Raw genomic sequence first — 57,671 nt, 5'->3', positions numbered from 1 at the left:
AGCGACTCGAAACTAACCAGCTTATTCATATCTTTGCCCAACTGGCGGCCTTGAGCAAAATGGCGCATGTGTTCAACTGGCTGACCTGTTGTTCCTAAAAAGTCAGAATCGATCGACAAAATATATTTCGCTTTATCAATGCGCAAATGAGGCAAAACATCCTGACCGTAGCAGGCTTTCTGTCCCTTCCGAGTCGAATCCATGGCCAAGGGGTCCCATGAATAAAGCTTCGCTCCGGTGGCCCTCCCGAATTCCTCGAGAAGATTTCTGGTCGAAGGAGATAGAATCGAACCAACCAGAATGCCTACCGATCCTTTTTTTAACTCAGCAGCAACGGCCGTATCAAGAGCCTCCCAAGTCAGAGAAGTGGACTTGTTCATAGGACCCTTGGCGCGATCAGGATCGTAAAGAGCGAGCAAGTGAGCATGAGAGCGTGCACTCATTGCACCCTTGTTGAGGGGGTGACCGGGGTTTCCTTCCGCCTTAATTGGTCGCCCCTCTCGAGTCGCCACCACTAAACCAAAGCCCATTGAACCATCGGCAAACGATGAAGAATAATAATTAATTTTTCCAGGAGTGATTTCAGGAGGACGATTGACATAAGGAACAATTTTCTGAACTGGGCGACGAACACATCCGAAAGTGCTCAAGGCCATACTCGCGCCCATAACCTTCAAAAATTCTCGACGTGCCCAGCCACCCTGTCCCTCTTCAGACCCAATTGGACTTGATTGAAATTCGTTTTCAGCCTGACGCTTAAATTCGGGATCATGGCTCCACTGATCGAGGCTAAGCCAATATTTTGGCGATCCATTTCCTTCAGAACCGGTTTTTTTCGTATCCATATCTCTTCCAGGCTCCCAAAGCTGTTAATAGTGACAGGTGGAACATTCTACTGAAGCGTTATTCTCCGGCTGGCGGTGACAACTCACACACCAACCCATAGAAAGACTATTATATTGTTTTACAATAGGCATCGTCTCTACGGGACCATGGCATTCTTGACAAGCCTTGCCAGCTTTTACGTGGGCCGAGTGATTAAACTTCACATGGTCCGGCAACAAATGCACTTTCTGCCATGCAATCGATTCTCCCGCACTGTAAAGCTCATTGAGTTTTTGAATGTTTGGTTTGTCGAGCCCCACCGTTAGGTGGCAATTCATACAAATATTCATACTGGGAACTGAGGAGTGGCGAGATGTTTCAACCGCGACGTGACAGTACTTACAATCAATCTTGTGAGTGCCGGCATGAAGCTCGTGTGAGAAGGGAAGAGGCTGGTCTGGCATATACCCCTTGTTATAACCAATCGTCACCTTATTGTTATTGATGAGATATACAAAACCCGAAAGTCCGCCCAACAGTCCAAGTACGACCGCAGCGCCGATCACCTTTTTTGTCATGAGTTACCTACATACAGTGTGGAAATCTGAGCTGTTATTAATTAATTTTCAAGAACAATTTATTTATCTATAATTCTGGGATTCGAGCTTGGCAATAACGAAATAAAGATTTTGTTAAGGGGTCCAGCCTGCCCAACAAAAAACTCCAATCACTATCTAACTAAAATTTATTTAGAACGCCCTTCCGCTTTCAATCGACTATAACGCACCGTAGATACATAAATCACCCACAACAAATGAATCGCGACAAAAACCGCGACATATTCAACTCCGCCAGCTCCAAATCCGTAGGAGTGAAGTCCCGCTCCTAAAACAAAATTGACCCCATACCAAGCCATGATCACCAGAGAAAAGGCGACGACGCTACAAACGGCCAATCCAAATTTACGAACCCATCCCACAAGGCGGCCATGAAGAATTGCTAAATAGCCAAACCAAGCGATGAGAGCCCAAGTTTCTTTTGGATCCCAGCCCCAAAAACGACCCCAAGAATAGTCTGCCCAAATCCCTCCTAAGATTATTCCAGCACCCAGAAGCACCACCCCCACTTGAATGGCTCGGTAAATGGATCGGTTCCCCTCCTGAATTTCCTTTGCAAACTTCTCTTCTCCTCGCAAAAAATAGATCAATTGCAAATCACCTAAAGCAAAGGCTAGAAAAAACGCCGCATAACTAAGAGTGATAATCAACACGTGTGTGGTGAGCCAGAAATTATCTCGCAGAACCGGCTGCAGTGGCTGCAATGACTTGTCTAAAACTGAAGGAGCCATGTCGGTTAGAATCAAACACAAAACCGAAATAAAGGAAGAGACCATTAAGACGGCTTTTGTTCGGTTCTTCAACTCAAAAATCATCGCAAAAATCACAGCTCCCCACGGAACCCATACGACTGTTTCGTACATATTCGAAACTGGAGGACGCCCCAAAATATAGGACCTAATCACCATTCCATACGTGTGCAGAATGAGCCCCGCTACGATGCCAGCCCATCCGCCATAGTAGAGCCAAGATCGATTGTTAACCATTGCTCCAAGAAGAAAAAATGCACCGATCAGATAAAATACCCAGGACCAGAGAAAAGGGTGAAAGGTGTTCAAATGAACTTCGGCTTTGACTTTAACATCCTCTCCATAAGAGTTCGGATTGATGGCACGAGCAAGCTGGCTAAATTCGGCAACCGCGATATCCAGCTCTTTAAGAGACTCTTCGCTCCCGGACAATTTTTGAGGGTCTATGTTGCTGGTCAAAACCTTAACAAATGCCTTGCTCACTCCTTCGAAACGGTTTTTCAGGTCTCCATTCAATTGAGCGACGGTCTGCCAAGCATCCCCGTTGACGCCCGGAACGACTCTTAAGGCCTGGCCAATCTTAAGACCATGATACATACTTAGCTGATTTTCTAAGTTCTGAATTGCCTGATAGTAGGGGTTCAATTTTTCCTGACTCGCCAGGCGACTCTGCATATCCTGAATCAAGAGACCCACACGTTCATTTGCAAACAGCTCATTCGGCGAATAATATACCTGGGTCATATCTTTATTTAGTTTGAGAGCTTCTCTCAACCCGCTGTGCCTCACGAGAACAATGGGTGTCTTGTCCCATTGCTCGGGAACAAGCATCCAGGTAAAAACGATGTCAGCTGCTTCCCGATCTTGATAGGTCTCTTTTCCATATATGAGTTTCAATGCTTCACGTGCAAAGGAATCATAAGGCTTTATTCGGCCGCCATCCTGAACGTGCATACGACGCAGGGCTTCGCTTGTGAAGCCTGAGGTAGCAGACGCCGAAAAAATTGAAAAGCAAGCCATCCAAATAACGAAAAATACCCAATAAAACTTAGAGAATAGGAAGGGAATCTTGGAGAATTTCATGAGACGGCTCCTTCTCGTTTTCGATGATTGGCTCTAAATGCCGCGGTTACCGTAAATAGCATGACTGCACCAATGATAACCATTGCTGAGCCCAAATACTTCCAAAAGCGCCCAGGATCTTGGTTTACAGACAGAATAGAAGCAACTGGATTGCCCTGATCGTCCTCTTGAAAACTAGCTTGATAAAAAGTGTAGCCTTTGTGCTTCAGTGGATTGTTCATCGAGATCGTCGTCTTTGCTCCGTCGTCCAGTGTAACATCGCTCTCGTAGCTCATTGCTTGCGCGGTTCCTTGATAACGACCGACTCTAAAGTCTCTCAGAGTCAAACTAAAGCCCAGATCCAATCTTCTGTTCCCGTAAACAAAAACAAAAACATTTTGATCGGTAAAAAGACGAAGCGAATTATTTAGTCCCACCCAGTGATCCACTCCATTGAACGAAATCTTAACAGCTGAGGTCGTGAGTGGAGTTGGACTCTCTCGTTTTTCAAATGATATCTTTTGTTCCGCATGAGGAAGAAAGCGAAGAATACGAAGCTTCAAATTCATCCAACCCGTATCCAGACTCATTCCCTCTGTCAATTCCCCCTTTAGTGTCTTTCTCTTTCCGTCCTTTGAACGGACTTCATACCGTCCCTTTTTCGTTTGAGGGTCAATCTGAAACAAGATCAGGTTGCCCTGGCCCACGTCCTTATCCCCTTGACCCTCCATCAAAATGATCTTCGCGGGACCAAGATTTGCCTCATCCATTGCTTGCCCACGACCAAGAGAAATCCATCGAGTCAAATTGACACGATCATTTTCGATTTGGAATCGAATCGCTGGCCCATCTAGCTTATTGACCGACGGCTCTAACTCCTCCTTTCGAAAGGCATAGTGGTAATAATCTCTTACTTCTATAGTATCTTTCCCAAATTGCAAAACAGTTGGATTCTGATTGGGTGGACGAAGAAGAAAATCGACGGTTTTGGCTGCCATTTGGGAATATTTTTGCCCGTCAAATGAGCCCAAAACCATTATTTCCTTTTCGCCAACCGTAACCTGCCTGCTCTTCTCCCCAATTCCAAAAGACATGCTGCCATCAACGCCCCAGTAACGAGTAATCAAGGAACCCGCCAGGGTGATAATGATTCCAACATGGGCCAGTAAAAAGGGAATATGTCTCTTCTTCCAAGGCCAGCGATCCACCATCACGCAGATAAGTTGGGTCACAAGAAGGCCCATAAAGAAATACATCCACGGTCCATGATAAATTATTTTCTGTGCATATTCTGAATCAAATTTAGCTTCGTAAATAGTGCCGATGGCTGACAAAAAGCCCAGGATGAGGATGACAAAGACGGCCAGCTTGACTGAAATAAAAAGCTTAAATATTCGATATAAAAAATTTATCATAAATCGTTCCTTGTACCCACTCTTAAAACTCCGGAAGCGCTAAGTAAATCGATTTTACAGCTCCTGAGAGTTTACTCTGAACTTCCTGCAAATTTATTTGCTTTATTTTCTTGCTCACTTCATCCATATATATGGACCTATTTAATTCAACCTGAATAACGTGCTGACCCTTTTCCGGGCAACCGTAAGACTGAGTGATGCGCCCACCAAGGTACGGCCAGTTGACAGCAACCGAAAAGCCCGCGGCCTTATAAGAGTTGACGACAAGATCTCGAAACCATGAGCTGCAGCTCTTGCCATTCACATCGCTGATAACAACTTGTGCCCTCTCTTCTCCTTTATCGCGGTGGGCTTCTGTGCCTCGACTCGGCATGCTATGCGCGTCAATATGATAAACATCAGCAGCACCAGCCTCGCGAAATCTCCCATAAATGGACTTCAAATCTCGATGAAAGGGATCAAAAAACTTTTCTACCATCACGTCATGCAATTCTCTGGAAATAGGCTCCTTCATCAATCTCATTCCCGCAGTGGTCTTAACCCAATGAAACCCGTATGTGAAGGCACCTTTTGGATGATCTGAACCAATCAGACTTTCCTCATCCACATCTGAAGGCAATCGGTTGAGATCCACCACATACCGATGCCAAGTCGCAACAACCCAAGGAATCTTCAGACTTTCTACAATGGGACGATAAAGTAAGTCCACGTACCGATCCACATCAAACATTAACAAGGGCTCCTCCAAACCTTCAAGCCAGGGCGTTTCTTCGGGAACCTGTTCTCCAGAATGAGGGACAGAAATAAAAAAAGCGCGCAAAAAGGCCTCCTCTTGCTCTCTCTCTCTTTCTGGATATCATGGCAGAAATAGATGCCCTGACAACTTCTATTTATTTCTCGACTCATCGATTCTGGAAAGCTGTTGGCTGAGGAGGGTTTTTTGTGGTTAGATGTCGCAATGACAACAAAAATCTATACCGGCCGCGGAGACCTTGGACAGACCTCTCTCGTCAACGGAAAAAGTGTTTCAAAGTCCCACACACGCATTGCAGCCTACGGAACGATTGACGAGCTGAATAGCTCACTGGGCCTAGTGGGAGCTGAACTGCAATCTTTAATCAACCTCGCAAACCTTGCCGGTTTTGTTAGACAGGGTCTTGATGAAATCCAAAGGCTTCAAAACCAACTTTTTTCTGTCGGTAGTCATCTCGCTTGTGATGAGGAATCATTTAGCCACCGCTTGCCCATTCTTGGTCCTGGTATGTCTGAACATCTTGAAAGACAAATCGACGAATGGACCAAACAACTCCCCGCGCTCACTGAGTTTATCTTGCCAGGAGGCTGCAAAGCCTCGGCCTCCCTCCACCTTTCACGAACTATTTGTCGACGCGCCGAACGCATAGTGACTGAGCTTATCGAAGAGGGAGGGCGGGTGGAGCCATTTATTCTGGTCTTTCTCAATCGAATGAGTGATTATCTTTTTGTTTTCGCTCGGTACACTAATTTACAGATGGGCTTCGCTGACTTAACCTGGAAAAAATAATGCGTTTGGTGCGAGCGACACTCGAAGACAACGACAAATTGACCACCTATTTTAAAAGTGCGTCACTTCCTGGAGCCGTGGACCTTTCGTTCGAAAGAAAGACCTCATTTTTCAATCAATACAGATTGCAATCGGATGATTTTACCACCTACGTATTGCTTGGTGACCAGGGCACACCTGAAGCCATGGCCTCCCTTGTCTTTCGTCGGGCTCGTATCGAAGGAAACATGGAAACGATCTGCATTGCAACGGACCTACGGGTTTCTCCCTCCCGTGGAGCTGTACTGAGCTGGTCTCAACACTTCCTGCCAATCCTAGAAAGAGAAAAAGAGAAGCGCCAGTGCCGGTATGTTTTTTCCGTGGTCGCACAAAATCAGAAGCAGGCCTACAATGCCTTCGTTCGCCCCCGCTCAATGAAAAGAAAACTGCCTCGTTACTTCCTCTTTCGTCGCTTTCAAATCGTAAGTCTCCATGGTATGTGGCCCTTGCGACCAAAGCCATTGCCGTCAATTAGAATAACTTCATTTGAAGAATCTGATCGCGATGCTCTCATTGACTATTTACTCAAAAAAAAAGCTATAAAGCCTCTCTGCTTTTCTCCTGAGTCAGAAAATGTTGTCCAGTACATTGACCGATGGGCAGACTTGAAATGGGATGATTTTATCTTAGCTAAAGACAATCACAAAAACATTCTCGGTTGCACGGCAAAATGGTCCCCATCCAGAATTCAAACGATTCTTCCTGTCAACTATTCCCCTCAGGCCACTACTTTAAAGGAAGGACTTCATTTGCTCTCCTTCTTAGGATTGGCAAAACGACTGCCGCCAATTGGAAAGCCCCTCGATTTTTCGTTTCTCACCCACCTGTTCGCAGAAAATCCAGATATTTTCTATTCACTTTTAGAACATAGTTATCGATCAACTGTCGGCAATGAAGCCCTTGTGTACACGCACTTCGACAATTACTGGCTGACAACACCGCCTCGAGGATTCATCTCCGCCACAATTCCGGGTGGTTTTTATTGTATGCTCTCACCAGAACAGTCGGTTCCCGATTTTCTCAAACCAACACATCTTTATGAGCCACCAGATTTTGAACTCGCCTACTGGTGACCCCATAAGGCCTGTTATTGAGCGAGTGCCAATTCACGATGACGAAGCCCCTGCCAAAACCAGCTTAGCATGGGATCGAGATCTATTGATTCCAGAACTTGAATGTCGGCTAAGCGCAAATCCCCTTCCAAATTAGAGAAAAGCAGATTTCCAGGACCAAAATTGACGAAGCGACGAACTCCGTAATCACCCACCAAGGCCGTAACAATCCGAGAAGGATCAATTTTGTCCACCGGAAGTTCTTCTCTCAAGACCTCTCCTCTCACATCCTTTGATTCAAATATCGCACCGTATTGAGTGAGAGATATCCCACTCAAATAAGGTGTAGGTTCCTGAAACGACATGGGAACCAGGGGCCGAGTCACCTTCAAAGCAGGACTCGTTGAAATCATTTCGCTAAAGCTCATTTTTCCAGATGAAACGAGCATAGCGGAATCCCCATTCGTATTTCCCACAAAAATGTTGGGTCGCTGATGGAATCTCAGATAGCGATCAAAAAGACCCACCTGAACAATTGCAGAAGCCATACTCTTGAGACGAATATTGCCCAAAAAAACTCGATCTTCTGAGGCAATAAAATTGCAAAGATCGAGGGAATTGGCACCACTTGCGTCCCAACTTTTTTGAGCCTCTGAAATTCGTTTTGTCACTTCTGGAATTCGAACCACGTTGGCGCGAATGTCGATAAAATCCAATGCATTGAGCCCCTGAAAGACCACTGCTTCAGACACAGATACCCCCCGAGTTCACGGTTTTTAAAAAAACACAGCCTAGTTTTTAAAAAACCTTTTGAACTTTCCCCTTACGAAAGGATCCCCCAATACTAGACACTCATGGGATGAGTATCTGGTCACAACTATGAGCAAGTGCCATGCCGAGACCAAAAACTGACCACGATACGATCAGATTCGATCCCAGCAAAATGCTGCATCTCCCCTTTAACAAATTGTGATGAAATATTTATGCGTGACCATGAAAATTTAGGATAGCCTCGTTTCCTCTTGGGAGTAAAAACTGACTGGTGACTTTGGTCTGGTCCAGGTTAAATTTTGATGAGATGGTTTTTTGTATTCAGTAAAGTCCTCTGAATCATTAAAAAAAATGAGATTCCTTTAGCCTAATCATCCCTCCCTTTGCTAAGATTTCAACCAATGAGGTGGCTTGGGGGCAAAGGAACATTTTTTGATTCGGTGAAGGGTGGCGGTCGGCCTCCCTTCGAAGCGGTCTATGTCTATTTGTTTGCGGTCTTTCTTGGATACATTCTCAGTGACCTTTCGATTCTGTCCTACCGTCCATCAATGCTGCCCACTGAGGCTCCTCCAGCTAAGGTCACCGGGCCTAGCCGAGTTCGACAGGCCAATAAACTCGATTATGAATCGATCGCCGACCGCAACCTCTTCAATTCAGACGGCAAAATTCCTCCTCCCATTTCGGCAGAGGGAGGCGGCGAAGGAGAAGCTGACCGCCCCGCCATTCTCTCCCAACTTCCCCTCAAACTCGAGGGAACCATTGTTCATGCTGACACAAAGAAATCAGTGGCTTCGATTAACTTGAGGAATAAAAACGAAACCCAGGTTCTGCGACTCGATGAAGAAATTGATGGAATTGCGCGAATCACGAAGATCGAACGACGCAGAGTGACTTTTCGCAATCTTGCCAACAGCCGTCTCGAGTACATTGAGATTCCAAAAGACGAGAAAATTAACTTTGGCCTCAAGTCACCACGTGCCACTGGCGGAAGCGAAGTTGAAAAGCGCGGAGAATATGATTTTTCACTCAGACGCGAGGATCTCTCAAAATACACAGCCAACCTCTCTGAAATCCTAAATCAAGCACGCATGGTTCCAAATATTGTTCCGGGCTCCGGAGGACGGGTGGAAGGATTTCGTTTCGTTTCAATCAACCCGGGCAGTATTTTTGAAAAACTTGGATTTAAAACCATGGACGTCATCAAATCAGTGAATGGCGAAATGGTGAATAGTCCCACGCGAGCGATGGAGTTTTACAATACCCTGAAGTCCGCAAATAACATCCAACTGGGCATCGAACGCAATGGAAGAGATGAAAATTTCAGTTACACAGTGACAGAATAATTACAAAGTGAGCGATGAGATTTGAAATGAGAATTTGTTTTTCGAAAAACGAAAGAAGAAGTTAGAAGGAAGGATCCCCATGAAAGCGACAACAACTCTGATTGCGACATTTGCCGTCCTTTGCCTTGTTCTAATGGTCCCAATTCCGCATTTTCATGAAGCCTTAGCCCAGGCAGAAAGTGCCGTCGGGTCTCTAGAAAACAGCCCCGGACAAGCTCATCTTACGCCCACAGAAAAACCAAGTCCCGACGAAAAGGATCCTAAGAAAAAGGCATTCGCTTTCGCTAATCCAGAAGATATTACGAACGAAAATTTCCCAGATCTTATTGAGAGTTTCGATTACCCTAATGCTGAAATTTCGGACGTCATCAAGGCTATTTCTGAACTCACCGGAAAAAACTTTATCGTCGACCCTCAGGTCCGAGGCAAAATTACGATCATCGCGCCAACTCAAGTCTCCGTCGCCGAGGCCTACAAGGCGTTTTTGTCAGCTCTGGCGATCAATGGCTACACCGTAGTTCCCTCAGGAAAATTTCTGAAGATCAAAGCGGCTCGAAATGCCCAACGGGATAGCATCGAAACTTACTCCGGAAACTATTTTCCAAACTCAGATCAACTCATCACGCGAATCATTAAGCTCAAATATATTAATGCAGCGGACGTCAACAAGGAACTCCGCATTCTCCCTTCCAAAGATGGAGAAATGGTCCCGTATGCGCCAACTAACTCCATTATCATTTCAGACTATGGCTCGAACATAGAACGGGTGATGAATATCATCAACCAGCTCGATGTTCCCGGATTCGAAGAACAATTGACTGTTATCCGAATCCGTTACGCCAAAGCCAAAGACGTGGCCGACCTACTTGATCAAATCATCAATAAGGGCGAAAAGCGTGGTTCAAACCGGTTTTCGTCCGGAGTGCCTCAATTTCGGCGCAGCTCTGGCAGCGAAACCGGTGGCGGTTCGGGTGCTGAGTCCTATTCCCTTGTCGTGAATGATGACCGCACCAATTCGATCATCGTCGTTGGAAACAAAGCGGGAATTGCTAAAATTCATCAGCTGATCGCAAAGCTTGATTTTAAACTCCGTCCCGAAGACCAAGGGGGGGTTTTTGTTTACTATGTCAGACACAGCGAAGCAGAACAAATCGAAAAGGTTCTCAACGGAATCGCGGCTGAGGCAAAAAAGGCGAGTGGCGCAGGAGGCGGAGGCGGAGCACCGAACAATCCCACCGGCGTGGCAAATCCCCTTTCCCAGGGAGCTCGTGTCTTCGGAGGGGAAGTTCAGGTCGCTGCCGACAAGAACACAAACAGTCTCATCGTCACAGCTAGCAAACAGGATTATGAAATCGTCAAAAATATTCTGTCAAAAATTGATATCGCCAGGGACCAAGTCTTTGTGAAAGCCATCATCATGGAAATGAATTCTACCAACGGCCAAAATTGGGGGGTTGATTACTACGCCTTTGACCGAAGCAGCAATGGAATTGGCCGTATGGGTTTTCGATCCAACGAATCCATCGCTTCACTCATCGATCCCGCCGGTGATTTGGGAGGAATTCTTGGGTTTGGAAGCGGACAAACCTTTGAACTCAAGGCGGGTGGCACAACAGCAACGGTGTCTAGTCTCGTTGGCCTCGTCAAATTCATTAAGAGTTCTGCCGGCGGAAATATTCTCTCGACTCCCCAAATCATGGCTCTCGACAACGAAGAAGCAACCATAGAAGTGGGAGAAAAGATTCCTGTTAACCTCAGCCAAAATCAAGCGGCGGTGGGAGGGGCCATTTCAACAACTGCCAATCGTGAAGATGTCACAATAAAGTTGATCATCACGCCCTTCATTAGTCCCGACACAGAGTCTGTCAAAATGAAAATTGAACAGCATGTGGCCCAACTTTCCCAAACGCAAATCCAGGGCGACCTCGGGAAAGCAGCGGTTGCAACCACCAAACGACTCATCAAAACCCAGATTGTGGTCAACTCAGGAGACACAGCCGTGTTGGGAGGACTCATGTCGGACGCCGAAACCGAGAAAATTACAAAGATCCCCATACTGGGGGATATCCCCATTCTGGGTTGGCTCTTCAAAGGAAAAAATAGCCAAAAAAATAAATCAAACTTGGTGGTATTCATCACTCCTCAAATTGTCCGAGACTCTCAGGATAACGCGGAGATTCTCAACTTCAAAATTGATGAGCGAATTGATTTTATAAAGAATTCTATGGGTGGCAGAGATCCTCATGGGGAGATCATTGACAAACTCCCGCGACGCGCAAGCAACAGCCGATCGAGTTCATCACCAAAGCGCTCGAGCGGAGCCCTCAAACCGCTTCCCGCTGAGAGCTCTGATGAGATTTCGGTCACACCGGAACCAGAACCAGGAGAAGTTCCTGAGCCTTTAGAGGAGCCGGCCGTTGAATCCTTTTAAAGAGGGGCCCCTTGTTCTTGCTGTAAGCTTCGAATCTGGATACGATAGCAGGAACTATGGCGACTCATAACTACGAAACACTTCTTATCAAAGGCACGGGCATTACTGCGGAGCAACTCCCGTCTTTGCTCAAGCTATTAGATAAAAACGGACGATCCCTCAAGGAAATGCTCGAGGCGAAGGGCTACAACAATCCCGAAGAAGCCCTCGCTGATCTTTGCGATTTTTTGGATGTGGCCTTTATCAAGGAAATTCCCTACGGAGATATACCCGTCGATTTGATTCGGGATATTCCCATCAACTACGCCAAGAACAACGAGGTTCTCCCTTTTCGACTCGAGACAGACAAGCTCGTCGTCCTGACCTCAAATCCTATTAATCTCAAGGTATTGGATGACTTGCGCGTTTTGTTTTCCAAACGCATAGAAGTGAAAGTCACGACAAGTGCCAAGCTCCAGGAAGCGATCAACCGAGTCTATGAAAAGAGCACCGCAGCCCTGGAGGGCCTCGATGATATCGAAAGCGAGGAGTACGACCTCGATGACCCCGTTATTGATCTTCTGGAGGCCGGAGATGACGATGCTCCAGTGATTAAATTGGTCAATACCTTGCTCTTTCGATCGGTGAAAGAAAAGGCTTCCGATATTCATTTGGAGCCTTACGAAAAAGACATGGTTGTTCGATTTCGTATTGATGGGATTCTTTTCGATATCTTCAAGCCGCCAAAAAAATTGCAAAACTCCATCACTTCTCGAATAAAAGTGATGGCCAATTTGAATATTGCAGAGAAACGCCTTCCACAAGATGGTCGGATTCCTTTGAAGCTGGCCGGAAAAGACATTGATGTGAGGGTGAGCTCAGTCCCAACGGCCTTCGGAGAACGCCTCGTGCTTCGTCTTCAGGATCGATCCAATGTTGTACTCGAATTAGAACAATTAGGATTTTCTGAAGAAAGTCTTAAAAACATCAGTCATCTCCTCTCGAAGACATATGGAATTTTTCTTGTCACGGGCCCGACAGGAAGTGGTAAATCAACGACACTTTATGCCTGTCTCACAAAAATTAACTCCATTGATAAGAATATTATCACGGTCGAAGATCCGGTGGAGCAGCGAATTCATGGAATCGGGCAGATCCAGGTCAATTCGAAAATCGGACTCACCTTCTCGACGGGATTGAGATCCATTTTGCGACAAGATCCGAACGTCATCATGGTCGGTGAGATTCGAGATCTCGAAACTGCAGACATCGCGATCAACGCTTCGCTCACGGGCCACTTGGTTCTTTCAACAATTCATACCAATGATTCTGCCGGAGTCTTTCCGCGACTCATTGACATGGGCTGTGAACCTTTTTTGATTGCAACTTCTTTGCTTGGTGTGATTGCCCAGAGGCTTGTGAGAATTTTGTGTCCTCACTGCAAACAAACCTATGACCCCACGGACGTCGAATTGGCAAGTCTCGACCTCACTAGAAGCCAAGTGCGCGGCGCCAATATCTGTCGGCCGGTTGGCTGCAATGAATGCAACCAAAAGGGCTATATTGGGCGAACTGTCATTCAAGAATTGCTTCTCATTACCGAAGAAATTCGAACCCTCATTATGCAGAGACAGGACGGCGGCACGATCAAAAAGGCCGCTCTTCGAGATGGAATGAAAACCTTTCGCGACCACGGTATTCAGAAAGTTTTAAAGGGAATCTCAAGTATCGAAGAAGTCCTCACAAATACTCAGGTTGATGCCTAAATGAGCAATTATAAGGGCGGTCTTATCCATGCCACTCTTTGAATACAAGGGCCTCAATAAGGCTGGCAAAAATTTACGTGGAACACTCGACGCCGAAAACGCTCGCACGGCTCGCGCCAAACTCAAAAAGGATGGCGTTTTCGTCATCGATCTGAAGGATAAATCAAAAGCCGTCAAAAAAGGAAAAACCAAGAAAGCCGGGCACAACAAAGGCGTCAGCGTCAATGATCTCTCCATGATGACTCGACAGTTAGCGACTTTGCTCAAAGCCAATATCCCATTGGTCGATAGTCTCGGGGCCGTGTCTGAGCAAGTTGAAAACGAAATGCTCTCTGAAGTGATTGCAGATATTAAAAATAATGTGAATGAAGGATCTCCTTTTCACAAGTCCCTCAGGAAATACCCCAAGATTTTTAATGTTATCTTTGTCTCAATGTGTGAAGCCGGAGAAATGTCAGGAACTTTAGACGTCATTTTACTTCGACTGGCAGAGTTTACTGAATCACAAAATGAACTCAACAGTAAAATCAAATCTGCCATGATCTATCCGGTTCTGATGATGGTCTTTATGCTCGCGATGCTGTCCGTCTTGTTCGTTTTTGTGATACCCAAAATGGTTCTTGTTTTTGAGTCCAATCCAGAAATGACCTTGCCTTGGTATTCGGTCATGGTGATTGATTTTAGCGGCTTGTTGGTCAATTACTGGCACGTGATTACGGTTATTATTTTCGCCGTATTTTTTGTTTTCAAAAGTTGGAAAAACTCCCCCAGTGGCAGCGGACAATGGGATGCGATACTTTTAAAACTTCCGGCTATTGGCAAACTGGCTCGGATGGTGGCGGTTTCTCGCTTTACCCGAACTCTTTCGACTCTCCTCAGAGGAGGGGTTCCGATGCTGACGGCCATGTCCATTGTTCGAAACGTCGTAGACAACGAAGTCTTGGCAACAGCTCTCGATGACGCCCGTGAAAATATCAGTGAAGGAGAATCTATTGCGGGACCCCTTAAAAAATCGGGACAGTTTCCTCCTATTGTCATTCACATGATCAATATTGGTGAAAAAACAGGAGAACTGGAGAATATGTTGACGCAGGTCAGTGATGCCTATGACTTTCAAGTTCGAAATGCAGTTGAAGGCCTGACTTCTCTCCTCACTCCTTTGATGCTTATCTTAATGGGTTGCGTTATTGGGGTGATAGTATTTTCCATCATGATCCCAATATTTGAAATGTCTAACATTGGCGGCTAGGATGACCACTCATTGTTGTTAAGCTTTTGGAGGTTGAAATGGTTAACATGATAAAAAAAATTAAGACGATAAACCCAAATCAAAAAGGCATGACACTGGTCGAAATCATGATCGTGCTGTTAATTCTTGGGGGATTGGCTTCAATTCTGGCCACGACGGTGATGGGTCGGTTAAAGAAGGCCAAAATCGGCCAAGCAAAGTTGCAGATCTCAGAGCTCGGAAAATCACTGGATATGTTTTACGCAGATTGCTCATTCTATCCCTCGTCAGATCAAGGTCTCTCTGCTTTGGTGCAGGCTCCGAGTGGGGAACCCAGCTGCTCCGGTTGGGGACCTGATCCTTATATCAAAAAAGTTCCTCGAGATCCCTGGAACAATGAATATCTCTACGAGGCCCAGGGCAACTCATACGTCTTGAAATCTTTGGGTGGGGATAAACGTGAAGGTGGGACCGGCGAAGACGAAGATATCTCTTCTGAGAATCTCTAGATTCTCTCTCTTACGAGGAAATTGCTTATTTCGCCGGCATCAACATCGCGACGATGCCGGTTTTACCCTCATTGAAGTCATGATTGTCGTTGCAATCATGGCATCTATCGTTGTCATGGTTCTTCCTCGCATTGGAAACAAAAACAATCAACTCAAAGAAGTGATCAGAAGATTTACTGTCCTTTCTCGCGAAATTCGCCACCGGGCTCGTCTTGAAAATGCAACTTATCGCATTGTGATCGACATGAAAGATGGAGCTGAAAGCGGCAAATCTCAGCATGAGTATTGGATCGAAAAGAGTTCCTCGCGAGTTCTCCTATCGAAGTCGGATCGCTCCGATGAGGAAAAAGACAAAGATGGCAATCCTATCGATACGGATGGTTTTGCTTTTGACGAAACGATTCTAAAAAAGAAGCAGATTTTGCCCTCTCCCCTTTGGTTCGAAGACGTTGAGATCTCTGGCAGTGACCGACCTTTCAACTCCGGCCGCGCTTTTATTCACTTCTTTCCAGAAGGACTGGTTCAGGAAGCAGCCGTCCATTTTCGAATCGCGGAGGGAGAAACATGGACCTTTGTCATAAATCCATTGACCGGAAAAGGTGATGTTGTCACAAAACGCTTAGAATTAAAGGAAGTACGAGACCAGTGAAAAAGACTCCTCAACTTTCTGCAGAGGGCTTCACATTACTTGAAGTCCTTCTCGCAATAGCCATTCTGACGGGGGTTATTATAACCGTCTCACAGACCTGGTCAGGAAACTTTAACCGTGTTCGCAAGATCACTCTGTCTAACAACGTCGCCACATTGCTTGAAAGAAAAATGACAGAAATCGAAGCGAAATTTCAGAAAGCTCCTGTATCCGAAATTCCCGAAGAGGAAGAGGGAGACTTTGGAGCCGATCTTCCTAATTACAGCTGGAAGCTCAAGTCTCAGAAGTTTCAAATGCCAGACCTCTCCGCCCTCCTCACGTCAAAGGATGGCGGCGCAAACGAAATGCTCATCACGATGATCAAACAGCTCTCCGAGTTTGTTTCAAAGGCCGTAAAAGAAGTCACCGTCAGTGTGCTCCTTAAGTCAGGAAGCAAAACTACGACCTACGATGCAACCACATATTTCGTTGACTGGGAGCAGGAAATTGCCATGCCTGGGGGTGGGGGAGGAACTCCTACAGGAGGTGCTCCAGGGGGTGATCCAAGTGACCCTCAGCCGAATGAAAGTGAAAAAACCAAATGAAGAGAACCCCCACTTTTTCACAAAGCGGTATGACTCTGATGGAGGTGATGATTGCCACGGCCATTCTGGCCGTCATCGCTGCTTACACAGCAGAAACTGTTCAGAGAGCTGTGAAATCAAAAATCAAAGTTGAGGGTGACATTGATCGCAAATCAACAGTGAGGGACGCCTTGCGCATTATGGAACGTGATGTAAACCTCGCTTTCCATTACCGGGACATTGGTGTTCAACTCTATAACATCTCCGAAAAGGAACGTCTGGAGCGTCTGAAAAAGGGCCCCACACCATCAGACCCCAAAAAACCAGACCCACCCCCACCAGTGGACCCTCCTCCGCCACCTCCAAGTCCAACTGAACCTGCTAAGCCCTTTAAACCAAAGAAGCAAAAAATATTTACGCATTTTATGGGCGAAGAAAACCGAATGGATTTCACCACACTCAACTATGCGCGTATCCGCGAGGACGATCGGTCCAGTGATCAAGCTGAGATCGGATATTTCTTGCGTGATTGCCGCAACCGCTACGATAAGAAAAAATCAAGCCAGTGCCTTTGGAGACGCATTGATCCCCTGATCGACGATGATGTCACAAAGGGGGGTACCGAAACTGTTTTGCTGGAACATGTGCTGCGTTTTGAGCTTCGCTACTTGGGACCGGGCAAAGAAGAGGATTGGACCAAACAGTGGAAAACAAATAAGGGAGGGGATGCCAACTCGGAAAATAATTTTCCCTACGCAGTTGAAATCACCCTTGAATACCACAACAAGACAAATCCTTCAGAAAAGCCGGTGAGCATGACTCTTGTCGCAGCAGTCCGATTTCCTAACAACCCAACCAAAGAGGAAAAGAATGCCGAAGCGAAAAACCCGACTGACGAAAATCCTGACCCCGCTCAGTAATTCCCGCGGTGTCGCTTTAATGATGGCGATTTTCATCATGACCATTCTGACTTTTTTGGCCGTCGAGGTCTCCTATCGTACCAGCATTGAAAACAATATTGCCACTCAAGGTGTTTCAAGAATCCGGGCCTATTATGCCGCACGCGCCGCCATCGAACTGAGTCTCTTTCGAATACACTTGTACAAAAAAGCTTTAGCCGCTTTTGGCGATAAGCTCGGTCAAGCTCAATTTATGCTTGACCCTCTTTGGCAGTTTCCTTTCATGTGGCCTCCTGTGCTACCTGATGAAATTCACGGTGTTGATAAGGCTCAGATTGAAACAGTGGTCAAAGAGTCCTCCATGAAGGCCTCCTATTCGGTTGCAATTGAATCGGAGGGAGGAAGAATAGACGTCAATGACCTGGGTGCTGACTCGAAAGAGTTGGTGAAAGCCACTCGTCAACAAATCCTTCAGGTCTTTCAGGCTGAAGTCGATTCTAACGAAAAATTTGCCAAACGCTACGGCTCTTTTAATTTCGAAGAACTCGTCAACAATATGATTGATTGGGTTGATGACGACAGCCAGAGCCTCAATGGCGGAGCAGAGAAGGGATACTATCCTGATTTTAAAAGTGACTCCGTTCCTCCCAGTGCTCCCTTCAAGACCCTCAAAGAAATGCATATGGTCGCCGGGATGACGGATGAACTCTTCGAGGTCTTAGCAAGACGTGTGACGGTCTACGGATCTAAAGGCATCAACGTCAATTATTCTGTGAAGGAAGTTCTTAAATCTCTTGACCCCCAATTGACCGATGAGATCGTCGACAAAATCATGAAACGGCGTTCAAATTCAAATGAGGGAGGTCCCTTTCAATCTACCGATGATTTTTACAAGTTTATTGAATCTCTGGGAGTCCGCACAGCTTCGTTCAACCCGGCGAAAATCCCGCTGACATTTGATGCGGAGCTTAACTTTCGCATCAGAGCCACGGGCGTCTTCGGCCGAGTCTCGAGAGATATCGAGGTTGTGACTTTTGATTTCGACAACATCAAGGAAAGGTATATCGAAATCTTGACCAAAGCCGAGAAAGACGAAGCCGAACCCGGCGGCGATGGTGGTCAAAGCGGTGGCGAACCCACACCCAATAGTGCCGAAGAAAAACCAAAGCCTCCGGATGAAAAAAAGCCAACAAAAACAAAATTAAATGCGCCGAAGGGTCGACCCACTATAGTATATTGGAATGAGAACTGATAGCATACGAATGCGAATCGTATGAGGAATCAGGGTTTTTAAGAGGATGGAGATCTCTCGCATGAGAAGTGTTGGCATTGATATCGGCCGATTCAGCGTCAAAATCGCAGAAGTCGAGGCCACTCAACGCTCCTTCACTCTCACTCGTCTCGAGGAATTCCCCCTGAGTACAGATCCTACCAAGGATACAGAAATCGAAGTTCTCGATATTTTACGAACGATCAGCAGCCAGTACAGCGATCACTCTTCCACCCTTTTTGTCTTTGGTTTGCCCCAAGAACAAGTCATTGTCAGACTGCGTGAGTTTCCCTTTAAAGAACGTCATAAAATTCTTAAGAGCATCCCCTTTGAACTTGAGGACGACATTCCTTTTTCAAGTGATGGTGCCATTTTTGATGGCAAGGTCACTCGTTACAGAGGCGCGGGTGCCGAAGTTCTCGCCTGCACCACCCCTCTGGCTCGAATCAAGGCCCAAATTCAAAAGGCCCGCGACGGGAGCATCGACCCCAGCATTATTTGCCCGGAGGGGATCGCCTTTGCTAATTTGTTTGAAGACTGGAGTGAACCTCCGATTCAAGAACCGGCCCCTCTTGCGACAGAGGGAGAGGTTTCTCCCTCTGCCCCCCATGGGGCTCAGGCCATACTCAATATTGGACATAAATCGACATTCCTTATCATTCGCTCTGAAAATAGGTTGGTAGCTATTCGTACCCTGGACTGGGGAGGGACGGATATCGCAAATGCTCTCGCAAGAAAATACCAGATTCATATTGTGGAGGCGCTCAAAGAATTACGTAAAAAGGGATTTATTCTCACCTCGGACCAAGGAGCCACCAATGATCAAATCTCCTTTTCTAATACGATCAAGGACGTAGTTGATGGGTTGGCCCACGAACTGCATCTCACTCTCCTTGAAATTGAATCCGACCAAAATATCCATATAGAAAAGGCGTTCTTGTGCGGAGGGGCTTGTCAACTTCAAAACCTAGGGCCTTATCTGACTCAAAAGTTAGAGATCCCGTTTAATCGGCTGAAAGAAATTTCAGGTAATGCCTCACTTAATGTTGAAAGCAACAATGCAGGAGAAGTTTCGGGAGCCGTCGCCATCTCTTTGGCGATCGAAGGACTCAAGCGCCCCAGAAATCCGGCCGTTAATTTACTTCGTGGAGTCCTCGCAAAGCAAAGTCAGACGTTCAAACGTGTCATGGAGAAGTGGGGACATACGCTCACGATCGCTGCCGTGAGCTTCGCAGCCCTCCTTATTTGGTCCATTCTGCGCGAGTCCTTTTCTCAAACTATGACAGAAAACGCTCTTGAGCAGTTAAAAGTACAAGCACAAAACATCACCGGCGGAGAGCTCAAGGGGGCAAGAGCCAATTCATCTAATATTCGAAAGTACATTCAGGAAAAGGAAAATGAAGCCAAAAATCGCAAACTGGCTGAAAAAGTTCATAGCATCTCTTCTGCCTTAGATGTCCTGAAGTCGATCACTGAGTCCACACCAAGCAAGAAAAAAATTGTGGTTGATGTGGCGTCCGTCCGAGTCGACAATGACCAGGTGGAAATTCAAGGTTCCGTCGCTTCACCCTCTCAAGTAGATGCTCTGGTTGCATCTTGGAAGGGACTTTCTCTCGATGGAAAAATTGAAAAATTTAATCCGACAGTGAAAATTCAAAGTGGAAAATCTGCATTTGGTTTGCGTTTTCGCGTTGAACGAATAAAGGGCAGTTAAGTGCTAAATCTCGATGATATCAAAGATAGAATGACCGAAATGTTCAATACGGTCAAAGACGCCATCGAAGAGAGTTCCTATTACAATAATCTCCGAGAAAAATTCGAGATTCTTCCAGCCAAGACTCAACGCGGGCTCATTCTTGGGTCTTTGATCTTTTTTCTCATTATTTTGTTAAGCATCCCATTTTCGTTTTTATCCTCTTCAAAGGACTTTGTCTCAGAGTTTGAAGAACACCGCGGTCTCATTCGTGCCTTATTAAGAACTCGTAGCCTAGCGAGCGGCCCGCCTCTGCCACAGGGCTTAGATAGCAGCGAAATGGAATCTAAGGCCAAAGCAAGTCTTTCGCAGGCCGGACTACTTGAAACCCAAATAGGTCAAATGGAGAGTCTTCCCGAGGGAGATCCTGAAAATACCTTGGCTCCAAAAAACGTTCAACAGCAAGGACTGAAGGTCCAAGTCAAAAAACTCAATCTTCGCCAAGTGATTGATTTGGGTTATCAGCTACAAAACCTCGACAGCAGCGTCAAGATGACAGGTCTCGAGATAGCCGCTTCTTCCGAAGATCCTCACTACTTTGACACCGTATTTAAACTCATCAGTTATTCACTTCCTCAGCCGGAAAAAAAACCTGAATCCGAGGGACCTCGCCCAAGAAAAAGGGGAGGGAAGTAAGAAATGGCTATCATCGCTCGCATTGCTGAATTCTTAAAGAAAATATTTAAGTACCACAAAAAAAAGATTTTTCTTGTTTTTATCAGTTCCAGTTTATTCACTTTGATTTTGTTTCCCTATGATGACCTCGCTGACGTGGTCACAATCCAAGTCAGTAAACTCTCTGACAACCAAGTCTTTATCCAGTTCGACCATTTGGGAATTGATTTTTTTCCCACACCCGGAATCAATCTTGAAAAAGTTGAAGTTCAGACTCCGCAACTCCCAACGATTAAGGCCGATGAATTGACTTTGTCGCCTTCCATTGCCGGACTGCTCACCTTCAAGCCAGGCCTTGTGGCCAGAGCTGAAGGCTTTCTTGAGGGGAATGTCAGTTTGAAGTTCAAGTCCGGCGAGAAGGTGGAGGAAGGCGTCTATAGAAAAGACATTGAATTGCGAGTGACCCAGCTTGAGTTGAGTCATCTCAAAGAACTCGTCGAAATTCCCATCAAATTGACAGGAAAGGCGAATCTGAACACTTCTTTTGATGTAGATCCGACCTTTCGCGATCAGCCTCAGGGAGAAATCGAATTCAACACGGGTGAAATCAAACTCCCTCCCTCAACAATTCCAACCTATTATGGGCCACTGAGTCTTCCGGCATTTAATTGGACACAGATGATGCTGAAGGGACGGATGGTGGGAGGAAAATTCATTATTGAAATGGCTGAGCTCGGCGGCCCTAAAGATGCCTTTAACGGACAGCTCAAGGGCTCCATTGATGTCACAATGAACTCCCGCGGGGGCGGGCTGGTTCCTCAATTCGGCGCTTATGAATTGAAATTAAAGCTCAATGTCACTAAGGCGGCCCAAGAAAGCTTGTCGCTATTCTTAGGAATACTTGACGGTTACAAAACCCTCACTCTGACGGGAGCCAGTTACGCTGTCCGGATTTCGGGCTCGCGATTTGGCGTCAATCCGTCCTTTTCTGCATTGGCCGCCTTTTGATTGATGCTTCACGTCATGTCCACCAATAAGAACGTCCCTCCGCAAGACGGGTTGCAAGGCTTTCGCAAATAAGCCATAAGATCCTGGCACACACACTTTATAAGGGGAATTCGAATGTCTGGAGTAAACAAAGTCATTCTCGTGGGTCGCCTGGGTACAGATCCCGAAGTTAAAACTATATCTTCTGGAAACACCGTGGCTCGATTGAGTCTCGCCACAAGTGAAAATTGGAAAGACCGCGAGGGTCAGCGCCAGGAACGAACAGAATGGCATCGAATTGTCCTCTGGGGAAAACAGGCGGAATTGGCCGGCAAGTATCTCGTTAAAGGTCGTCAAGTTTATATAGAGGGCCGACTGCAAACACGTTCGTGGGAAGATCAACAGGGACAGAAAAAATACACGACTGAAATTGTCGCCAACGTCATTCAATTTTTGGGCGGAGGCAATCAGTCCGAAACAGGACGTGGGAGCATTGATGACATGGGGTCTCAGGATTTCGGACCTGAACCAAAGTTTGATGCTGATGAGGAGATACCATTTTAGGGATCGGCTTCCCCTTTTTCCTGGACCCTTTTTAAGTCCCAAATTGTCCGCTTCCGATTTAGAATGAAATCAAAAGGCGGACAATGGAATGACAGGTGGGTATTGTATTCGTGTTTACGGGCTGCTTCTCGCTCTCTTGCTGGTCTCTCTTTTCTCTACCCAACTCAGTTGCAGTGTTTGGCAATCGGAAGGAAGAGAATTCCTTGAAAAGCAGGGCTTAGAATTTGCGGCCCAACATGTTCAGAATTTTGTTCAATACAAGAATGAAGACTGCTCCCCCCAGCCACTCTTTGACCCTCACGAGCTGATCCTCACTGGGATTTTTGAATTCCGTGTGGAGGAAGCAATCTGGACGATGAAAACTTATAGTTCATACAAAAGTCTAGGGTTTGTGAAACATCTCATCAGCTTGGACAGCAGTGAAGGACAGAACACCTTGTATTGCCATCCTCTTTCAATTCCCCTGGCCAAGACTGCCCTGCTCATTCAGGATGTCCTCCCCCTATTTTTTGCGCGCCCCGGATATCCAAGGTCCTGAAACAGGCCTATATGAGCCTTTCTTTTTGCGTCAAGACGGCGATTTTCCTAAGATGGAGAGAGTGCAGGAGTGAAAATATGAACCTGATCATTAGAATTGTCGCATCCTTGGTCACTGTCATTTGTATGGTTCTCTCTTCGTCTCCAGCCTGGGCTGCAAAGGTGAGCAAGGTTAAGGGAAAAAAATTACTGATTGAACTTGAGGGCGAAACCGTAGAAAAGGGCCAAGCCTTCTACATTGTGGGTTCAGGCGGTAAGAAAAAGGGAATCTTAAAAATCGTTTCCATTAAAGGTGATAAAGCTATCGCAAGCCTAGGAAAAGGAAAAGCCACAGAGGGAGATACACTTCTCGCTCGCGGATCGAGCGGATCTTCTGGCAGCTCAAAGGGTAAATCGTCATCTTCAGCTCGCGAAAAAGCCTCCTCATCAAAATCCACCATGGCCTGGGGAATTTTGCTTGGGATGGGAATGAACTCCATGTCAGTTGATCTAGATATTACTCCAGCCCAGACGGCGAGCCTTGCTGGATCCGGCATCAGTTACAAAGCCCTGTTCGACTACGCCCTTTTTGAAAGCATCTGGTTTCGCGGCACTCTTGGAATGGAAAATTTCTCGGCCGAGGGAGATGTGGTGTCTACGGCCTGCGGAAACGCCATTTGCAAAGTTAATATTCAATATCTCACCCTCGATTTTTGGGCCCGCTACCTATTCTCACTCAAGACTTTTCGCTCCTGGCTTGGGGCTGGATTTACACTGTGGTTCCCAATGTCTAAGGAAACCACAGCTCTTGAGGAAAGCTCCATCACTAATACGAGCGTGATGGCCATCGGAGGAGGCTTTGATTGGTATGTGAACGATAAATTTTTTGTGCCTTTTCAAGCTGAATATGGAATGTTACCTGCGAGCGAACAGGTGTCCGCAACCACTATTGCTATCAGACTTGGTATTGGAATGAATTTCTAGAAAATTTACTGAAAGTCCATGCACTTATTGTTCCGAAAGCAGTTCTGAGTCTCACGATGAAACCGGCCCAGTTTTAAATCAAAGTCTGAGAAAATACGACCATTCACCAAAGGTTCTCTGGTAGATTCACGTAGGTTCAAATCAAATCGAGGCTGTTCCTCAACTGACAGATTTTTATACTCTGAAATTTTCTTCTCCAAAGAATCTCGAAAATGATTCACTCGCCCAATCTCCCAATCAACCCGATGTCGAATTTCTCTATCAAGATGGCGATCTAACTCAGGATTAAATTCCAACATCAGACGACCTCTGTTTCTTGCAGAGCGATTTTCAAAATAAGTCCTTCCTAAACTAAAATATCCCTCACGCCGAGGCATAACCCGCTCAATTTCACGACTCGCCTGGGGATCTTCACTCACTCCTCTGTCCTTTGCCAACTGCACCAGACTGTAATTAAATCCCAAAATATCGGAAGTAACCAAAAGAGAAGGAAAATCAAATAAACCAAGAATTTCACGAATACGGGATCTTGCAGAGTCAATATTGAGCAAGATTGTAGAGAAGAAAATTGGTTCATACTTTTCCTGTCTTTGAAGACTATTATACAGTTGAACTTCAAAGGGGCTTATCTGAGTCAATTTCAAAAACCCACGGTGCTCCTCAATGATTTCATCGGCCGAAAACAAGCTCTGACCCTTATTTGTTAGCTCGCTGCTCTCCAGTCGGTAGAGACTGACCATACTTGAGATTCGCTCCTCCCATCCCGCAATGCGAGAACCATTTAAATTCCAATTGAGCATTGGTCTGCCCACCCGAAAAATAAGACGCATTCCACTTTTTACGAATTCCTCCTCCGTGTCCGTGAATGAAAGGTACTTTTCCTCAGACGGACGACCAACCTCTATCTCAGAGATCATCGAGTCCCCAAAATTCATTTTCACGTTCGGAGCAATCGCAGCTATTGTCTCACTGTCGGTCTTCAAACCATCACTGATGTAGCGACCAATGCGAACCAACAAATCCAGGCGATGGTATAAATAACCATTCTCGTCTATTTTATCCAGACCAGGAAACTCCTCCGGAAGTCCCTTAAAAATATACTTTTTTCTTATTTCCTGGTCCCGGAGGATCTTGTCACCGCCTTGACGTCTCAACGCCCGAATAGCCTTATAAACCTGTCGGAGGTAAGCCTGCTCTGCCCTTATCACCTCATTTTGAATTTCCTCTTCCTTCGCCACCAAAGGTCGTAAGCACCGACCTGTTTCCTGATACCTTATTGAAGCCTCGGCCAGATAGTCCCGGCGCAGCTTGGTCACCTCATATATCCAGCCATCAATCTTCGAAGTTCTCTTGGAGATCTCTCCAGACTTCATACCCATGGGCCCCCTCAAGTAGCTCTCATAAGAGGCTTTCATGGCTCTCGCCATTCTTAAGGCCGATTCTAAATCGATTCGCAATCTCTCAACAGATTCCGAAAATGTCACATCCATAAAATTTAAACCTTGGCTCTCTTTCGCCAAGCTACCCGCGCCAACCCCTGAAGTTCCGCTCTTGCTGGACAATCGCATCAAGATAGGCTCAATCAAATTTCCAAAATAGGGAGAACTCGCCACTTCAGAGAAATAAAATCCACGAGGCTCAGGTGCGGAACCACCAAACTCATTACAAATATTCCGAAATGTTCTATAGCTTGGAGCTTGCTGAAAGCGCTGCCGAATGGAACTTAAACTCCTTCGAACATATTCCACATTATTTTCTCCAAATCTCTGAACAGCATCAGCAACAAACTGATCTGGATCGATCCCAGAAAGACCAAACAGATTTGTACGTAGGGCAAAATCAAAGGCATAAAACATTTCAATGCTGGAAATTTTATTTTTATCCAAGGTATAGTTAAAAAGAGGCGGAAAATCACCACGATACAAATAGCTCATCAGATCGGATGAATAAAGAGTCTTAGAATAGGATGGCATTTTTAAATGAACTTCAAAATTCTTTTTCGATAAAATATAAAATAAAATCATCATGTGTGGATACACAGCGACTAGCTTGATGCTTTTATCAATCTCTCCAAACAAGGACTGATTCCTCTTTATTGAAGACTCACCTTCGCTGCCCCTCGTTATTGCGACAGAAAGCTTCTCTAGAGGTCCCAAATTCGCCCTCAAATCGCTCCAAACCTTACCAATCGAGCTGCTTTCATTTATCGCATTCCAAAGCAGCCTTTCACTCTCAACTGGAGCACTGAATATTTTCTCCTTAGCTAATAAAGTGGCCTTATAAAGCGAAAATAGAAATTGAATTCGCGCATAATTTTGAATTGTTGAAGCCAGCTGACTTTGATCTCGTTTCGTCGCCAAAAATAATTCAGCCCCTAAATCAACCGACATTTTTTGATTAAAAATACGATCAACGATAAAGACATACTCATCAAAACGATCAATTGGGGAAAACCCCACAGCCGTGGGCAAAAAGACCCTTTGGCTAGACAATAAATTCTGCCGTTCCTTAAATCCCTCCTTCTCACTCAGATTCTCCGTGATGATGGAAATTATCTCGGAGCGCAATTTCCCTGAAGAATCGTATAAAAATTCTGAAGACGATATCAGTTTTGCAAGAGCTCCTTTTGCTACTTCACTCAACCCAAAATCGCCTCGAAAAATCAAATTCAAGGCTCCAAGTCTTTCCAAAAATCCTCTGTTTTCAGATTTTGATCTCGAAGTCATCTGCAGATTTGATAAGGAAAACTCAACCACAGATTTCAGCAAGGCACGACGATCATCCGAAATCATTTTGCTTCGTCCCTCAGCAAACCGGTAAGTCAGCATTTCCAGAAGTTCAGGGTCAAATTGCTGATTCTTTAGAGCCAGAGCCAGAGCCAGGCGCCGATAGTACTCCGTCACGTCCACAGCCCTCTTCGCTGCGACTTTCAAAACCTCAGCCGAACTTGGACTGCGCCGAAAATTGCGAATTCCCGCACAACTCATCACAACCTGCTCGCAAGAGACACTGACGGCTGCAACATACTCCTCGATAAGGCGCTGAACATCACTTGACGAAGGGTTTTTTGCGATCTCTTTGAGCAGAAGCCTATTGAACAGATCTAAGGCACGAACCCAATCCGGCTGGAGATAGGATTTCGGAGCTTCGACTTCCTTTGGGCTTAAAATCCTCAGAGCCAGGGGAGATAAAATCTCAGAAATGAGATCCCTCGTCACAGTCGCCCTTCTTTCAATTTCGGGTAAATCTGAAAATCGATCCGATACAGAAATGTCCCCCGAAATCCCAGCGGGTTCTATTTTCTGTCGACTATCTCCGCGAGCTCCCTCATGGGTATGAATTGGACGCCCTTTTTCGGTACAAGCCGAAATCAAAATTCCAATGAATATAGACTTCAAAAACTTCCACATAGAAAGGTGCCTCAAAACACATAGGACAGCGTTAACTTCAGAAGCCGGCGATAAGCATCGATGTACCAGAGATCAACATATCCATCTTCTGTAAAACCCCCATTTTCATAGCTCAGACCAGTTGAAAACTGACCCCACTTCGAAGAAATGCCGTATTTATTCGAATAAGAATAACTCAAAAAATCATCGAGATATCGAGTCATTTTAAAACCGAATGTATAATTCAGCGTCCATGACTTCATGAACGAGAGGTTGTTACTAAAAGAGTAATTGTAATATAAGTTAGGATTGGCACTTCCCTCGGTCGAATATTCAAAGCTATTCGCCATCTCCGAGATAACAAAACTATGCCCCATGACATATCCCACCTCAGTAAAATTCAAAGTCATTTCTGTTCCAAGCGAAAAAAGCCCAAGATATCCCTCCAGGCGACTGCTCTCATCCAGAAACCCATCGAAGCCTCCAAAAAACTTGAGAGAATTATCTCCAAAAATCAAAAACATATAGTTTAGAACCACTCCTGCCCCAGGATTGATTCTCTCGCCTTTCGACTCTTGAGGGCCTTTATAAATTTGATCACCCACAGTCCCCGCTCTAAAACTGACATTACCAGCCAATGACCAAGAGGAATTGAAGGAATATTCCAGATCCCCCAAGAAGACATGGGTGTATGACCGAGGGCTCACTTCCTGAGCAGCATCAGTTAAGACGCTGTATCTCAAAATACCCGACCAATCGCTTTCTCCCGCCTTCGTGGTCGTGTCTCCGCCATCAGCAGAAGCAAGTCCAAAATACAATTGGAAGAAAAGGCCCAGAACGATTCTCGGAAGAACCCTCAGAATGACAGGATAAATATTGGTAGTAAACCATTTCATCTTGCCAACTCCATCAGTCCACCTTAAGCATCGATTTGGTTTGATAGAAATTGTCGGTTTGTTGAATGAAGCTCTTCTTGATGACCTGCAAATTTTCAACTTTTTGCCTATCCACAAGATTTAAACTTCCACCCTTGCTCCACCAATATACGGGAACTTTGTCCTCCAAATAAAAGGGCTGCTTTAATCTTGGATAAATATCGATAACATTCTTATCAGACAGCTCCAATTCCCCAATTTTATCAAAAATCTCCTGAACACGGATAAGAGCATGATGAGCTCTAGATCCATAACGCAACCGAACCGCATCTCGAACTTCAGGCCCTGGTGGAAAGATGAATACCCCCAAATTATTCAAGGTGCGTGCAAACGAAGTCGCCTCGACAATCGGTCCAGTCCACCGACTTGAATTTGCATTTTTGCCCTTGTTATCAATTCGAATTCCCGCAGTCTCATAGACACTGTTCATGAGACCGTAAAAGAGAGGAAGTCTGGCCAGCGAAGTCTTCTCAAAAATCCACTCTTCAAAAAAATTCTTCGGCATTTTTCCATCAAATCCTAAGTCTTGAGCATTTTCGACATCAAATTCGTTTAAGGTATAACTGCCCAAAACTCGAAGATATATCTCTATCAAATCATCCGCAGTTACTACTAAGGAGTCGGGACATTTTTCATTGCCACTTGAACAGGGCTCACTCCTAGATCGATTTGCTCCAATTAGATACATTTCAACGAGCGTCTCCAAATAACGTTTCATACCAGACTCTGAAGCCATCTGACCGTTCCATTCAACAAATGCGTCTGCTTTTGAATTAAAGACAGCCATCCCTTGCTTGATAAAATCAACTCTTTGCATTCCCAAGCGATATGAAATTGAAAGACTTGTTCCCTTCGATACCAAGTCCTCTCTGTCCAGGCCGACAGGCATATGCACTTCAACAGCCCTAGGTCTCAAGAGGCGAGAGAGATCCTCCCCATAAACTTGTTTTTCCCTATCGGATGGAGTCATAAAAATGTCATTTTCAATACTTCGCTTTATCCTTGTCAAAAGATCAAATTTGGACATTCTGTAAGTCAAACCATCAATCCGATCAAACCTGTAAGCATTCTCCTTGTTACGAAAATACACTTCATTAATATATTTAGCTTTCTTGCTAAAATCGCTCTCATTCTTCTCCTCTCCAAGAGAAGACAATAAATCGTATATTCTACCTAGGTGCTGGCGCTCCTCTTCGTAGATCCTATTCATCCTTCTCTGTTCAACTTCACTGAGCGTCAAAAAGCAATCGAGATATTTTCGGTGATTAGAAATAAAGAAATTCATGAATCGCCTCTTCAGAGATTCCAGATTCACGAGATACTCTCGGACTTTTACTAAATCTGGATGACTATCCCCTCGTTTTCCGATTTTCTTTGAACGCAATAAATCAGCTTCAATCAAATCGATCATGGTCAATAAATGACTTACTTTTTGATCTATGACAGTACGAATTGCATTCGCCGGTTTAAATGCCCCACCAAGAAACTCCAACAGCATCTCGTTGATGCCATTCTTTCCGGCACCCGAGTAGGTGTAGCGACTGAGGTTAAGAAAGTTAATCATTAAGTGCGGAGCTCTTCCGCTCCCTTGGGCTTGAAACTCATATTGGCAAACTTGCTTAACCTCATTAAACATCTCACTTCCGATAGTGTCCCTCTCGAATTTAAGAACATCATCGTTTAATTCACGCAGGCCTTGATCAAGGTATTTTGTAAAAATGAGATCGAAGAACTTGCTCCGATTTGAACCCGTTGAGCCGTTTGATCTGTTCGAACTCTTTAAACTGTCTTCTTTTGCCACAAAGGTATTGAGAGTATTCGTACTCATCATATACTGAAATGAGTAAAGAATCATTTCCTTACTCAAAACTTCAGAATCGACCCCAAATCGAAACCACAGATCTACCATTCTACCTTCAAATAGCTCCTCTAATATAGTATCTGCCGGAATATCTATTGTCTTACCCCACCACGTTTGAGCCTTCACCGACCCTCTCATCTTAGCCAAATAATAGGTCATTACGATCATATTCGGGTACACAGAAAAGTAGTGCACGTTCCGATTAACTGCCTGTAACATCTTAGATGTTTCCAAGTAGGTCTTAGAGAAAGTATTCTGCCCCTTGAAATAGCTGCCGAGAAATTTATCCATCACATCAATCCGAGACTGGAGACTCAACCATTTACTAGAGATATCTCTCGATTTTAAAATAGCCTCCTGAAATACTTGATCGCTCCCAACTGAATTGGAATTATAAATATCACTCATAAACTTGTTCGTCTCAACAATCATATGGACCAAATACATTCGAACATAAATACTGACTATTTCTGGCAATTTATCTAGAGCCCTTGATCTATTTGAATTAGCCAAGACTCTTTGAATCTGGGTGTGATTGAGGTGATCACGAAACAATCTATCAACAATGAAGAAGAATTCATTAAAAAACTCTGGATCCTTTTCTAAAATTCTACGTGCTTCACTTTCTATCCCCAAATTTTGAAAAATTTCAAATCCCGCACTCTTTTGAATATCCGCGACTATTTGAGAAAATGAAGGTCCAAATCCATCTGTTTCCTTCTGAGCCTCTTCGATTGCCTGGACCACCGAGGGATTCAATTTTCGTTTCTCAGCGTCCTGATAGAGGCAACAGCGAGCGCCCAGATCAAACATGATTTGAGTGCCATATCGAAATAAATCTGCTGATCTATTTGAATAGGTCCAAGGATTAAAGTTTTCGACAAATTCTCTAAACTCGGGATCGTTGAGGTCTTTTGGCTTAAAATCTGAAATGAGAATTTCAAATATCTTTCCGTGGACCGAATTCAAATAACTCAGTGACATACTTCCAAGTCCCATTTCAGCGTCAGAAGCGCTCTTCCCTCGTGATTTGTCTTGCCACCAATCCATCAAAAGAGCATAGATTCGTGAATACTTCAGATAGGCGAATGAGAACTCTTCATCTTTCAACTTATTCTTCTTGGTAGCAGTGGCCATCGCCAATCGTCGATACCTTTCTTCGACCAATGTTCGACAGACTTCGCTGCCATTGATACAGTCACGAGGACTCTTCGTGTTCTTCAATTCTCGGTGAATTTGTTCATCAAGATCAGTCGCAAGTACGACCAATATTTTGGAGGTTCGGCTATCCGATGAAAAAATATTCCTATTGATACAATCTTCGCGCAGATCCCGTGAACAGCCAGAGAACACTGTGGCATAATACAAATCTTTCATTCTCTCTATTTCGGTCAGGTTGGGGTCGGATTTTTTCTCAGTGAGAAGAATCAACAAGCCCTTGTTGAAAAGTGCCAACATTTCGGAAAGTCGATGAAAGTACTGTGGAGATTCAATATAAGTCCGGTTAAGCACAAATCGAGACAAAGGTTTGACAATCTTTTCCAGAAGGTCCACGGATTCGGATGCACCCAATGCCTCATAAGCTTTTGCTAAGTCATAATCATAAAATTCTTTTGATTCAACTGATAGATCCTGAGGTGTTTTGCTTGGAACCCACTCCCTTTTTGGTTCGTGCACAAAGCGAGGATTGCTCTTTGGCACACAGGCCGAAGATAGAAAGAGGCCCATGAGGATGGGTACTAAGTGAATTTTTGTCAGGACCTTCACAACGCCACCCTCATTTCACCAAAAATTCTGGGGTTATTTTTAGCCAATATCCGTTGATGATGGCGGCCGATGCGAGAATTTGTCCAACTCCTCTGATCGACTCATCACAAAGTGAACGCATATTTTGCTGGGAGAAACTCGCGGGCACTTTCCCCTTCACCTTATCCTCATATTTTAAGAACTCTCTTTCGATAGAATCATAAAATAGTCCCAATTTTTCTTTTCCTGTTTCACTGGACAAGCCGGGAGGTATATAAAATCCATCAAAATCTTGATTGGAATTGTCAAAATAGTGGGTCAAACCGCTACCGGAAAATCCATCTACGCAAATTGATGCTATCTGATCGTGTAACTCCGTCATTGAAAATTTCACGCTGTCCTCAAGCAGTCGATCTCCCACTTCAAAATCATAATCAACCTTATAGGCAATCACGTAGGAGCTCGATCCTTCATAAAACTTCATTTTCGTTATCGGAAAAATGAACATCCCGTTGGCGCGCACGAAGACATTTCCCTGTGGTAGAACAAAAACATCTCTAGCTGTGGAGCTCTTTCCGGTAAAATAGTCGAAGATCGTGGCTGTAAACTTCTTATAATGATCGGCTTTTACACCAGAATTTACGTCGGGGGTCGTGGCAGATATAAGAACCGCCACCATACTCAATCGAAACTCAGTCTGCTGATTCAGCGTCTCATTGTATGAGCGAGGAAGCTTCTGGGAGTCGTTGCTATAGTTAATAGATCCAGGAACCATATAACCTGCAGCCAATACAGATCGGCCCATGGCGGTGACGTCGTCGCGTCCGGTTGCCGAAAACCGGAGATTGGATCTTACCGTGTCAGCCACCAACTTGGTGTACTCGCGAGGATAGAGGGTTCGATACAAGTAGCGGTCGTCTGCATTGTCATAAAACGGATTCGAACTAAATCCACTGTCTAGCATCAAATAGGGACTTGCAGTCGTTAAAGTATGAAGAGAGCTAATCTTTAGAGGTAGGTTGGCCAACTGATACCATGAGCCAAATATGTGACCCCAATCACGGCTCGCATCTCCGGCCAAATACCCACCACTGACATAACGATTCTGGTGGTCAATTCGAGTGTAGTCACCCTCAGGAAGGTTTACGAAAAATTTGAACTCCTTGAGGGCGAGGTTATTGGCTCGGCATAGGTCAACCATTTGATCAGAGGCAAAAAGCTCTCGTAAGGTTTTGTTTTTAACCTGCTCAGAATGAGTGGGATCAGGCTTTTCGCAGGCCTGAGAAAATTCAAACAATCCCTCTTGATCATTCTTTAATCGATTCCAAAGTGGTCGAAGCGCTTCGTCACTCCGCAATCGCCTTCTCATTTCATCGTAAAACAGGCGAACACGCGAAAAGGTGTCCAAGGCCATCCACCATAGACGGGATTCTGCTTGCCACTCATTTCCAGAACCTCCAACCATCGAATAGAGGTTTGCGATCAAATTGTCCGAAATTCCAGAAAAGTAGGATGAAACTATGTCAACGGCTTGACTGCCCCGATCCCAGCGATTGCAAAATGGGTCTGCTCCAAGCGAGGCTTCATAGTCATTGCATGCCGGAAAATAGGAAACAGGAAGTCGTGCCTTTGCCTTTCCTGTCTCGACTTCGGTGAATCCAGGTATTTTTCCGCTGACGGGTAACTGAACAAAGCGAAAGTCATCTTTTGATTTGTCAAAAACGGAGTATTCTCCCTTATAAAGATAACGCAAAACCAATTCATCGTGTATTTGTGGTTTGAGCTCATTTGCAGGTAAAATCATTTCGGTTCGTCCGTTTCGATACCCCATGACAGTTGACATGTTTGTGAATCCGCTTTTGGCATTTGCTCGCAAGGAGAGCTCCTTTACGTAGCGGGAGGGCACTGTTCCCAGTTTCGGAAGAATATTCTCCTTAAATTGATGTCCCAAACCAAGAAAATGACCAACCTCATGAAGAGCGAGATCCATCACAACAGAATCTAGCATTTCACGATAGGTACGTACTCCATGAGCTTCTGATTGATTCCAGGGTCCCGCAAGATTCTGCACTGTTCGGTCTCTCTCAACGAAAAGGGCCGTCGCCCTTGGCTGAAACAGGCGTAAACTCTCCATCCGACGCCTTTCGTTTTTGTCCTTTAGCCTCTCCACTATGTTCTGCTTTTCCTCACCCTGAAAATTCTGCCGGATGTCTCCTTGCTTTACTTGGGACCCAAACCCCATTTGATCGATCAAATTGAACTGTTTGAAATACTGATTCGTAGACTCCATTTCAGTTTTTGCTTGCAGAATGAGTTCAGAAGCGACACGCTGAAGACCCGACGAATTCGTCTTTAGACTCTCCATTTGAGACCTTAAATTTTCAATATCGATCTGCACTGAGGTTTTACCAATAGCATTCTTGGCGCCGTTGTTGCGAACCTGTTCGGCCAAACGCTCAATTTCGTTCCCAACAAACTGCCTGTGACCGGTGGACAATCCCTCGACCACCTGTGATCGAAGATTAAAATCCAAGCTTTTCACAGCAGGAATTGATTCCAATCTTTGTGGAATTGGGGAAGAAAGAGATCCAATTGGGAAAATTCGGCTCATTGCCTGATTTTCCTCCGATGAGGATGTGACTGGGGCATAGGCATTGATGTATTTTTCAAGCATACCGCCATAGAGAACGACCCCGCCCCAAATGATTTTCCCATTGCGAACATCAGCATGAGCCATTCCAATTCCCAAAGGCGAGTTCAGAGAAATCCTCTGATCGCTGATCCAGGTAATGCCTGGATATCGTAAGTCAAAGGGATGTTTCAAATTAGCCACGACCGGTTCAAATGCATTGAAATCAGGAGCCACCGCACCAATATTTTGAAAAGCTTTATTCCATTTTTTACAACCTCTTTGACTGTGGATTCATGTTCTTTGGGCACCCCGTTCAAATAGATCTTGGTTGGTTTTCGCAAATCCCAGCGAGCCGCATAGAGTTCTGGTTCAATGCCCTCTATTCTTCGACCCATCACATGCAGAATATTGATATATTTGGAGTTCTCTTGATGGTAAGGCACAGGCTTAAAACTTTGATCGTGATCAAATCTCAAAAAATTGACTCGAATTTTCGTTTGCATCTCAGAACTCATCAAACTGCTCACAATGTTCATGGAAAACCCAAGAAAATTATTTTCTTTGTCCCATTCAATTTCTTCGACATTGGTCGTTCGATGCGGTCCTCCCCATAAGAAATCTAAAATTTCGATTGAGGCCAGATCAAGCGTCATCATAGGACGGGCTGACCAATGACTTCGACTGCTGTTCTCCACAAATTCATTTGTTTCTCGGCCGTATGAATCCTTATTTTTTTCGTAATAATAGTGTTTTGCGATGGGAATTTTGAGCGCCTCTTGCCAGCGGTTCCTGTCATCTGGAAAGCTCGGATGAACAATCTTTCCGACCAAATAGCGCTCAGTCACTTCAAATTCGATATTGCAATGAGGTGAGTTATTTACCATTAATGTAACGTACTCGCCTACCCAACCACGTCCCATCTCTGGGGCCCAGGCGCAGAGAAAGGTCTTGGGCTTTCCTGATGGATCAACAAAAAAGCTCTTTTCAATTCTTTCCTCAGAAGGAGGAGGAACTTCTGTTGCCCTGTCCTTAAACAATTTTCCACGAATCAATGAGTTACAGCTACTCGAAGTCAGCAATAGAATAAGAAGCGTCCCATAATAAAGACTCCGAGAGGGTCTTAGGCTGCAGAAAGATCTTTTATTGGGCACTAAGGCCTCCAAAAATTTTAGGGTCGGCTTTTTCAAGTTCCTCCCCTTTAGGGCTTATTCTGCTCCTTATTGAGCATTGATTGTGCCAGACTGGGAACCGTCAGATTAGAGCCAAGACCGTTCTGTCTGGAGATTTAGGCCCATTAATGTCACTTTAAACCGCATCCGTTACCTAAATGGTCTACTTAAGTTCTTCAGTCATTTTGGCGATTTCTGTGTGGACAAATGCAATTAGATCTTCAAGATCCTTGCGAACTTTGACTTGGTCAGGATTATTTGGATCTAGGAGCGCCATTGAAGACTCAATTAATTCAACAAATTTATCTTCTAATTTTTCGAGTTGCTGAGAAAGTTTTTTGCTCGCCTCATCAGACAAAACGACTGACAAAATATCCACGATTTTCCAGATTGATTTGATATATTTTTTGATTCTTTCAGAAATCTTGGTGGCCTTTTCTAAGACTCCAAAGCCATTGATGTCACACTGCTCATCTGTATTGCCAATTTGAAGACAATCGATCCCAAGGTCTACCGACTGATCGATGAGTTCCAGCTGTTGAGCTGGTGATTTCTCATTGAGCGATCTCGAATTTTGGTGGCTAGATTCAAACCCACCTTGGCAGCCAAAAATAAAAAGCAAGAATATGGACGATATTAATCTAAAAATTAAGCCACCTGAATATGCCGCATCTCTTTTCATATGGGTTCTCCTATGAAATCATAGGATTTCAATACTCGTTCCAATTTTATCTCAGTTTGAATTCAATGCATTTGCATGCAAGCCTGAGAAAAGCGCGCTAAATCAAATACTTGGATTGATGATCTGGACGGTTCACGAGTGACTTTATTCGGCAGTTTGAAGAGTGACACTTCTCAGAATCCACCTGTCAACCAAATGAGCAGCGATGAGATTTCAGAATGATGGCAGCAAGTCTCTTCGCTAATTTTCCTTCAATTAGTCAAGAAAAAAAGTAAGTCAAAATTTGCCCGATTTGTTGCGAGACAGTTTCAAATTCCAAAAGTGGCTCAAATCGGTACACAAAGACAGTTGAGCAGGTCTCTCAATCCATTTGGGAAACTAAAATATTTTTTTCCCAGCAGATATCTTTTTGCACTCCTATAATGAGATGTGTCGTTATGGTTCACTTCAGAACGTCGCCTGCAAATTCAAAATGAAATCCAATAGACCTCATAAAAAATATGGATGTTATTTCTATGAAGATCAATTTGTGTTCAGAAATTACTGGTTACCTCAACAGGACTCGGATATCTGCCTTATTTCGAATTGCTTTGGGAGGGATATTTTTTGGTCTTGTACTCCCGCTTACCTATGTTTCTTGTTCTAGTCGCAGGACTGGCGAAGCATCCAATCCTTCGAGAGCCTCCATCGGCGAATACATAGAGCGAACAAAAGGAATCAACATCGGCGAGTCCAGAGACATTTGGGCGGTCACTTTTATGTCATTGGGTGGGACCGAAGACCGCACCAGTTTTAACATATATAAATTGGCTCTCAACGTCGAAAAGGGCCTTCCTGTAAGAACTTGGAAGCTGAAGACGCCGTCCTATATGAACAGTGGCAGCGGCTCCCGAACATACGTCAGCGAATGGGGCCTACTTGTAGCTCGCTCTGCCACAGCTGGTCGCCCTGACATAGCGGAACACCCCGACAATGAAGTGACGCTTTATTTGGTGCCGACAGATAGCACGAATGAGCTCGTTAAAAATCAACCGAGCGGAATCAGAGCCATCTTCACAACTGGACCTGCCGTCGCAAACGACTATGCGCCTCTTTTTAGAGATGAATCTCCAGATTTAAAGGGAACAAAGCAGAACTACTGGGGACGGGCTTCAACCCTATCCTATAAAGTCACCGCAAACGGCAAAGAATACAAATACATTGGAGTCATCTGGCGACTCAATCGCACCACTCCCACTGTTCGTTTGGAAAGATTTTTGTGGGATGAAACTCAGAAGACATTTATTCGCGTGCGCCCCTATGAGTTTACACCACAGGAAGATAACGTGGCTATGGCCGGAGTCGGCGTTTACAACGGCGCTTTAAGTCCCTGCGATCCCCATCTGAGAGTAAACGATGATTGTGTCCCGGCCTTTTATGCAGCCCCGTTTGGAAAGATATTTGGAGTCAAACTAAACGGAGATATACCTTCGACTCAATACAATGCAAATACAAAGGGACCCGTTTTTGATGCAAACTCCATCAGATATTTGCCACCAAACGTAAATTCAAGATTCCAATCAACTTCTCATCCAGCAGCAGGGGGCGGGGCCTACGGAAGCATAAATGGCGGAGTGTACTCGGCAGCCGTAGATACCAGTTCAGACGAGAATGACCCGGGGGCCGGATCTCTTTTTATAACAAGTCAAAATAGTGCACACGTTGATGGCGGAGAAACTCATGTCGCTTTTGATCGAATTAACGATTTGGTGTTTTCGACTTTTCGAGCGAGCACATTGAATCAGCCACCAAAGGAAAGGTCGTCAGTTGGAAGAACGATTGTTTCTGTGTTTAGAAAAGAGTGTTTTTACAAAACAGCTGACTGCAGCCCTGATATTGATGGTTCTTCCAATCCAAAAAAAGATAAATTTCGCATTTTTGGAGACGTGGGGGCCGCCCTTGGGCCTATCTCTGACCTTGGAAATGACTGCGTCGCTTCGTTGGATTTGAATAAACCTGTCGAGGGGCTGAAACAATACAGTGGCGTCTACCGAATATGCGTTAAGGACCCAAACAATCTTGCAAAAGGAGTTGGCTCCCTCAAAATTGCGGATTTCGAGGGGAATGCCTATATGTACAATGACTTCACTGCAGCCACGCTTTACGATCGTCCCGTTATTTTAAACTATGATTTTTTGGAAGAGAACAAACTTAAAGAAGTCAAAAATGTGAGAATATATTGGGAGCCAAAGCAGGCTTATCCCTCAGAAATATTTGGACTCAATTTATCCTATCGATGTTACAAGAAAGGAACTTCTGTGACCGACAGTACTCCCCTCTTCATTCCAATTCCTAGCAATGAAATACCAAAGGCCTATGCCGATTCAGCCCCTTTGGCTAACTGTGGAGGAGCAGATGTCAACCAGGTTGATTTAAAACTCGAAGTCATTGGCCGTCAAAAATATATGCGCTTTCAGAAAATACGTCTTTCTTCTGAATTATGATGTGAATGTCATAAGCTGGCCAACTTGATTGTTGGCCAGTTTAAATAAGTTAAGCCTATGAGTGTGTGATACGGGTCACGCCTATGATTCCCTTGAGCTTCATGAGGGCACTCATGACGTCACTCAGTTGATTTGTATTTCGAACACTGAGATCGAAAACGCATATGGCCTTACGATCTTTTGTTGTGCGAGCCTGGGCATTATGGATGTTGACTCCAGCGATAGAGAAAACTTCCGTCATGTTTTTCAATAAGCCAGGGATATCCTGACTCACCACTCTCACTCGAACCAGTCTTCCTTCGTCCTGCCCCTTATCCCCACTCCATTCGACGTCAATTCGTCGCGCCTGATCCAGATCAAAGGATTTATCACAATCAGCTCGATGAACGGTGATCCCTCTGCCTCGGGTGATAAAGCCGATGATCGGGTCCCAGGAATAGGAGTGCAGCATTTTCCAAATCGTACCAGAAGATCGTCCATCCCTTCGACTTTTATCGGAGAGGCCGATTTCTTGCGTTTGTTTACTGCTGATTTAAAGGCCTTTGCCAAAAAGGAGGTTTCCTCGTCCTTCTCGGAAGAAGAACTTTGCTCGTTCGTATCAGGAACGAGTCGCTCAAATACGTGGGCTGGCATTAACTTTCCGTAACCAATCCGAATGAGTAAATCCTCGACCGTATTCGCTCCATTTTCTTTGAGCAGCTTTTCGTATTCAATCCCCTGAGCGTATTTCACATAGCTAGAGCCATGTCGACGAAAGGTCTTTTCGAGAAGCTGATGCCCGATTTCGGCCGCTCGCTTACGCTGTTCCGCCTTTACGTGCGCCCTAATTTTTGCCTTTGCCTTAGTCGTCACGCAGTACTTCAGCCAATCCTTCGAAGGAGTCTGACTCTTACTGCTTATGACCTCGACAGAATCTCCATTTTTAAGTTGGTACTTCAATGAGACCAGCCGTCCGTTTACACGTGCGGCCACAATACGGTGGCCAATGTCCGTGTGCACACTGTATGCAAAATCAATCGGAGTCGCCCCTTCAGGAAGTTCCTTTACTTCCCCCTTTGGAGTAAAAACATAAATTTCGGAATCAAAAAGATCAGTTTTTACACTCTCTAAAAACTCATCGGGATTGTGAGTCTGCTGATGCAAATTCACCAACTCGCGAAGCCAATTGAACTTATCGGCTACTTCGTCAGAAACTCCCTCATTGCCATGACCTTCTTCCTTGTACTGCCAATGGGCCGCGATCCCCCGCTCCGCCACCAAATGCATTTCGTTGGTTCGTATCTGAATCTCAATGCGTTCACCCCCAGGCCCGATCACAGTTGTGTGAAGGCTCTGATAGTTATTGACCTTAGGCATTGCAATAAAATCCTTAAATCGGCCGGGAATGGGCTTCCATAAAGAATGGACAAGACCCAAAACTTCATAACACTCTGGCATTGAATTCACGCACACACGAAAAGCCAAAACATCAAAAACCTGCTCGTAATCGATATTTCGTTCCTGCATCTTTCGCCAGATCGAATAGAGGTGCTTTGATCTACCCGTTATCTCGAATTTTGTTCTGGTTCTTTTTGCGAATTCATTTATGAGAATTTTCTTAACTTCTTCAATGTACTTCTCGCGTTCACGCTTTTTCTTGGCAACTTTTTGAGCAAGAGCATAATAACTTTCAGGAAACGCATAGCGAAAGCTCAGATCTTCAAGCTCAACTTTGAGACTACTGATTCCCAAACGACTCGCTAAGGGCGCGTAAATATCAAGTGTCTCAGTGACAATGCGCGCCTGCTTTTCATACGACATATGATTGAGAGTGCGCATATTGTGCAGCCGATCGGCCAACTTCACCAAAACGACCCGCACATCCTTCCCCATGGCGACAATCATCTTACGGATATTCTCAGCCTGCTTTTCGTGGGTATTTCGAAATTTCATTCGAGAAATTTTAGTCACACCATCAACGAGCAGGCCAATCACCTTACCAAATTCTTTCTCAATGTCCGAAATAGTGACCGACGTATCCTCAACGGTGTCGTGAAGTAAACCCGTCGCAATGGTAGCCAAATCCAGACGCAACTCAACCAGAATAGCCGCCACACCTAAGGGGTGAAATATATATGGCTCGCCACTTCGCCTGATTTGCCCGACATGGGCTTTTTCAGAAAACTTGTACGCACGTTCGATGAGACTTAGATTTGCGCCTGGGTAAAAAAGTTCAATCTGTTGAAGGAGATCATCCAAACTTTGTGGTGAGTCGTCTTTTATCGCTTCTGGGGTCGTCGTTTCACTCATGACTAAGTCGTCTTCCCTCATCTTCGTTTTCGGAAAAACAGAGCCATCCCTAAAGTGGAAACTCTCATTTAAAACCCATCAGATCGGAGGAAAGATAGAATCAGGCCCGCTATTAGCGATTAAGATCCCGAACAATCTGAGCCTCAGAACTACCCTCGGTCTCGTCAATATCAAAAAATACATTTCCAGAAGCCACTTCTCTCAAAGCCACGACCACCGTTTTATTGCTCTTGATCCCCAAAGTAGCCTGAGAACCCTTCATGAGTTGTTTTGCCCTCTTGGAGACCAATAATACCAAAGCAAAACGATTATGGACCTTTGTCAGACAATCTTCCACCGTTACACGAGCCACTCGTAGTCTCCCTTTTCAGATTAGCGTCAAGAGCCCTGCAGACTAACGGGGTTTTAGAGTTTCTTCAATTAGTTTCTTGAGTTCTTTGTATGAAACCTCAAGGTCTATATTCACCAACTGATAGTTACACTCGCTGGCCAAGGATATTTCCCTTTGAGCATTCTTCATTCTCACCTCTAAATCTGAGGTCACAGAACCTTCTCTCTTGATCACTCTCTGACGCAGTTCATCAATTGAGGGTGGATGGATGAATACTGTCACTGCCTGAGGATATTCGCGGGCCATCGCTCGAGCTCCCTGAATATCTAGGTCCATTATCACCCCCAACCCCTTCTTCCATGCCTCCTCAATTTGAGCTCTGGGAGTTCCATAAAGGTTGCCGTGCACCTCAGCCCACTCAATGAAGAACTTCTCATCGATCAAACTCAAAAACATGTCTCGAGTCACAAAATGGTAAGGGGAGCCTTCTTTTTCTCCAGTCCTCTTCTTACGAGACGTGAAAGTCACAATGTCACAAATATTCTCGAAATCTTTTAAGACCCTATCAAGAAAGGTGGATTTACCCACTCCACTCGGCCCAACAAGAATAAAAAATAGATTTTTAGGCATGTTATCCCTCATCTCAAGTGCCCCTTGCTTGTTAGGCACCTATTCAACATTCTGAACTTGTTCCCTGATCTTTTCGATATGAGTCTTCGCATCAACTACCAGATGGGTCAAATGTATCACCTGCGATTTTGACCCAATCGTATTGACCTCTCGGAGTAGCTCCTGGGAATAGAAATCCAGCTTCTTCCCTTCACATCCTTGTCGCTCCACCTCTCCAGCAAATGCAATCAAATGCTCCCTCAATCGCGCGATCTCCTCACCAATATCCGCACGATCAACAATGATCGCTACTTCTTGCGAGAGACGAACTTCGTCGACCTGCCCTGTCAGATTGGCCTGCTTAAGCCGAGATTCCATTTTCTTAAGAAGTGCACCGTTGGCATCAAGTCTCAATTTTTCCATCTCACGCGCCAGATCGCCTAAACCCTGAAGGTGCTTTTCGATGTCCTTTCTCAAGGCGAGGCCTTCCCGTTGGCGCTCCTTCTCCAGATTTTGCAGAGATCTCTTCAGCTGAGAAAAGAGAAGTGATTTCTCCTTCGAATTCACTTCTCGTTCTCCCTCCGTTTGCAGCACATTTGGAATAGCCGCCAGTGTTTCCAAACTAACCAATTCTGAGACACCCGCGGCTTGAGCCAAATCCCGGTAAGCCTTCATCCATCTGCCTACCAACTTCCGGTTCACAACAATTTTCACTCCAGCTGTAGAGTCCAGAACTCGACGCTGAACATAGATGTCCAGACTTCCCCTTCGAACATGTTTAACTATTTCCTTTTTCATCTCTGCTTCGAAAGAAAAATACTCTCGAGGGAGGTGAAAACGAGCGTCGAAAAACCGACCGTTAATAGACTTGATGGAAATCTCCAAATTCAGAAAGGAGTTGCTCCCCAAAGATGTCCCAAATCCCGTCATGCTTTTCATATCATTCCTATCTCAATGTAAATTGAATTTCAGCTCAAGCAGGAGGGGTAGTCAAGACAGACCCAGTCTTCAGAAAAGCCATACCAAAACTTCTGGCCTTTAGCCACTCGGTTTCGACATCAAACCATCGAATGTCTTTGTCGCGACGAAACCAAGTTCTCTGTCGCTTTGCTAGTCGCATGCTGTTCGCAGTAATTGCGTCTATCAGCTGATCACGATCACCCAGCTCACCTCGCAAGTAAGACAAAGTCTCTTTATATCCCACACTCTTCATAGGTGCCCAATCTGAGAGTTGGTCAGCAAGAAGATCTTCCACCTCTTCGATAAGACCAGTTTCGACCATCTGCCACGCCCTCTTTTGAAGGCGTTCTTTCAATTGGCTACGATTGATGTGTAAGCCCAATGTTGCAAACCGATAAGGAAATGCAATGTCGCTATTTTTCTGAAACTCGATTTGAATCTCCGTCAGAGTTTTTCCATGAGTTCTCAACAGACCTAGCCCTCTCAATATGCGATAAGTATCGGTGGGACCTACTTTCAATGCCAATTTCTGATCTCGCGCAAGCAATTCCTCAAATAGAGGGCCGAGTCCCCCCTGAGCTAGTTCCTGTTCAAGTGAAAGACGAACAGCTTCCGATACCTTACCGACTTCATACATTCCTTTTTGAAGCGCTTGAATATAGAATCCACTCCCCCCAACCATTATAACGGGAGTGGAGTGGGCTAAATTCTTTATTACCAAAAGCGCTTCGCGCCGAAACTCCCCGGCCGTAAACTCAATGGGAGGGGAAATCATATCAAACAAATGATGAGGGACTGAATTCATTTCCTCGATAGATGGCTTTGCCGTGCCGATACTCACGCGCCGATAAACCTGCACACTGTCGCAATTGATGATCGGCAAATGAAGTTCCTTTGCCAATTCCAGTGCGAGGCGAGATTTCCCAGATCCAGTAGGGCCTACGACAAATAAAATTGGATTTGACATGGTTGACGCTATTGACATGAAAAACTCAGCCCAATCTCCCAAATTCCTTCTCTATTTTTCGAAAAGGATAGTCGACAAATACGGGTCGACCATGAGGGCAAAAACTTGAAAAGGAAAACTCATCCATTTGCTCCAACAGATTTTTCATTTCGCCAATGCTCAAAACCTGACCAGCCCTGATCGCGGAATGACAGGCCATTGTCGCAAAAAAATCGCCCACAACCTTTTCAAAGGCAAAACTGCCACCTTTGCTAACAAGATCCTCCCCTAACCATCTCAAAGCTTTTTCAACCGCAGCTTCTTTGAGTATAACTGGACAACTATTCACAGCCAAACTTTCAGGACCCGATTGCTCTACTCCAATTCCTAACTTCTCAAGATCTGACGCCCGACTCATAATGGCCTCAAGATGATCCGCCTCAATTCCCAAGCTCAATGGCAATAGGAAATTCTGAACCTCCTTGCGTCCAGTGTTCCAAGTATTCATCAGAGTTTCAAAGAGGACACGTTCATGGGCAGCATGCTGATCGATCAAAAAAAGTGATTCGGAGGATTGAGAGATAATATAAGTCAGACGAGCCTGCCCAAGGATCTGCAGGGAAGACCACTGGGCAGTCGCCATCTGATCTTTTAAGGGGGACAGTTGTTCCGATGGCGAATCCAGAACAGAAGAAGCTCCTTTTTCCGGGCAGGACAAAGGCCTTGTTTGAATTCTTGTTTCCGGCAAGGTATCCGTCAAGGGCCCAAGCAAATGATGATCTGGCTCTCTCACCTGAAGAATTTGCTCACCCCTCACCCAATTCTCTCTATCAGAATATTGAGTGCGCACCAATTCCTGATCTGAAAATGAAAAACTTGAAGATGGTGCCAAGTGCGCCTCTCGTACTTTTTGATCCTTGAGTATCTCTTCAAGCCAAGGTGACCTTGCAAGGGCAGATCTCAAGACATGGAGAACGGCACGAAAGACCCGAGAGCTATCTAAAAACTTTACCTGTGACTTTGTTGGATGAATATTAACATCAACTTCGTCGGGAGGAAGATCAACCCACAATGCAACAATGGGATATTCGCCGTGCATGAGGAGATTTCTATAGGATTCCATGACTGCTGCCATCAGTCCTCGATCTGTCACCCACCGACCTCTGACAAAAGTCCAAATCTGTCTATTGTTGGCGACGACCTGATGAGGAGCGCTAAAAGCAATCTTAACTTCAATTCCATTCTCGGAACCCTCAGCATAAAAAAGCGGCTTGGACTCCAAAACCTGCTCCGCTCGTTCCTTCAATGAGCTTGATTCAGGCCAAAAGTGAAGTAATTTCCCCTTTCCTCGAATGCGAAAACTCACTCGAGGTGAGGACATTGCCATCGCCTTCAAAACCAGCCTGATTTGAGTAATTTCTGCTGTATCTGATTTCAAGAACTTCAATCTTGCGGGCGTATTGCCAAAAAGATTATCTACAGAAACCGATGTGCCCAACTTTCCACCCACCTCGACCGGATCGGCAATCTTGCCATAATGGCATTTGAGCTCCTGAGCCATAGTTGCTCCGGACGGGCGCGAGACCAAGGATAATTCGCTCACTGCGCTGATGCTCGCCAAGGCTTCACCTCGAAACCCATAAGTTACAAGAGCCCAAAGATCATCGGCCACCTGGATCTTGCTCGTTGCATGACGAGCCAAGCACTGAACTAAGTCCTGTCGCTCCATCCCCTTCCCATTGTCGCGAACCAAAACTTGGCGCCCTCCATTATCGATTTCAACCTCGATATCAGTGGCGCCCGCGTCGAGACTGTTTTCGACCAATTCCTTAACGAGGTGAGCAGGCCGCTCCACAACTTCACCAGCCGAGATCTGATCGATCACTTCGGAACTCAAAATTTTTATGTGCCTTCGATCTTCCGTAAATTCTCTCTTTCAGGCCCACTGCCGACCCAAGTTCCAATTTTGCTAAAAAGTTGCCAACACATTGATCGTGGGAGCTCCTTCGAAGACTCCCGAGTAAAAAAAGCAATCATTCCAGAAGCTTCGATCTCCGTTTTGGCTTGAATTATCTGATCTCTTCTCTTTTCCTATTCTTGCGCTGATTTTTCCAATCTGATATCCCATGGCAATGCCCAGTGGGTAGTCGCTGGCCCAATGAACTCCATTGTTGATCATCTGTAGCCCCAACAAAGTGAGCCAACCAATTTCAATGGGAACAATCCAATCAATGTATTCGGGATAATTCTCTCCCAACACAGTAAAAGTCAGTGTCGCTGTCATGATATGTCCACTGGGAAAGGCATCATAGCGAGCTGTGTGTTCATTGTAGGCCTTAATACTAGGGAATGGTCGCCACGCTCCTCTGTCTTCCGTCAGCTCAGTCGGACTTTCTCGTCCGGTCGCTCGCTTAAAAGCCTGACTAAAAAAAGTAGACACTGTCATCCCATGGACCAATTGAATACCGGTGTTCCAAGCTCTCGTGTTGCCTCCAAAGTGCCCGCCAGCTAGAAGCCCCGCAGCTGTACCCATATGAATCCAGCCATCTCCGAAAAAATATAAAAGGGAGCCCGTATCTGTAGGCAACCGAAGAATGGGATAAGGACCTACGCGCCAAACCGTTTTCGTATTGTCCTGATTCCCTACGCCTGATTTGCGACCAAAATATTGAACATTGTCCAGAATTTCTTGATCGTATTGGAAAGTAATAGCGGTACTCAAAAGTATTCCCGCCCAGGGACCAATTGTCGCTTTTGTAAAAGACTCCTGAAGGGTTGCTTCGCTCGTCTTTGGAATTTCTGTCACTATCGAATACAGACTCAGCTTCTCTTTAAAAGAGGGAGCAGTGTCACCGAACGAAACACCTTGACCAGAGAAAAAAAAGAAAATCAGCGATATGTTCAACGTCCAATTTAGAAAAGAACCCATGAAGACCCCTCAAGAATGGCAATCCCCTTCAAGGAAGAGGTGAAATTTATGCCAGATCATTCCCATAACGGGAAGAAGAATCCTCAAATCCATTAGGATTGTGCCAATTCGATACGGACATACCTTGTAAGGATTTTCACTAAATCCTCATATTGTCATAACAATTTCTTGGTAATCTGGAAACTAAGAAGCGGCATGTAAAAGGGGGAGATATGAAAAAGAAACTAATCAGAACCGGCAATTCGGCAGCTCTGGTGATTGAGAAGTCCACGATGGAAGCAATGGGTCTCGATGCGAACTCTCAAGTTGTGGTCCATTTTGACGGCGAAAAGCTCACGGTTCAGCCGGCTCCGGCAATGAGAGAGCTCATATCAAAATTAATTGAGATTGAACAGGCCAATCACAAGATTCTCAAAGACATGATGGACCTGCTTGGCAAAAAATGATCAAGGACTGGGGTTGGAACTGTAGTTAATACTGGGGTTGGAACTGTAGTTAATACTTGCGCATGATCGTGGCAAAATACCCGGCGTAGTCTGTTTTCTCATAGTAGTATTTGGCTTCAAGGCGAACTGCAAATTTCCCAAATCGATAGGTGAACCCCAATTGGGCCGCCAGCCCAATTCTGGCTTCCTGCGAATCAAAAATTGTATTTTTAACCAACAAATTAAAACGCGTGTAGGTGCCCATAAGCCCAAGCCCCCAGCTGACCAAAGTATTACTTGTTTGAAGAAAAGGGTAGGGCATAAAAATATCGCTGATCACAAAAAAACCTGAAGGATTGCCCTCAGCAATTCTCTCGGAATAATAAGTCGGCGCTCCAGAATGAAACAAGAGTGAAAAATCGAGGGGCAAGCCGTCAACCAATGCACCCGGACCTGACAATCTGAATCCAAAAATCGTCTCACTTGAGCTCAAACGGTTTCCTGAAAACTTCTCAGCATAATTGACAGAACCCAAAATGCCGCCCATATATCGCGTAAAAAATATCGGTACTTGGTCAAGGTCCTCAGCTTGAGGGCTGCGAGAAAAGGGGTTCTTTTGAATCGCCGCAATACTCCTTCCGCTCGACTTCGCCTTGTGTTCAGATACAACATCAACATCTGCTATATATCCAAATATTTTTTCCGATATTTTTACCTTATAGAAAGCACCGAACCCCCCAATCCCTTGAAAAATTTTCTGCGAAATTCGAACCTTTCTTCCCGCCTCAAGGTATTCCAATACAGGAGAATCAAAGTTAGGGACCTTATACGCTGCTGCTCCATCGGTCTGAACCACAGCCCACTGACCTTTTGCATCTCCTTTTGAATCCTTCGCTTTGGCTTTTTTCTTTTTAGATTGTTTGGCTTTGGCTTTCTCGCCTCCACCTTTTGCCCTACTGGACTCCCCCGATTTTGATTGGGGAGAACTCAGTCTCTTGGGAGGATTGGAGATGAGAGGAGGGGACTCTGCACGAGGTGCCTTTTCCTCTTTTTCTGGCTTTTCATCTTTACTGACTGGCTTGCTCTCGCCAGCACCCTTTAACTGGGGTTTGGTCTCAGCCTCACTCTCGTAATTTGAAGGTGGGGGCGATTCCGCTGAAGGAGGAGCTGTTCCATCTGCCCCTTCCTCATTCTCACCAAATGCGGGGATCGCGAGAAATAGGATCAGGACAAAATAGATAACTTTCATCCCTTCCCTTTTATGGACAATGCTTGAAAACGTATCCACCAGACCCGATACAAGGCTTCCAATACAATGCGGCCGGACATCTTACTCTTCCCCTCTCTGCGTTCATCAAAAGCTATCGGGACCTCAATTCCACGAAATCCACAGGAGCTCGCCCGATATTTTAACTCTATCTGAAAACTATATCCTTCCGAATGGATCTCATTGAGACCTATTTCCTTTAAAACTCTCGCATGCCAGGCATTGAACCCACCTGTCCAATCACGAATGGGATAGCCCAATATAAAACGAGAATAAATACTCCCTCCAATACTAATCACTTTTCTCCAAATACTCCAATTCAGAGTTCTTCCGTGGCGAACCCACCTAGATCCGATGGCAAAATCATGGCCCTCAAGAGCGGTAAGAAGATTTGCCAAGTCACATGGCCTGTGGGAAAAGTCTGCGTCCATCTCAACTAAAATATCATAGTTGCGCTCAAGCCCCCAACGAAAGCCCGCAATATAGGCTCGACCTAAACCCTGTTTTCCTGGGCGTCGCAAGACATGAACCGCTTCCGCACACTCAGTCTTGTTACCAAAAGCTTCAACACGATCGGCAGTCCCATCAGGGGAATTATCATCAACCACTAAAACATGAACATGAGGATTTCTTTGGCAAATCTCCGTGATCAAACCGACGACATTTTCTGCTTCGTTATAGGTGGGAATAATTATTAGTGTTTTTTCCAACATGCCACATACCACTCACTGCTTACTGCCACATCAAATTGAGCTTGCCTCTGAAGCGCCATTCTATTACCGAACACCCTCACACCATCAATATGGTCATACCGATGATAATAGAAACTAAAAAGGAGGTAACGTCAAATCGACCCAGAATGCAAGCTTGTGGCTATACTTCGACCTTGGAACTGAATGAATTTTCTGTTGCGCTGTGACTTCGTGGCCTAAAAGATAATCTCTCAAGGTGAGTCCAGGGGTTATGGGCTGAAAGCAACGCAGGACTGTTCCTGCTTTCTTCAAGTTTTTTCTTAACTTTCGCAGTGGCCTGAGCTGGACTGCGAAGATATAGAACTGGATCAAATCCGCAAAAAGGGCAAGACAATGTCAATCGCCAGCGAACCTGAATAAATATCTCTGCAACAGAAAGAAAAATAACAAAGAAGAGAAGCGCTCGGGCATCTGCATTCTCCCAGAAGACAGCCATGCTGAGAGCGCTCACAAAAAACGAGAGAAGGACATTTATCATGGAGATATGCTTTTTTCGATAAACGCGTCTTTCGAGACGACAGAAGGCACACAAACATTTGTCTGGTTTTAGGCCCATCATCCACACCCTTACTTGCTCGTTCCTCCTATTCTCACCCTTCTTCAAACATTTGCAAAGACGAGTTTTTTACAATTTCCCAAAGCTTTGCTACACTGGTAAAAAAGCGGGGGAAATTTGATGTCTTTATTCAAAATTCATTTTAAAACTTCTTTTCTTCTTCACGATGTACCAAGGATGATGGGCTTTATCTTTTTAATTGCTCTTTTCGGCCTGGCGCCGGCAAGCCTTTCTTGGGGCCAGACAGACGATGATTCCTACTTCAATTATGATTCCATAGTGAAGGGTCTTAGCTCCTCACAATTGAGGCACAGAGAATCTGACACTGACCCCTTGGCCAACGTCCAGATTCACGGAGGTGTTGGACTTGTCACAAGCCTGCTTTCTCTCAAAAATTCCAAAGGAACGAAACTATCGGGATTTCAGAATGGAGTTGAGGCAAGTCTTGGCATTGATCTATTTTCTCTCAACTGGATGGCAGAGGGTTCGATCAGAAGATATTCAGATGCCGAGATCGATCGAACAGTTTCCACGACTCTTCAAGAATTCGATCTGAGCCTTATCTACCGAACACCTCTTACCCCATCGGTCAAACTGCATTTCGGCTTTGGTCTAGCGGCGCGATTTCTCGAACTTAAGACAAGGCTGGCGAATCAGGTTGAAATAGAAGAGTATTCAACGCCCTCTTCCATTTTCTCTTTGAGCGTCGATAGTCCTATTACCCGTGAGCTTTCATTTGGAGCAGGACTCAGCTATCGTTCGGCTATGGTAACTGACAGTGCTGATCGCTCCGCAGTTGATGCTTCACTAAAGGTAGGAGCCCATTTTTGAGGAGTTTCGGGTTCGGCTGTTATGATCTATTGATCAGGCCCCTGTTCGATTGTTTGCCATTTTTCTTGCCGACTTACCAGCGAAATGGTTCCATTAGAATATGCAGACAGAACAAACATTGGATTGGATAAATTTGAAACTAAAAGCAAAGGAAATTTTGATTTTCATTTTGAATTATTCTAAAAATCCTGTCATTGGAATTCGCAACATTCCCGAATGGGATTGGTGGACAATTATCGTCATTCAGGGAACTCTTAGCGCTCTTTGCGGGATGCTTTCAGGCTTTGTCGCCCAGAGTGTGTCTGGTGTTTTTTTCTGGCCTCATTTTCTTTCCCATCTCCTCAATCGCGTGTCATTTTATCATTTCAGGTTTTTTCTATTATACGTTCCTGTTTTTTATCAAGCCGAAGTCCAATTTCGTAAACTCTATGTTCTGACCGTATTGGCCAACCTTCCTTTTTATCGTAATGATCATCTTGTCTCCGCTCCTAAAACCCATTGGCCTCGTAGGTTTAGCTGTCACAGGAATTCTCTTACTGATTGGTTTTGTTGAACATTTTCGGCTCCCTAGGCGCTCGCTGAGTCGATTCTTAATCGCGCTATATTGTAGCTATGTCGTCTTATGGATTTTCAGCACGCTCAGTCTCACAAAAAAAGAAGATGCCTTCCGCAAAATGGCAACTCCTGAAAGCCTTGATATCCTTGAGAAGGAATTTAAAAATAAATAGGCTTATGGCTTCCAATGGTGAAAAAATTATAGAATATTCAAAATAATGACTCAGCTCTTCCGTTTTTAGGGTAGAAGGAGGAACCCACAAGATTGGACCTATGATCCCCATGTCAAACATTCTGTTTTCAGATCTTAAACTTATTCCTCAGATTCAGCTTGCTATCAAAGAAGCCGGATACAAAATTCCAACGCCAATTCAGCAGCTTGCAATCCCTTTGATTCTTGAGGGTCATGACCTTTTGGGAATTGCCCAAACAGGGACGGGCAAAACGGCGGCCTTTTGCCTTCCGATTCTCAACCACCTTTTCAGTCGACAGGTTCGCCCTGTTCCGCGTAGCCCCCGCGTTTTAATTCTGACTCCAACTCGAGAACTGGCAAGCCAAATTCAAAAGAACCTCGTCACCTACGGAAAACATCTGCGACAAAAATACACTGCCATCTTTGGCGGCGTCGGACAGGGAAACCAAGTTCGAGCTCTCTCTCTGGGTGTCGACGTTCTCGTTGCGACTCCTGGACGACTTCTCGATCTTATTGACCAGAGGCATCTTCGCCTGGACCGCATCGAAATATTTGTGCTCGATGAAGCCGATCGCATGCTGGACATGGGTTTTTTAAAGGACGTCAAGAAAATCATTCCTCTGCTTCCAGCCCAGAGGCATAATTTGTTTTTTTCGGCTACGATGCCAACTGAAATTCAAAGTCTTGCCCAGTCCATTTTGCGGAATCCCCAAAAGGTGGAAGTCACGCCTCCTGCCACAACGGTTGAGCGGATCAAACAATCCGTCATGTTCGTTGAGAAAAAGGATAAGCCAAATCTTTTGGTACATGTCCTAAAAGGCAACGACCTTCATAAAGTCCTGGTTTTTGTTGCAATGAAACATGTCGCGGACAGAGTCTCTGAAAAACTTCAAACGAATGGGATTTCAGCGGCCGCGATTCACGGCAACAAATCACAGAACGCACGCCAGCGAGCTCTTGGAGACTTTGACCGTGATCAGCTCCGCGTTCTTGTGGCAACAGATATCGCCTCCCGTGGGATCGATGTCGAAGGCATTACTCATGTCATCAATTATGAATTGCCCATTGTTCCTGAAGACTATGTACATCGAATCGGACGCACGGCCAGAGCAGGAACAGACGGTGACGCTATTTCTTTTTGTACGGCAGAGGAGAAGTCATTTCTCTTTGCTATCGAGAAGAAAACATCCCATCAAATAGATATCGTAATTGATCAACCATACCACTCAGAAGAAGCCTTCCAGGCTCGCATCATGAGTCCAGGAAAAGCAAAGGCCCTCATCGAAAGCCGACGTGAGGGCAGAAAACCTCGCTTTTCTCAGAGCGGTCGCAAATCCCGTGGGCGAAGAAGAAATCCTTAAGCTCCCAGTCTTGCAAGTGTCGGGCGTCTAGCGATTCGCGTTATTTCGTCTGATCCCTTCAGATCAATGATCATTTGAGTCAAACTAGATTGGCAGCACAAAAGAGGGTCTAGACCTTTGAATCAACAGCTTCGGCAAAATGTCAGCTCAAGTTATGGCGATGCTCTTTTTCAAAGTCTAATGGTTGGGTCGGGAGAAACCTATTTGGCAGCCTTCGTCCTGGCATTGGGATACTCCGATCTATCGGCCGGTTGGGTCACTTCCCTTCCCTTGCTTGCAGGAGGCCTTCTGCAGATGGTTTCACCCGTGATGATGAGAAGAATGAAATCCATGAAACAGTGGGTCGTGCTCACATCCTTCGCACAGGCCGTTGTTCTGTTCATACTTTCCCTGCAAGCGTATTTTGAGATTCTCTCTCTGAACCTCATCTTTCTTCTTGCCTCTCTCTATTGGGCAACGGGTATGGCTAACGGACCCGCGTGGAATGCCTGGATGGGAACAATCATTCCTGTTAAAATTCGGACGCCATTTTTTGCAACTCGCAACGTGATCAGCCAGGGAGCGGTGTTGGCGGGAATTCTTCTCGGAGGATGGTGGCTTGGTATTTCAAAATCACAACAGATCCCGGTGAACTCAAGTTTCTTTTTTCTCTTTTTTGTGGCTGGAATTTTTCGAATCATCTCTGCTTATCACCTCACCAACCAGTCGGGAGGAAGATTTCTAAATGAAGTCCCGCAATCACTTCAATACCGATCCACGATTCAGCAAATACGTGGACAAGTAACCGGAAAACTTCTGTTATTTATGTTTGTTCTTGGAATCGGCGTTCATGTGGGAGCCGTTTTTTTTAATCCCCTCATGTTGAAGGGACTTGGCATGAGCTACGGAAAATACATGAGTATGCTCAGCACCTCCATCGTAGCCAGAGTGTTCACTCTCTTTTTCTTAAGGCGCTATCTTGGAAAATGGAAGCCTGAGCGAGTCTTATTTGTTGCGGTTCTGGGCGTTATACCTCTCCCGATGCTCTGGAATGTCTCCCACGACTTTAGCTATTTGCTTTGCTTGCAGGTGCTGAGTGGCGCCGCTTGGGGCACCTATGAGCTTGTCACGTTTCTGCTGCTCTTTAATGGAATCCGTTCTCAGGACAAGACTCCCGTTCTCACACTGTTCAATCTCATGCAAACTATTTCCATTTTGATTGGATCCGCAAGTGGAGGCTGGTACCTTTTCCATAACGGACAAAGCCTTGCCGCCTACGAAAGTCTTTTCAACTGGTCAACCGCCTTACGTCTTTGTTCTCTCTTCTTTTTTCCCGGAATACTTCTCTCACAAATCTCTGTGCGCCAATGGTTATTCACTCGCCCCCTCGCGGTCCGACCCAGTGTTGGAGCAATGGAACGCCCTGTGGTAGCCTCCATCGACACTTCTGACTCAAACACGGACTTCGCTAAAAACAAATAGAGATCTCAAAGGGAGAATATTTAAGATATCTCTATCTATCGCCGATAACAACATGAGCGATATTTATTGAGGTCAATTATGGGACGTTGGTGGGATCAAAAATGGCTCTTTGCCTTCAGTGGACTCCTGTTGACCCTGGTCTCATTTTCATCCTGCCTGAATGTTGACAATACCATTCAAGGACATATGGGCAACGAGGCTGCCCCGTCGAATGCGCTCAAAGTGGCAGGTCCAAACTCTCTCACATTTGTAAACGGGCAATATCAAATTGATATAACCGGAGGAACAGCACCCTATTCAGCCGTCGTCGTGGAGGGAGATGCCAGCTTTGATCTCGCAAGCCGAATAGTTCAGTTCGGCTCAATGAGTTCGCGGGTTTTGCTCAGAATAGTCGACAGTTTAGGTATTTCGACTCAACTTGAGCTCTCTCCCCTTCCCATAGAATTTGGATCTGAGGACCCCTATTCCTGGGCCTTCCAGCTTTCGGCGGGCAACCAATACCTGATCTATGAGACTTCTCCTGCCGGCAGCTCCTCCGGTGAAGTTTACAGCCGAATCTAGAACAACTTGTGGTCTAAAGGGAACTTGTGTATTGGTACCAAAATTCCCGGCTCGTCATGGAATGATCTGGTGATTATGAAAATCAACATAGAGGTCAATATGATCCTTCAACCTTTTGGGATCCTTTAATGTACACCAGGCTTTACAAATGAGGCGATTGATAAATGGTCACCGAAAGGGGCTTGCATTTTGTGTGCTCAATTTTTGCCTATAGCACTTTTGTCCGGTAGCTTCTGAAAAGCTCAGTCGACATTGCTTGCAACGAAATCTCATGACAAAGTGAACAATGGGGGCAAGTTCGCTTCATATCATAGCAGAAGGGAGAGGCAAATACCTCCCACTCATGGGACTTAGGGGGCCCGCCTCACCAACATCCTCGTGGGCCAGCTTAAGACACCCAGATTAACTCTTCCTATGAAGGAGAATCTTAAACTTTAATACAGTGGTTAGCCCGCAAGCCTTCAGTGATTCTGCTGTGTCCAAAAGACAGGAGTTGGCTGAACTAAATCAGGGTTCAGGATCGAGTTCGGCTTGGTGCAGTGCTCACAACGAGAGCGCTGCTGCCGGAAGCATGTTTGAAGATCCTGGATTCCTGAGATTTAGTTCAGCCAGGGCCCTTGGAGTTTGGAACAACAATCAAGCAGGCCAGTTCATGGAATGTTGGCTTTGAAAAGAAAGATCTAGACTTTAATATTTATATGGCGCGTCTCTTCGACCTAGCGAGTCTTGATTTTGGAACTTTGTAAAAGAGAGAATGAATTGGTTTTCTGGTCTGGGGGAGGCAAAGGGACATGTTCAGAACCTACATAAGATTCACTGTTCGATTATTTTCTTTTGTTGTTTGTCCTTTGTTTCAATTTCAACTGCTCTGCTTTGCCAGTTCAAAAGTTGAAATTCTCGAACCTGTCACCCAGTTTTCCTTCGGATCCTGCAACAAAGAGACGCTCCCTCAGCCACTTTGGCCCGCTCTCACTGCCATCAAACCGCAGTTTTATATTTGGATGGGAGACGCCATTTACGGAGACACTCGAGATCCCCAGGTACTCAAAGAAAAATTTCAAATTCAACTTCAACAACCGGACTACGCACAATTTATCCAGAAAAACGCCGATCATTGGAACCTGGGACGCACCACGACTATGGTTAAGAACAATGCCGGTCGAAAGTGGAAGTTCAAGGAGATTGCTCAGCAATATTTTTAGATTTCATTGGTGAGCCGCCCGTCAGTTCCCGTCGACATCAGAAGGGCATATACACCTCTTACCTCATGGGCCCTCCTGGACAACAGATTAAAATTATTTTGCTCGATACTCGGTATCACAAGTCTGACGCGGACGACATTCCTGATGATATTTTGGGAGAACAGCAATGGCAGTGGCTCGAACGCGAGCTAAAAACGAGCCCGGCCCAAGCCCATTTTCTCGTCAGCAGTTTTTCAGTGCTCTCGCCTAGCTTGGCCGGAGGTGAGCAGTGGATTGATTTTTCAAATTCCTGGGAACGTTTCAATGCCATTCTCAAACGCACTCATCCCAAGGGTTTTGCCATTCTCACCGGGGACCGACACTTTGGGGCATGCTCACTGAAAACTTGAGGATGGTTATACTTATTATGAACTTATGTCGAGCGGACTGACTCATGTCGCAAAGTCTGTCGTCAGATCTGTTTTGCAGCAAATCTACGGAAAAGAGAATACCCTTTTTGAGCGAAATTTTGGAAGGATCAAAATCGACTCGGGACAATCAGGGCGAATCAGGCAAATGGAATTTTCTCTCCATTCAGACAGCACGATGACTCGTCCTGCTTGGAGCCGAGTGTTTGCGCGAATAACGATAACTGCGTTCCAACAATAGTCGGCAGTGGTATTTTCGATTGACCTACGTCCAGTTTCTTGAATTCAATCAGCTTCTTCATTTTTTTGTTGGATCAAAACTCAAGCCTAACTAGACTTGTGTCTGTCGTAACGTCTCCTTTTTTTATTTTATTTAGAACAAATACAAAAGGGGATTTGGCATGTTGAGATCAGAAATTCTAAAGTTACTGAGTTTTAGTTTACTTATTGCTCTGCAAGCTCAAAGTGCCCCCGTTTTCGACAATCCTAACGCCTATTACGGTCAGGATTTCTACAACGAACTCGCCCAAGGAAAACTCAAAAATCAAGATTTAAAGGATAAGCTCAATGCCATTCTTAAAAAAGTTCATATTGGACATCCAGATGACTACGATGAAATTTCCGAAAGCTGTCCCAGTAAATCAAAATGCACTCAATTTAGAAAATTCTCGTATAACGAAGCCAGGCAATTTTTGTTTGGGCAGCTCCACCTAGAAGTCAGTCCTAAGGGTGGCTATCAGCTTCGTACGATCTATTGCGAAGAAACTCTTGATTCTACTAGCTTTGGTAGGAATGGTGGCCCGGGTCCTGGTCGCATTCCCGATTCCTCTTTGGTCAATACTGAACACGCCTGGCCTCAAAGCAAATTCAATCGAGCGGAACCCATTAATACCCAACAGACAGATCTCCACATTCTTTATCCAGTCCTCACTCATGTGAACACGATTCGCGGAAATCACCCCTATGGCGAAGTTCAAGATCCCCTTCCTTCCCCATGCCCAGATATTAAG

49 protein-coding genes and 1 pseudogene (1 of these 50 running past the window's edge) are annotated in these 57,671 nt (G+C 45.2%); 28 read left to right on the top strand and 22 right to left on the bottom strand.

The genetic code is table 11. The features are described 5' to 3' along the window. From IPL83_03470 to IPL83_03450, 5 genes are all read right to left on the bottom strand, one after another. Window positions 1-845, bottom strand: partial view of a TAT-variant-translocated molybdopterin oxidoreductase gene (locus IPL83_03470; GenBank protein ID MBK9038216.1) — the start only. The gene continues 2,230 nt to the left of window position 1, outside the view; the window shows 845 of its 3,075 coding nt (coding positions 1-845); it begins with the start codon at window positions 843-845; the stop codon falls past the left edge of the window. A 24-nt stretch (window positions 846-869) separates the two neighbouring features. After that, complete coding sequence (locus tag IPL83_03465; GenBank protein ID MBK9038215.1) at window positions 870-1,403, bottom strand: cytochrome c3 family protein; 534 nt, start codon at window positions 1,401-1,403, stop codon at window positions 870-872. A 167-nt stretch (window positions 1,404-1,570) separates the two neighbouring features. Continuing rightward, window positions 1,571-3,274, bottom strand: coding sequence for a cytochrome c biogenesis protein CcsA (gene ccsA, locus IPL83_03460; protein ID MBK9038214.1), 1,704 nt, complete (start codon window positions 3,272-3,274; stop codon window positions 1,571-1,573). Further along, the gene (locus tag IPL83_03455) at window positions 3,271-4,668 is read right to left on the bottom strand and encodes a cytochrome c biogenesis protein ResB (protein ID MBK9038213.1); all 1,398 of its coding nucleotides are present in this window, start codon (window positions 4,666-4,668) and stop codon (window positions 3,271-3,273) included. Before IPL83_03455 ends, ccsA begins: the two co-directional genes overlap by 4 nt. A 22-nt stretch (window positions 4,669-4,690) precedes the next feature. Continuing rightward, entirely contained in the window at window positions 4,691-5,473 is a 783-nt protein-coding gene (locus IPL83_03450; protein ID MBK9038212.1) for an N-formylglutamate amidohydrolase, read from the bottom strand. Window positions 5,474-5,608: 135 nt separating this feature from the next. On the opposite strand from IPL83_03450, the gene IPL83_03445 reads away from it, so the two are divergent. Both IPL83_03445 and IPL83_03440 read left to right on the top strand, forming a co-directional pair. Further along, on the top strand, window positions 5,609-6,211 hold the full coding sequence (locus tag IPL83_03445; protein MBK9038211.1) for a cob(I)yrinic acid a,c-diamide adenosyltransferase: 603 nt from the start codon (window positions 5,609-5,611) through the stop codon (window positions 6,209-6,211). Beyond that, complete coding sequence (locus tag IPL83_03440) at window positions 6,211-7,323, top strand: hypothetical protein (protein ID MBK9038210.1); 1,113 nt, start codon at window positions 6,211-6,213, stop codon at window positions 7,321-7,323. Before IPL83_03445 ends, IPL83_03440 begins: the two co-directional genes overlap by 1 nt. A 14-nt stretch (window positions 7,324-7,337) precedes the next feature. Here the strand turns inward: IPL83_03440 and IPL83_03435 are convergent, their stop codons facing one another. Continuing rightward, entirely contained in the window at window positions 7,338-8,054 is a 717-nt protein-coding gene (locus IPL83_03435) for a hypothetical protein (protein MBK9038209.1), read from the bottom strand. 420 nt (window positions 8,055-8,474) lie between these two features. Between IPL83_03435 and IPL83_03430 the strand changes: the two genes are divergently transcribed. The 15 genes from IPL83_03430 (at window position 8,475) to IPL83_03360 (ending at window position 24,129) form a co-directional block, all read left to right on the top strand. Further along, a complete protein-coding gene (locus IPL83_03430; GenBank protein MBK9038208.1) occupies window positions 8,475-9,416 on the top strand; it encodes a general secretion pathway protein GspC in 942 nt (313 codons plus the stop codon). 79 nt (window positions 9,417-9,495) lie between these two features. Beyond that, window positions 9,496-11,847, top strand: coding sequence for a type II secretion system secretin GspD (gene gspD / locus IPL83_03425; protein ID MBK9038207.1), 2,352 nt, complete (start codon window positions 9,496-9,498; stop codon window positions 11,845-11,847). Between the two features lie 56 nt (window positions 11,848-11,903). After that, complete coding sequence (gene gspE, locus IPL83_03420; protein ID MBK9038206.1) at window positions 11,904-13,592, top strand: type II secretion system ATPase GspE; 1,689 nt, start codon at window positions 11,904-11,906, stop codon at window positions 13,590-13,592. 28 nt (window positions 13,593-13,620) lie between these two features. Further along, on the top strand, window positions 13,621-14,841 hold the full coding sequence (gene gspF, locus IPL83_03415) for a type II secretion system inner membrane protein GspF (protein ID MBK9038205.1): 1,221 nt from the start codon (window positions 13,621-13,623) through the stop codon (window positions 14,839-14,841). A 47-nt stretch (window positions 14,842-14,888) separates the two neighbouring features. Next, window positions 14,889-15,329, top strand: coding sequence for a type II secretion system major pseudopilin GspG (gene gspG, locus IPL83_03410; GenBank protein ID MBK9038204.1), 441 nt, complete (start codon window positions 14,889-14,891; stop codon window positions 15,327-15,329). After that, window positions 15,280-15,978 carry a type II secretion system protein gene (locus tag IPL83_03405; protein MBK9038203.1) on the top strand — a complete coding sequence of 233 codons (699 nt, stop codon included), beginning with the start codon at window positions 15,280-15,282 and terminating at the stop codon, window positions 15,976-15,978. The genes gspG and IPL83_03405 overlap by 50 nt, the downstream gene beginning before the upstream one ends. Then, entirely contained in the window at window positions 15,975-16,562 is a 588-nt protein-coding gene (locus tag IPL83_03400) for a type II secretion system protein (GenBank protein ID MBK9038202.1), read from the top strand. The genes IPL83_03405 and IPL83_03400 overlap by 4 nt, the downstream gene beginning before the upstream one ends. Beyond that, window positions 16,559-17,461, top strand: a complete 903-nt coding sequence (locus IPL83_03395; protein ID MBK9038201.1) for a prepilin-type N-terminal cleavage/methylation domain-containing protein — start codon at window positions 16,559-16,561, stop codon at window positions 17,459-17,461. The genes IPL83_03400 and IPL83_03395 overlap by 4 nt, the downstream gene beginning before the upstream one ends. Next, the gene (locus IPL83_03390) at window positions 17,412-18,692 is read left to right on the top strand and encodes a general secretion pathway protein GspK (GenBank protein MBK9038200.1); all 1,281 of its coding nucleotides are present in this window, start codon (window positions 17,412-17,414) and stop codon (window positions 18,690-18,692) included. The genes IPL83_03395 and IPL83_03390 overlap by 50 nt, the downstream gene beginning before the upstream one ends. 61 nt (window positions 18,693-18,753) lie before the next feature. After that, window positions 18,754-20,424 (top strand): pilus assembly protein PilM, encoded by a 1,671-nt coding sequence (pilM, locus tag IPL83_03385; GenBank protein MBK9038199.1) that lies wholly within the window; start codon window positions 18,754-18,756, stop codon window positions 20,422-20,424. Then, window positions 20,425-21,099 carry a hypothetical protein gene (locus tag IPL83_03380; GenBank protein ID MBK9038198.1) on the top strand — a complete coding sequence of 225 codons (675 nt, stop codon included), beginning with the start codon at window positions 20,425-20,427 and terminating at the stop codon, window positions 21,097-21,099. 3 nt (window positions 21,100-21,102) lie between these two features. Next, on the top strand, window positions 21,103-22,086 hold the full coding sequence (gene gspN / locus IPL83_03375; GenBank protein MBK9038197.1) for a type II secretion system protein GspN: 984 nt from the start codon (window positions 21,103-21,105) through the stop codon (window positions 22,084-22,086). Window positions 22,087-22,194: 108 nt separating this feature from the next. Continuing rightward, on the top strand, window positions 22,195-22,629 hold the full coding sequence (locus IPL83_03370; GenBank protein MBK9038196.1) for a single-stranded DNA-binding protein: 435 nt from the start codon (window positions 22,195-22,197) through the stop codon (window positions 22,627-22,629). A gap of 88 nt (window positions 22,630-22,717) precedes the next feature. Next, window positions 22,718-23,167: a hypothetical protein gene (locus IPL83_03365; protein MBK9038195.1), complete on the top strand. Its 450-nt coding sequence runs from the start codon at window positions 22,718-22,720 to the stop codon at window positions 23,165-23,167. 77 nt (window positions 23,168-23,244) lie between these two features. Next, entirely contained in the window at window positions 23,245-24,129 is an 885-nt protein-coding gene (locus tag IPL83_03360; protein MBK9038194.1) for a hypothetical protein, read from the top strand. Between the two features lie 5 nt (window positions 24,130-24,134). Here IPL83_03360 and IPL83_03355 read toward each other — a convergent pair whose 3' ends face one another. From IPL83_03355 to IPL83_03330, 6 genes are all read right to left on the bottom strand, one after another. Beyond that, window positions 24,135-27,539 (bottom strand): hypothetical protein, encoded by a 3,405-nt coding sequence (locus IPL83_03355; protein ID MBK9038193.1) that lies wholly within the window; start codon window positions 27,537-27,539, stop codon window positions 24,135-24,137. An 11-nt stretch (window positions 27,540-27,550) separates the two neighbouring features. Then, window positions 27,551-28,414 carry a hypothetical protein gene (locus IPL83_03350; protein MBK9038192.1) on the bottom strand — a complete coding sequence of 288 codons (864 nt, stop codon included), beginning with the start codon at window positions 28,412-28,414 and terminating at the stop codon, window positions 27,551-27,553. Window positions 28,415-28,427: 13 nt separating this feature from the next. Beyond that, window positions 28,428-32,081 (bottom strand): hypothetical protein, encoded by a 3,654-nt coding sequence (locus tag IPL83_03345; protein ID MBK9038191.1) that lies wholly within the window; start codon window positions 32,079-32,081, stop codon window positions 28,428-28,430. 10 nt (window positions 32,082-32,091) lie between these two features. Beyond that, window positions 32,092-34,893 (bottom strand): hypothetical protein, encoded by a 2,802-nt coding sequence (locus IPL83_03340; GenBank protein ID MBK9038190.1) that lies wholly within the window; start codon window positions 34,891-34,893, stop codon window positions 32,092-32,094. After that, window positions 34,881-35,843, bottom strand: a complete 963-nt coding sequence (locus IPL83_03335; GenBank protein ID MBK9038189.1) for a hypothetical protein — start codon at window positions 35,841-35,843, stop codon at window positions 34,881-34,883. The genes IPL83_03340 and IPL83_03335 overlap by 13 nt, the downstream gene beginning before the upstream one ends. Before the next feature lie 181 nt (window positions 35,844-36,024). Further along, complete coding sequence (locus IPL83_03330) at window positions 36,025-36,543, bottom strand: hypothetical protein (GenBank protein MBK9038188.1); 519 nt, start codon at window positions 36,541-36,543, stop codon at window positions 36,025-36,027. Window positions 36,544-37,058: 515 nt separating this feature from the next. On the opposite strand from IPL83_03330, the gene IPL83_03325 reads away from it, so the two are divergent. After that, the gene (locus IPL83_03325; GenBank protein ID MBK9038187.1) at window positions 37,059-39,026 is read left to right on the top strand and encodes a hypothetical protein; all 1,968 of its coding nucleotides are present in this window, start codon (window positions 37,059-37,061) and stop codon (window positions 39,024-39,026) included. A gap of 55 nt (window positions 39,027-39,081) precedes the next feature. Here IPL83_03325 and IPL83_03320 read toward each other — a convergent pair. The 7 genes and pseudogenes from IPL83_03320 to IPL83_03290 all read right to left on the bottom strand — a co-directional run bounded on the left by IPL83_03320 (window position 39,082) and on the right by IPL83_03290 (window position 47,090). Further along, a pseudogene (locus tag IPL83_03320) lies at window positions 39,082-41,315 on the bottom strand (bifunctional (p)ppGpp synthetase/guanosine-3',5'-bis(diphosphate) 3'-pyrophosphohydrolase). 112 nt (window positions 41,316-41,427) lie between these two features. Beyond that, on the bottom strand, window positions 41,428-41,667 hold the full coding sequence (locus IPL83_03315) for a DNA-directed RNA polymerase subunit omega (GenBank protein MBK9038186.1): 240 nt from the start codon (window positions 41,665-41,667) through the stop codon (window positions 41,428-41,430). Between the two features lie 42 nt (window positions 41,668-41,709). Next, window positions 41,710-42,276 carry a guanylate kinase gene (gene gmk, locus IPL83_03310; protein ID MBK9038185.1) on the bottom strand — a complete coding sequence of 189 codons (567 nt, stop codon included), beginning with the start codon at window positions 42,274-42,276 and terminating at the stop codon, window positions 41,710-41,712. Window positions 42,277-42,315: 39 nt separating this feature from the next. After that, window positions 42,316-43,194, bottom strand: coding sequence for a YicC family protein (locus IPL83_03305; protein MBK9038184.1), 879 nt, complete (start codon window positions 43,192-43,194; stop codon window positions 42,316-42,318). Between the two features lie 34 nt (window positions 43,195-43,228). Next, window positions 43,229-44,200 carry a tRNA (adenosine(37)-N6)-dimethylallyltransferase MiaA gene (gene miaA, locus IPL83_03300; protein MBK9038183.1) on the bottom strand — a complete coding sequence of 324 codons (972 nt, stop codon included), beginning with the start codon at window positions 44,198-44,200 and terminating at the stop codon, window positions 43,229-43,231. Between the two features lie 7 nt (window positions 44,201-44,207). Continuing rightward, window positions 44,208-46,046 carry a DNA mismatch repair endonuclease MutL gene (gene mutL / locus IPL83_03295; protein MBK9038182.1) on the bottom strand — a complete coding sequence of 613 codons (1,839 nt, stop codon included), beginning with the start codon at window positions 46,044-46,046 and terminating at the stop codon, window positions 44,208-44,210. Between the two features lie 84 nt (window positions 46,047-46,130). Next, window positions 46,131-47,090: a phosphatase PAP2 family protein gene (locus IPL83_03290; GenBank protein MBK9038181.1), complete on the bottom strand. Its 960-nt coding sequence runs from the start codon at window positions 47,088-47,090 to the stop codon at window positions 46,131-46,133. 212 nt (window positions 47,091-47,302) lie between these two features. Here IPL83_03290 and IPL83_03285 point away from each other — a divergent pair, with 212 nt between their 5' ends. Then, window positions 47,303-47,536, top strand: coding sequence for a hypothetical protein (locus IPL83_03285; protein ID MBK9038180.1), 234 nt, complete (start codon window positions 47,303-47,305; stop codon window positions 47,534-47,536). Between the two features lie 49 nt (window positions 47,537-47,585). On the opposite strand, the gene IPL83_03280 is transcribed toward IPL83_03285, so the two are convergent. The 3 genes from IPL83_03280 to IPL83_03270 all read right to left on the bottom strand — a co-directional run bounded on the left by IPL83_03280 (window position 47,586) and on the right by IPL83_03270 (window position 50,093). Further along, window positions 47,586-48,764: a hypothetical protein gene (locus IPL83_03280; GenBank protein ID MBK9038179.1), complete on the bottom strand. Its 1,179-nt coding sequence runs from the start codon at window positions 48,762-48,764 to the stop codon at window positions 47,586-47,588. Beyond that, the gene (locus tag IPL83_03275; protein ID MBK9038178.1) at window positions 48,761-49,495 is read right to left on the bottom strand and encodes a polyprenol monophosphomannose synthase; all 735 of its coding nucleotides are present in this window, start codon (window positions 49,493-49,495) and stop codon (window positions 48,761-48,763) included. The genes IPL83_03280 and IPL83_03275 overlap by 4 nt, the downstream gene beginning before the upstream one ends. A gap of 160 nt (window positions 49,496-49,655) precedes the next feature. Further along, window positions 49,656-50,093, bottom strand: coding sequence for a hypothetical protein (locus tag IPL83_03270; protein MBK9038177.1), 438 nt, complete (start codon window positions 50,091-50,093; stop codon window positions 49,656-49,658). Between the two features lie 117 nt (window positions 50,094-50,210). On the opposite strand from IPL83_03270, the gene IPL83_03265 reads away from it, so the two are divergent. From IPL83_03265 to IPL83_03225, 9 genes are all read left to right on the top strand, one after another. Further along, window positions 50,211-50,921, top strand: coding sequence for a hypothetical protein (locus tag IPL83_03265; protein ID MBK9038176.1), 711 nt, complete (start codon window positions 50,211-50,213; stop codon window positions 50,919-50,921). Window positions 50,922-51,054: 133 nt separating this feature from the next. Continuing rightward, complete coding sequence (locus tag IPL83_03260; protein MBK9038175.1) at window positions 51,055-51,474, top strand: hypothetical protein; 420 nt, start codon at window positions 51,055-51,057, stop codon at window positions 51,472-51,474. Window positions 51,475-51,758: 284 nt separating this feature from the next. Further along, complete coding sequence (locus IPL83_03255; GenBank protein ID MBK9038174.1) at window positions 51,759-53,030, top strand: DEAD/DEAH box helicase; 1,272 nt, start codon at window positions 51,759-51,761, stop codon at window positions 53,028-53,030. A 117-nt stretch (window positions 53,031-53,147) separates the two neighbouring features. Then, window positions 53,148-54,491: an MFS transporter gene (locus IPL83_03250; GenBank protein ID MBK9038173.1), complete on the top strand. Its 1,344-nt coding sequence runs from the start codon at window positions 53,148-53,150 to the stop codon at window positions 54,489-54,491. Window positions 54,492-54,569: 78 nt separating this feature from the next. Then, window positions 54,570-55,052 (top strand): hypothetical protein, encoded by a 483-nt coding sequence (locus tag IPL83_03245; protein ID MBK9038172.1) that lies wholly within the window; start codon window positions 54,570-54,572, stop codon window positions 55,050-55,052. Window positions 55,053-55,527: 475 nt separating this feature from the next. Further along, window positions 55,528-55,722 (top strand): hypothetical protein, encoded by a 195-nt coding sequence (locus tag IPL83_03240; protein ID MBK9038171.1) that lies wholly within the window; start codon window positions 55,528-55,530, stop codon window positions 55,720-55,722. Between the two features lie 121 nt (window positions 55,723-55,843). Further along, complete coding sequence (locus tag IPL83_03235; protein MBK9038170.1) at window positions 55,844-56,254, top strand: hypothetical protein; 411 nt, start codon at window positions 55,844-55,846, stop codon at window positions 56,252-56,254. Beyond that, a complete protein-coding gene (locus tag IPL83_03230) occupies window positions 56,218-56,643 on the top strand; it encodes a hypothetical protein (protein ID MBK9038169.1) in 426 nt (141 codons plus the stop codon). The genes IPL83_03235 and IPL83_03230 overlap by 37 nt, the downstream gene beginning before the upstream one ends. Window positions 56,644-57,062: 419 nt before the next feature. After that, on the top strand, window positions 57,063-57,671 hold a 609-nt coding region (locus IPL83_03225; GenBank protein ID MBK9038168.1), incomplete at its 3' end, for an endonuclease.

The organism is Bdellovibrionales bacterium, assembly GCA_016716765.1.
Taxonomy (GTDB): Bacteria; Bdellovibrionota; Bdellovibrionia; order Bdellovibrionales; family UBA1609; genus JADJVA01.
The sequence above is the reverse complement of the archived record's forward strand: the minus strand, read 5'-3'. Positions and strand labels throughout refer to the sequence as shown.

What these genes read in the sequence shown, in the direction of transcription:
- gspG (MBK9038204.1), top strand. Translation starts at nt 14,889, where the DNA reads ATGATAAAAAAAATTAAGACGATAAACCCAAATCAAAAAGGCATGACA.
- gspE (MBK9038206.1), top strand. Translation starts at nt 11,904, where the DNA reads ATGGCGACTCATAACTACGAAACACTTCTTATCAAAGGCACGGGCATT.
- IPL83_03305 (MBK9038184.1), bottom strand. Translation starts at nt 43,194, where the DNA reads ATGAAAAGCATGACGGGATTTGGGACATCTTTGGGGAGCAACTCCTTT.
- gspF (MBK9038205.1), top strand. Translation starts at nt 13,621, where the DNA reads ATGCCACTCTTTGAATACAAGGGCCTCAATAAGGCTGGCAAAAATTTA.
- IPL83_03235 (MBK9038170.1), top strand. Translation starts at nt 55,844, where the DNA reads ATGTTCAGAACCTACATAAGATTCACTGTTCGATTATTTTCTTTTGTT.
- gmk (MBK9038185.1), bottom strand. Translation starts at nt 42,276, where the DNA reads ATGCCTAAAAATCTATTTTTTATTCTTGTTGGGCCGAGTGGAGTGGGT.
- IPL83_03455 (MBK9038213.1), bottom strand. Translation starts at nt 4,668, where the DNA reads ATGATAAATTTTTTATATCGAATATTTAAGCTTTTTATTTCAGTCAAG.
- IPL83_03265 (MBK9038176.1), top strand. Translation starts at nt 50,211, where the DNA reads ATGTCTTTATTCAAAATTCATTTTAAAACTTCTTTTCTTCTTCACGAT.
- IPL83_03245 (MBK9038172.1), top strand. Translation starts at nt 54,570, where the DNA reads ATGGGACGTTGGTGGGATCAAAAATGGCTCTTTGCCTTCAGTGGACTC.
- IPL83_03395 (MBK9038201.1), top strand. Translation starts at nt 16,559, where the DNA reads ATGAAGAGAACCCCCACTTTTTCACAAAGCGGTATGACTCTGATGGAG.
- IPL83_03285 (MBK9038180.1), top strand. Translation starts at nt 47,303, where the DNA reads ATGAAAAAGAAACTAATCAGAACCGGCAATTCGGCAGCTCTGGTGATT.
- IPL83_03365 (MBK9038195.1), top strand. Translation starts at nt 22,718, where the DNA reads ATGACAGGTGGGTATTGTATTCGTGTTTACGGGCTGCTTCTCGCTCTC.
- IPL83_03325 (MBK9038187.1), top strand. Translation starts at nt 37,059, where the DNA reads ATGAAGATCAATTTGTGTTCAGAAATTACTGGTTACCTCAACAGGACT.
- pilM (MBK9038199.1), top strand. Translation starts at nt 18,754, where the DNA reads ATGAGAAGTGTTGGCATTGATATCGGCCGATTCAGCGTCAAAATCGCA.
- IPL83_03465 (MBK9038215.1), bottom strand. Translation starts at nt 1,403, where the DNA reads ATGACAAAAAAGGTGATCGGCGCTGCGGTCGTACTTGGACTGTTGGGC.
- IPL83_03290 (MBK9038181.1), bottom strand. Translation starts at nt 47,090, where the DNA reads ATGGGTTCTTTTCTAAATTGGACGTTGAACATATCGCTGATTTTCTTT.
- IPL83_03350 (MBK9038192.1), bottom strand. Translation starts at nt 28,414, where the DNA reads ATGAAATGGTTTACTACCAATATTTATCCTGTCATTCTGAGGGTTCTT.
- IPL83_03330 (MBK9038188.1), bottom strand. Translation starts at nt 36,543, where the DNA reads ATGAAAAGAGATGCGGCATATTCAGGTGGCTTAATTTTTAGATTAATA.
- IPL83_03270 (MBK9038177.1), bottom strand. Translation starts at nt 50,093, where the DNA reads ATGATGGGCCTAAAACCAGACAAATGTTTGTGTGCCTTCTGTCGTCTC.
- ccsA (MBK9038214.1), bottom strand. Translation starts at nt 3,274, where the DNA reads ATGAAATTCTCCAAGATTCCCTTCCTATTCTCTAAGTTTTATTGGGTA.
- IPL83_03355 (MBK9038193.1), bottom strand. Translation starts at nt 27,539, where the DNA reads ATGTGGAAGTTTTTGAAGTCTATATTCATTGGAATTTTGATTTCGGCT.
- IPL83_03280 (MBK9038179.1), bottom strand. Translation starts at nt 48,764, where the DNA reads ATGAAAGTTATCTATTTTGTCCTGATCCTATTTCTCGCGATCCCCGCA.
- IPL83_03390 (MBK9038200.1), top strand. Translation starts at nt 17,412, where the DNA reads ATGCCGAAGCGAAAAACCCGACTGACGAAAATCCTGACCCCGCTCAGT.
- IPL83_03440 (MBK9038210.1), top strand. Translation starts at nt 6,211, where the DNA reads ATGCGTTTGGTGCGAGCGACACTCGAAGACAACGACAAATTGACCACC.
- IPL83_03255 (MBK9038174.1), top strand. Translation starts at nt 51,759, where the DNA reads ATGTCAAACATTCTGTTTTCAGATCTTAAACTTATTCCTCAGATTCAG.
- miaA (MBK9038183.1), bottom strand. Translation starts at nt 44,200, where the DNA reads ATGTCAATAGCGTCAACCATGTCAAATCCAATTTTATTTGTCGTAGGC.
- gspD (MBK9038207.1), top strand. Translation starts at nt 9,496, where the DNA reads ATGAAAGCGACAACAACTCTGATTGCGACATTTGCCGTCCTTTGCCTT.
- IPL83_03275 (MBK9038178.1), bottom strand. Translation starts at nt 49,495, where the DNA reads ATGTTGGAAAAAACACTAATAATTATTCCCACCTATAACGAAGCAGAA.
- gspN (MBK9038197.1), top strand. Translation starts at nt 21,103, where the DNA reads ATGGCTATCATCGCTCGCATTGCTGAATTCTTAAAGAAAATATTTAAG.
- IPL83_03430 (MBK9038208.1), top strand. Translation starts at nt 8,475, where the DNA reads ATGAGGTGGCTTGGGGGCAAAGGAACATTTTTTGATTCGGTGAAGGGT.
- IPL83_03360 (MBK9038194.1), top strand. Translation starts at nt 23,245, where the DNA reads ATGAACCTGATCATTAGAATTGTCGCATCCTTGGTCACTGTCATTTGT.